The sequence below is a fragment of the Actinomadura sp. SCN-SB genome (genome assembly GCF_043906805.1).
GTDB lineage: Bacteria > Actinomycetota > Actinomycetes > Streptosporangiales > Streptosporangiaceae > Spirillospora.
Genome location: NZ_JBIMPP010000054.1, coordinates 1 through 55,345, shown reverse-complemented (window position 1 = coordinate 55,345; position 55,345 = coordinate 1). Strand labels below are relative to the sequence as shown.

The window sequence follows — 55,345 nt, the reverse complement described above, 5'->3', positions numbered from 1 at the left end:
CAGTGGCGGCCTCAGTGGCGGCCTCAGTGGCGGCCTCAGAGGCGGGCGGCTCGGCTTTGCCGAAGCTGGGCGGCGCGACCGGCGCCGGAACGGGGGGCGTCCCCGCGTCCTGGGGCCGGTCACCGGCCTCATGAGATCCAGACATAGCCACGAAGTATTCGTCCAGGTCAGTTTTGGAAGGGCTTGCCCTCGGTCTCGCGGTAGTGCAGCGCGAAGCTGAGACCGCTTCCCCGGATGAGGTGCTGCCCGAAGGTCGAGACCACCGAATGGTACTTGGTGGCGACCCTCTTACCATCCGGGCGCTGCACCCAGGTCATCACCAGGTAGTGCCCGCGCGCCTCGGCGGTGCCGAGGGCCTCGCCCCTGCCGATCGTCTTGCTGTATCCGGCGCCGCGCAGCGGCTTCAGGAAGGCGTCCTTGGCGGTGGCGGCCCTCTGCGCGAGCTTGGCGGCGCCCTCGGTCTCCAGGTTGAACACCCCGACCGTTCCGACCAGCAGCCCGTCGCGGCGGGCGTAGGTGGCGCGGAGCACCTGCGTGCAGCGGCCCCTCTTCATCGCCACCGACAGCTTGGCCCCCTCGACCGCACCCGTGCAGGAGCGGTGGATGTGCCAGGCGGTGCGCACGTACTTCTTGCCCGAGCCGGTGAACGCGGCCTTGCCGAACGCCTCCTTCAGCGACAGGGCGCTCGGGTCGGTCGCGCGGCTCTTGAGCTTGACCGGCTCCAGGGTGGGCTGGGTGGGGGACGCCTTGACGGCCGGTGACTGCGCAGGGTTGGCCGAGGCGTTCCCCGCTTTGGCCGACGAGTCGTCCCGAAGCATCGAGGAGAGCACCACGCCGCCCCCGACGAGCAGCAGTCCGGCCGCCGCCGCACCTCCGACGATCAGCGGCAGGCGCCGCCTCTCCCTCGGCATGCCACCGCCCGGACCCGGCATCCCCGGCTCCGGCATCCCAGGGCCATGCATGCCCTGGTCGGGGCGGTTCGGGCCCGGCATCCCGGGGCCTTCTTCGTACGCGCCGCCGTAGGTGTCGTCGCCGAAGCCGCCGGGTGACCTGAAGCTTCCGCCGGGCGAGTACGGCACGTTCGGCGGAGGCGCGTACGGGTCATCGTCTCGGGGCGGGCCGGGGAAGCCGTTGCCCTGCCGCGTCCGGTAGGGCGCGCCAGTAGAGGCGGGCTGGGTGAGGTCGGCCCGGTCTTGCTTCCAGGGCGCGTCGTAGGGGGACGCCTGGCCTCCCTCGGCCGGCCAGCCGCCCGGTTTGCCTTGATCGCCCGGATAACCCATGGGTCGGACCTTACCGTTCCCTTCGTCTGGTAGCTGACCTAACGGAACAACACCATGACATGGGGAAGAACGCAGCGCGGCTGGTTTGGGAAAGGTCACATGCCGCCGGTCAGGGGTCTAGACCCAGCCGAAATTCTGCGTCCAGTAGGGGCCGCCGGGGCCTTGGGCCATCCCGACGCCGATCGCCCGGAGCTTGCAGTTGAGGATGTTCGCGCGGTGCCCGGGGCTGTTCATCCACCCCTGCACCACGGCCGCCGGGGTTGCATAGCCCTTGGCGATGTTCTCGGCCCCGGGCTGGGAGTACCCGGCCGCCTCCATGCGGTCCCACGGGCTGTCGCCGTTGCGGGACGTGTGGTCGAAGTAGTTGTGCGCCGCCATGTCCGCCGAGTGCCGCTGGGCCGCGAGCATGAGCTTCTCGTCGATCCGCAGCGGAGAGCAGCCCTCCTTGGCCCGCTCCTTGTTGGTGAGGGTCACCACGGTGGTCTCGGCCACGGTCGCTCCGCCGACGCGGGGGGTGCCGCCGCCGGACGATGCGCCGCCCGGACTCGCGGACTTCGACGCCTCCGGACGCGGTGTCGCGCCTTTCGTACCGCCCGGGAGAGGTTTGAGGGGCGGGGCGCTCTCGCTGGGCGACGGGACGGGGGCCGCGTCGACCGCGTCCGGGCGCGCGCCGAGGTCGGTGCCGGGCGGGGGAGGGGCGTTCTCGGGCGCCGCCCGTCCCGCGGAGACGGGCTCGGACCGCAGCTCGGGAAGGACGAGCCGGTCCAGGGCCACGCCGGTGCCGACGGCGAGGGCCGAGGCGGCGGCCACTGCCGTGACGGTCAGGGCGCGCTTGGGGCCGGAGCGCCGGTCCGGCCGCCTTCTGGAGCGGCCGCCGGCGCGATGTCCTGACGGGCGGCGGTCCTCGTCCCGGTCGCGGCCGGGACGGTGCGGATTGGTGGTTGCCGCGGGGTAGGTCGGCATCGGCGGGGGCTCCCGGGTTCTCGTCGGCACAGCGTCGTTGGCACCTGCCGTGCCGGCAGGGCCTGGCCGACGTCGCCGTGATGGACCGGTCGCGCGAACCTTATCCCGATAAGCCACATACGTCCCGGCAATCCCTCAAAGAAACGATCACCTGGCGCGGTCCGGCTCACTTTGCCCAGCGCCCCTGCGGCCGGGTATGCTGACCTACTGCTGTATGCGGTGACGCCTGTCCTCGGGCGGGCCGCGAATCGCCGGTGTCCTCCGCGTCGTTCGCTGTCGTCAGCTGTCCTCGGTTGTTCGTCAGTTCGCGCGGATCCGGATCACCGGTCTCCCGGGAGCGCCTGGTCGGATCAGCCTCTGATCGGCGCGAGCAGGAATCCGCTGAGAAAGTCGACGAGAAACGAAGGCTACGACCGTGCGCACGTACACCCCAAAGCCCACTGACGTGCAGCGTCAGTGGTACGTCATCGACGCGACCGATGTCGTGCTGGGTCGGCTCGCCAGTCAGGTCGCGCAGCTGCTTCGGGGTAAGCACAAGCCGATCTACGCGCCCCATCTCGACACCGGTGACTTCGTCATCGTCGTCAACGCCGAGAAGGTGGCGCTGTCCGGCAACAAGCTCGACCAGAAGCGTGCTTACCGGCACTCGGGCTACCCGGGCGGCCTCCGCTCGATGACCTACGCCGACCTGATCCGCAAGCACCCCGAGCGGGCCGTCGAGAAGGCGATCAAGGGCATGCTGCCCAAGAACTCCCTCGGCCGGAAGATGTTCGGCAAGGTCAAGGTCTACGCCGGTCCGGACCACCCGCACCAGGCGCAGAAGCCCGTGCCGTTCGAGATCACCCAGATCAAGCAGTAACGACATCCCGCCGCCGCTCGCGCGGTGGCACCGGCCCGCGCCGGCGAGCGCGCGGCCGGGACCCGAAACAGTGGCCGCCGGGGCACCCGACGAACGACACCGGGCCCGCCGCCCTGGCTAGAAGACCCCAAGGAGAACCGTGACCGAGTCCGCCGCCGAGACGTCCGCCGAGGGCGTCGAGTACGACTCGTACGAAGACGCGCCGTCGGAGTACACCACCGAGACCCCGGAGGCCGCGGACACCGGCTACCTGGGCCAGCCGGTCGCGACCGGTCCCGCCGCCGGCACCGGCCGCCGCAAGCAGGCCATCGCCCGGGTGCGGATCGTCCCCGGCGAGGGCAAGTGGACCATCAACGGCCGCACCCTCGACCAGTACTTCCCCAACAAGGTGCACCAGCAGATCGTGAACGAGCCGTTCGTGCTGCTGGGCCTGGAGGGGCAGTTCGACGTGCTGGCGCGGGTGAACGGCGGTGGCACCACCGGTCAGGCCGGCGCGCTGCGGCTGGGCATCGCGCGGGCGCTGCAGTTCGCCAACATCGAGCACCGCCCGGCGCTGAAGAAGGCCGGCTTCCTCACCCGCGACGCGCGGGTGCCCGAGCGGAAGAAGGCCGGTCTCAAGAAGGCCCGTAAGGCTCCGCAGTACAGCAAGCGTTGATCGCAGTACGAGCCGCCGCACCCCATGGCGTTCTCGCGGCCGGTCCCCATGGCCGGCGGCAGGGTGCGGCGGCTCGTCCGCTTTCCGGCCCCCTCTCCGCTCCCGCATGGCCCGTGCGCCCTGTACGCCCCGTGCGCCCTCTGCACGCGGTACGGCGGCATCCGGCCACTCGAAGAGCGCCATGCGGGCCGGGTCCGGCTGCTTTCATGGCCTTCATGACAGACGACCGCGAAACGACGCGCCCGCGCGCGTGCGGTCGGGTCACCACCCGTGGACGCGCGCGCCGTCCGTCCAGGACGTCCGGGACGACCGGGCATGCTTGCCGCGGATACGGGCACAAGATCGACCGCGCGCCGGACGGGGCGCGCTCTGGGCTCGACCGCGCGGATCCGGCGAACCGGCGTTCCGGGGGTGTCCCGCGGTCTCTTGTTCGTATCGGGAGTTGAACAGTGGGTCGTCTCTTCGGGACCGATGGGGTGCGCGGGCTCGCCAACCGCGATCTGACCGCGCCGCTGGCCATGGACCTGTCCGTCGCGGCGGCACGGGTCCTGGGCGAGGCGGGCGCGTTCGAGGGGCATCGTCCCGTGGCGGTGGTCGGGCGCGACCCGCGCGCCTCGGGAGAGTTCCTGGAGGCCGCGGTGGTGGCCGGGCTGGCCAGCGCGGGCGTGGAGGTGCTGCGGCTGGGGGTGCTGCCGACCCCGGCGGTCGCGTACCTCACCCACGCGCTGGACGCCGACCTCGGCGTGATGCTGTCGGCCTCGCACAATCCCGCTCCCGACAACGGCATCAAGTTCTTCGACCGCAGCGGCTTCAAGCTGCCGGACGAGATCGAGGACCGGATCGAGGGGGCGCTCGGCCAGGACTGGGAGGCGCCCACCGGGTCCCTGGTGGGCCGTGTCCGGGACGCGCACGGCGCCGTCGAGCAGTACGTGGCGCACCTGCTGAGCACGGTGCCGGTGTCGCTGCACGGGCTGCGCGTGGTGGTCGACTGTGCCAACGGCGCGTCCTCCGACGTGGCGCCCGAGGCGCTGCGCCGGGCCGGCGCCGACGTGATCGCGATCGGCGCGGCCCCGGACGGGCTCAACATCAACTCGGGCTGTGGCTCCACCCACCTGGAGGCGCTGCAGAAGGCCGTGCGCGAGCACGGCGCGGACGTGGGGATCGCCAACGACGGCGACGCCGACCGCTGCCTGGCCGTGACCGCCGACGGCGAGCCGGTGGACGGCGACCAGATCATGGCGATCCTGGCGATGGACCTGCTGGAGTCGGGACGGCTGACCGGTGAGACCGTCGTGGCCACCGTGATGTCCAACCTCGGCTTCAAGATCGCGATGCGCGGCGCGGGGATCGAGGTCGTGGAGACGGCGGTGGGCGACCGGTACGTGCTGGAGGCCATGAAGGAGGGCGGGTTCGTCTTCGGCGGCGAGCAGTCCGGCCACGTGATCATGCTGGACCATGCCACGACGGGCGACGGCGTCCTGACCGGCCTGCACCTGATCGCGGCGATGGCGCGCAGCGGGCGCCCGCTGGACGAGCTGGCCAAGGTGATGACCCGGCTGCCGCAGGTGCTGGTGAACGTCAAGGGCGTCGACAAGTCCCGTGCGGGCAGCTCGCCGGAGCTGGCCAAGGCCGTCGCCGAGGCGGAGGCGGAGCTGGGCGGCAACGGGCGGGTGCTGATCCGTCCCAGCGGCACCGAGCCCATGGTCCGCGTGATGGTGGAGGCCGCCTCGGAGGAGCAGGCGAGCGCGACCGCCGACCGCCTGGCCGAGGTCGTCCGCACCGTCCTCGCCTGACGGGGAACGACCCGGGAATAAGGTGATCAGATGAGCAGCGAGTCGAACGAGCCGAACGAGACGGCCGAGCAGGCCGAGCAAGCCGGGCAGGGGGGTAAGCGCAAGGCGCTGCCGCGGGTCCGTACCGAACGCGGCGTGGGGGCGCGGGCGACCGGGGCGACGGTCACCGGGGCGTCGGCCACCGGGTTCACGCTGCGGGCGGGCAACGCCTTCGGGTCGCTGGCGCTGGGCTCGATGGCGCTGGGAGCGCTGGCCGTCGGCGCGGTCGCCATCGGCAAGCTGGTGGTCAAGCGCGCGGTCGTCCACCATCTCCAGGCGGGGACGGTCGAGATCAAGCACCTGAAGGTCGGCCGCCTCGACATCACCGAGTGATCGGCGCCCCCGCCGGGTGATCAGCAGCTCGCGGTGAAGGTCCGCAGGGCGTCGCGGTCGGCGCGGGTGACGGGAAGCCCGTACTTCTTGGCGACCGCGACGTACCGGGCGGCGTAGTCGCACTGGAACGCCTTGCGCGGCTTCCACTCGCCGGGGCCGGAGTCGCTCTTCTGGCGGTTGGGGACGCCCCAGACGGCGAGCAGGTTGTCGTGGTCGTTGGCGAAGCGTTCGCGGCGGTCCTCGTCCCACTCCGAGGCGCCCATCCGCCACGCCAGCGCGAGCGGGTAGACGTGGTCGATCTGCACCTCGTCGGCGTCGGACTTGACGAACGCGATCGTCCTGCCGGTGTAGGGGTCGTGCAGCGTCCCGGCGACGACGACGCAGTCTCCGCGTTTGCGCACGTCCCGCAGGTCACGGGCGAGGACGTCGTTGCGCTGGTCGCAGCCGTTGCGGTCGATGTCCTTCCAGCGGGTGCCGAAGCGGTCGCGGTCGTAGCCGCCGCCGGGCCGTTCCGCCGCGACCCGCAAGCCCTCCAGATCGCGGACCAGGCGCGCGGTGGACGACACCCGCGGGGACGCGGCTTCCGCTGAGGGATCGTCCGACAGGCCCACCTCCACGCTGCACCCCGCCACGCCCGTGGCAAGGGCCAGCAGGACGGCCGTCGTCGCCTTGGGCCACGGCATCCCCTCACCCGCCTTCATCTGTACCGTCGCATTGTCCCCGCTTTGCCGGACTTTACCGATGGGGCGCGGCACGCGATACGGCACCATGTGGGGGGTGCTGCACTTGAGAGCGATCGTGCCCGAGGACCGTACCGACGCGGTCTGCGCCGTTCTCGCGGGCTGCACGGGCGCCACCAACGTGGTCGTCCTGCCGGGCGCGGCCCGGTCCCCCCGCGGCGACCTGGTCACCGCCGACATCGCGCGCGAGTCGGCGAACGAGGTCATCGAGGAGTTGCAGGGCCTGGGCATCGAACGGGACGGGTCGATCTCGTTCGAGCACATCGACCTGTCGCTGTCCAGCGGCGCCGAGGCGGCCGAGCTCCGCGCGCCCGGCCACGGCGACGACGCGGTGGTCTGGGAGGAACTGGAGCGGCGCACCGAGGACGACAGCAGGATGACCTGGTCGTTCCTGGTGTTCCTGGTGCTGGCCACGCAACTGGCCGGGATCGCCGCGCTGATCGACTCGCCGGTGCTGGTGGTCGGCGCGATGGTGCTCGGCCCGGAGTTCGGCGCGATCGCCGCGATCTGCTTCGGCCTGCTGCACGGCCACGGCCGCCGGATCCTGGTCGCTCTGCGCACGCTGGTCGTCGGGTTCGCGCTGGCCGTCCTGGTCACCTACGTCTGCGCGCTGGTCTCCCGCCTGATCGGGGTGATCGAGTTCGACCGGCTGCCGGAGTCGCGTCCCATGACCGCGTTCATCTACAGCCCCGACCGGTGGTCGTTCATCGTGGCGCTGCTGGCGGGCGTGGGCGGCGTGCTGTCGCTGACCTCGGGCAAGTCGTCGGCGCTCGTGGGCGTGTTCATCTCGGTGACCACCGTCCCCGCCGCGGGGAACCTGGGGGTGGCGCTGGCGCTGGAGCACGGCACCGAGGTCACCGGGTCGCTACGACAATTAGGCGTCAACGTGGCGGGCATGATCATCGCGGGCACGCTCACGCTCCTCCTGCAACGATGGATATGGTCGCTGTTCCTCCGGAAGAAGGGGATGTTCCCAAGGCGCCATGGCCCTCCAGAGGGACGTCCGGGTGCCGGCAGGGGACTAGGTTCATAACATGCCGATCATCGCGACCGACGCGCTGACGATGCGGTTCCCCCGGGTGACCGCGCTGGACGCCCTCTCCGTGGCCGTGGAGCCCGGCGTCGTCGGCCTGGTCGGGGCCAACGGGGCGGGCAAGTCCACGCTCATCAAGATCCTGCTCGGGCTGCTGCCGCCCACCTCGGGCCGCGCGTCCGTCCTGGGCCTGGACATCGCCCGCGAGGGCGAGGCGATCCGGGAGCGGGTCGGGTTCATGCCCGAGTACGAGTGCCTGCCGCCCGACGTCTCGGCCACCGAGTTCGTCGTCCACATGGCGCGGATGTGCGGGCTGCCGCCGACCGCCGCCCGTGAGCGCGCCGCCGACACGCTGCGGCACGTGGGCCTGTACGAGGAGCGCTACCGTCCCATCGGCGGCTACTCCACCGGCATGCGGCAGCGGGTCAAGCTGGCGCAGGCCCTCGTCCACGACCCGCAGCTGATCTTCCTGGACGAGCCCACCAACGGGCTCGACCCGGCCGGCCGCGACGAGATGCTCGACCTGATCCGCAGGATCGGCACCGAGTTCGGCATCAGCGTGCTGGTCACCTCCCACCTGCTGGGCGAGCTCGAACGCGTCTGCGACCATGTGGTGATCATCGATGGCGGCCGGCTGCTGCGTTCCCAGGCGGTCGAGGCGTACACCACGGAGAGCGGCGTCCTGACCGTCGAGGTCGACGAGGGGCGCGACGAGCTCGGGCGGCGCCTGTACGACGCGGGACTCTCGGTGCGCCCCGAGGGACGGTTCCTGCTCGTCGACATCGCCGGGGAGTCCACCTACGACGTCATCCGCGACACCGTGGCCGAGCTGGAGCTGCGGCTGGTCCGCATGGAGCAGCGCAGGCACCGCATCGAGGAGGTCTTCGCCACCGGGCCGCCAGGCCCGCAGGGCGGGGGCGCGCCGCCGCCTCCCGTGGACCACGCACCTCAGGGGGCCCCGCGATGAGCGTCAGCACGATCCACGACATCGGCTACCGGCACTACGAGGGCCGCAGGCTGGGCCGCGCGTACGTGACGCGGTCGCTGTACCTGCACAACCTGCGGGCCGCCTACGGTCTCGGCCGCCCGGCGCGGGCGAAGGTGATGCCGTTCCTCCTGGCCGCGATCATGCTGCTGCCCGCCACGGGCTCGGTGGCGGCGTTCGCGATCACCAAGGAGGCGGAGGCGCTGATCCCCTACGCCGCGTACGCGCCGACCATGCAGGCGATCATCGCGATCTTCATGGCCACCCAGGCGCCGGTGCTGGCCTCGCGGGAGCTGCGCTTCCACGTGATCCCGCTGTACTTCTCCCGCCCGGTGGGCCATCTGGACTTCGTGCTGGCCAAGCTGGGCGCCATGGTGACGGCGCTGTTCGCGCTGATGGCGGTGCCGATCACCGTCCTGTACGCGGGCGCCTTGGTGACCAGGGCGCCCGACCCGGGAGAGCATCTCGTGCGCTTCCTCACCGCGCTGGTGGGCTGCGTCCTGTACGCGCTGGTGCTGGGGGCGATCGGGCTGGTGATCGCGGCGTTCACGCCACGCCGCGGGTTCGGCGTCGCGGCCGTCATCGCCGTGTACCTGGTCACCGCGGCCTTCGTCGCGATCATCCAGGGGCTGGCGGAGATGGAGTCCAACTGGTCCCTGGCGGGCTGGGTCGGGCTGTTCGCGCCGTTCAACCTGGTCGACATCGTCCAGGTGCGGCTGCTGGGCGCGGAGAGCTCCTCGATCGCCATCGCGCCCGGACTGCCCGGCGGGCTGGTGGCGCTGGCGACGTGCCTGGGCCTGGCGGCCGGCTCGGTCGCCGTCCTGTACGCGCGGTTCCGGAAGGCGGGGCTTTCATGAGCAGCGGCGAGGCCGTTCAGGACGTCCGGAAGCCCTCCCCTGGGGGCGGCACGGTCGAACTCCGGCTGGAGGGCGTGTCCCGCTGGTACGGCAACGTGGTCGCGGTCAACGGGATCTCGATGACGATCGGGCCGGGCGTGACGGGCCTGCTGGGGCCGAACGGCGCGGGCAAGTCGACGCTGATCCACATGATGGGCGGCTTCCTGCCGCCCTCGTCCGGGACGGTCACGCTGGACGGCGCGCCGGTCTGGAAGAACCCGGACGTCTACCGGCGGCTCGGCCTGGTGCCCGAGCGCGAGACCGCCTACGACTTCCTCACCGGGTGGCAGTTCATCCTGGCGATGGCCAAGCTGCACAAGCTGCCCGACCCGGCCGAGGCGGCGCGGCGGGCGATCGCGCTGGTGGAGATGGACGACGCGGCCGGCCGCGCGATCGGCGGCTACTCCAAGGGCATGAAGCAGCGGATCAAGATGGCGTCCGCCCTCGTCCACGATCCGCCGGTGCTGCTGCTGGACGAGCCGTTCAACGGGATGGACCCGCGGCAGCGCCTCCAGCTCATGGACCTGATCCGCGGGATGGCCGCCGAGGGCCGCACCATCCTGTTCAGCTCGCACATCCTGGAGGAGGTGGAGCGGCTGGCCCAGCACATCGAGGTGGTCGTGGCGGGCCGGCACGCCGCCTCCGGCGACTTCCGCAAGATCCGCCGGCTGATGACGGACCGCCCGCACATCTTCATGGTGCGCTCCGCCGACGACCGCCGGCTGGCCGCCGCCGTCATCGCGGACGGCTCGGCGCGCAGCGTCCAGCTCACCGAGAAGGGCCTGCGCGTGGAAGCGGTCGACTTCCAGCGCTTCACCTGGCTCCTGCCGCGGTTGGCCCGCGACGCCGGTGTCCGCCTGTGGGAGGTCTCGCCCTCCGACGAGTCCCTCGAAAGCGTCTTCTCCTACCTGGTGGCCCGATGAACGGCCGCCCCCCGATGAACATCCGCCATGCACCGGGACGCGCAGTGAGCGAGGCAGGGAGAGCATGAACGCGACGATCGCGATGATCACGCTTCGGTCGATGCTGGGGCGGCGGCGCGCGCTGCTCCTGCTGGGGCTGCCGGCGCTGATGCTGGTGCTGGCGGGGATCCTGCGCGCGACCGGGATCGCCGACATGGAGGTGTCGGTCACCGTCCTGCAGCGCATCTCGCTGACGACCCTGCTGCCGCTGCTGGCGCTGATCGCGGGGACCGGGGTGATCGGCCCGGAGATCGACGACGGCCAGATCATGTACGTGCTGACCAAGCCCGTGCCGCGGCAGGTCATCGTGCTGACCAAGCTGGCGGTGGCGATCGGGCTGATCGTGGTGTTCGCGGTGCTGCCGACCCTGGTGGCCGGGCTGCTGCTGATCGGGACGGCCGAGGGACTGGCCTCGGCGTTCACGGTGGGCGTGCTGGTGGGCGGCGTCGCCTACGGCGCGATCTTCGTGGCGCTCGGCGTGATCAGCCGGAACGCCGTCACGGTCGGGCTGCTGTACGCGCTGGTGTGGGAGAGCCTGCTGGGCAACTTCGCGCCGGGCGCCAGGTCGGCGTCCGTCCAGCAGTGGGCGCTGTCGGTGACCGACGCGCTGACCGGTGTCGCGGACGTCACCTCGACGGTCGACCTGGGCGTGGCGGTCCCGCTGCTGGCGCTGGTGACGGTCGCCGGCACGCTGCTCGCCGTGGTGCGGCTGCGCTCCCTGTCGGTGGCCAGCGCCGAGTGAGGCCCGTGCGGCGTGGCCCGTGGCCGCCGACCGGAACGCCGCTGATGTCCGGCTTCAGATCCCAGGTCATCGTCCAGGCGGACGCGGCCGGATCCGAGGCTTGGGCCTGACGGGGGGCGCGGTCAGCCGCCGGTGAGGGCGGTGAGCTGAGCCAGGACCTCGGAGGCGATGACGGGGTCGAGTTCGCCGAACGCCGCGTCGCCCTTCACGCCCAGGGTCTTGTAGATCAGCACTTCGCGGATGGTCTGTTCGGGGAAGACGTCGACGGCGCCGGCGGCGATGCCGGGGTCGAGATAGATCATGATTGCGCGGTCGGGGGTGACCTGGAGGGAGATGTCGTGCTCGACGCCGCCGTCCTGCGGGATGCCGCGCTCCCAGCCGTACCTGATCAGGCCGAGGACCATGCCCGTCGGCACCCGCGCGCCCGCGAACGCGGCCAGCCGCGAGGCGGCGCGCTCGTCCCCGGTGAGGGCGTGGACGGGCCGGCCGAGCTGCGGGAACGGCTGGGTGATCTCGTAGTCGGCGAACAGCTCCGACCAGGCCGCGGCGTCCTCGCCGAGGTGCAGCGGGTGCGCGATGCCGATCCGGGCCGAGGCGGGCAGGGTGAACTGGGTGTCGGCGGAGTCGGCCAGGGTCCGGTCCTCGGCGATGCGGAACGAACGGTCGTCCGCGAGCCAGACCAGGCGGCGGGCGATGTGCCGGATGAGCGGGTGATCGGCGAAGGAGGCGCGGAACTCCTCCGGCGTCCAGCGGCGGCCGGCGACCATGGCGGCCTCCAGCCGCCGGATCTGGTCGGCGGCGATCGTGCGGACGTCCTTCTTGAGGGCGGCGTAGCGCCGGTAGGCGGCCGGGGCCTTGGGCGACTCCTCGCCGGGCTTCCCGTGCACGCCGGGGATCGGCGTCCCGGCCGACAGCGCCTCCTCGACGATCTCCGCCGGTTCGTCGCCGAACACCCGGGCGGCCTTCACCACCGCGTCCGCGCCGTGCTCCGCGGCCACCCAGGCCAGGGCGGCGGTGGCCTTGCGGCGGGGCGGACGCGCCTTCCCCACCGCGTCCGGGACCAGGAACGGCACCGTCGCCAGGCCATGGCCGGTGAAATAGTCCCGGGTGTGATGTACTTCGGGCGCCAGTCCGGGACGAGCGGGCGGATCCGTTCCTCGGGCCCCGTGGCGAGCATCGCGGCCTCGATCGGCGGGTAAACGGGCTGCCCGGCCAGGTAGTTGTTGATGAGCTCGTCCAGGGTGCGGGTGTAGGCGCTGAGGTAGACCGGTGCCTCCCGCCACTGCTCCCGCCACCCCGGCGCCCAGGCGACGGCCAGGCCGGACGGTGGTTCGAGGCCGGGGACGACGCGCTGCGCCGGCTCCTTCTGCCCGGTGAGCGCGGACCGCCGTGCGGCCTTCTCCCAGGGCGGATCGACCAGAAGCTCGGGAAGGGAGTCCATGGTCGGGAACCCTAGGACACGGGCCCGACACGGCGGCTCAGATCCGCCTGAGCCGGAATCGCTGGACGCTGTGGTCGCGGGCCTTGTGCAGGACGAGGGTGGCGCGGGCCCTGGTCGGCAGGATGTTCGACACCAGGTTGATCTCGTTGACGTCCCGCCAGACCCGCTGCGCGAACGCGGCCGTCTCGTCCTCGTCCAGCTCGTGCGCGTACTTGTGGAAGTACGACCGGGGATCGGTGAACGCGGTGCGGCGCAGGGCGAACAGCCGGTCGATGTACCACTGCCGGATGTCCTCGACCCGCGCGTCCACATAGATCGAGAAGTCGAAGAAGTCCGACACGCCGAGCTGTCCGGGCGGCGGCGCCTGGAGGACGTTGAGGCCCTCCACGATCAGGATGTCGGGACGCCGCACCACCTGCGACGCGCCCGGGACGATGTCGTACTCCAGGTGCGAGTAGACCGGGATCTCTTGCTCGGGCGCCCCCGCCTTGATCGACGAGACGAACCGCACCAGCGCCCGCCGGTCGTAGGACTCGGGGAAGCCCTTCCTGTCCATGATCCCGCGCTCGGTGAGGATCCGGTTGGGGTACAGGAAGCTGTCGGTGGTGACGAGCTCCACGGTGGGGTGCTCGGGCCAGCGCGCCAGCAGGGTCCGCAGCAGCCGGGACGTGGTGGACTTGCCGACCGCGACGCTGCCCGCCACGCCGATGATGAACGGGGTGGGCTCCACCCGTTCGCCCAGGAACGTCCCGACGGTGTCCCGCAGGCCGCCCTCGGCCAGGAAGAACAGGTTGAGCAGCCGGGACAGCGGCAGGTAGACCTCCTCGACCTCGGTGATGTCGATGGGGTCGCGGAGGCCGCGCAGCGCGTCCAGCTCGCCCGGCGTCAGCGGCAGCGGGGTGTTCTCCCGGAGCGCGCGCCAGGCGTCGCGGGAGAGTTCCACATAGGGGCTGGGAACGCTGTGAGGACCAGACACGCTGTTCCATCCGCTCGTCATGGTTGAACAGTAATCACCGGTCTCACGCGTATACCGGCGCTTCCGCGGTCGTTCACGCTATAGCCACGCCTCTACGGTGGATGAAGGTGGGGCCCGGGAAGGCGACCGCATAGGCTTGCCCCCATGTGCGGAATCGTTGGGTACGTCGGCGCCAAGCCGGCACTGGACGTCGTGGTCGAAGGACTGGCGCGGCTGGAGTACCGCGGCTACGACTCGGCCGGGGTGGCCGTCCTGGCCGACGGGAGGCTGACCACGGCCAAGCGTGCGGGGAAGCTGGTTAACCTGCGCAACGCGCTCGAAGAGGAGCCGCCGCCCGCCGGCACCACCGGGATGGGGCACACCCGCTGGGCCACGCACGGCCCGCCGAACGACCGCAACGCGCACCCGCACACCGACTGCACGGGGACGGTCGCGGTCATCCACAACGGGATCATCGAGAACTTCGCCAGGCTGCGGGCCGAGCTGGAGGAGGCCGGTCACAAGCTGCGCTCCGACACCGACACCGAGGCCGTCGCGCACCTGCTGGAGGACGAGCTGAAGCGGGGCGGCGGGCTTCCCGACGCCATGCGGCGCGTGTGCCGGCGGCTGGAGGGGGCCTTCACCCTGGTGGCCGTCCACACCGGCGACACCGACCTGGTGGTGGGCGCCCGCCGCAACTCACCGCTGGTGGTCGGCCTGGGGAAGGGCGAGAACTTCCTGGCCAGCGACGTGGCCGCGTTCATCGCCCACACCCGCGACGCGATCGAGCTGGGCCAGGACCAGGTGGTGGAGCTGCGCCCCGACAGGGTGGTGGTCACCGACTTCGCCGGGCGTCCCGCCGAGGTGAAGGAGTACCACGTCGACTGGGACGTGTCGGCCGCGGAGAAGGGCGGCTACGACTACTTCATGCTCAAGGAGATCGCCGAGCAGCCGCGGGCGGTCGCCGACACCCTGCTCGGCCGGATCGGCACCGACGGCCGGCTGATCCTGGACGAGATGCGGATGCCCGACCAGGAGCTCCGCGAGGTCGACAAGGTCATCATCGTGGCCTGCGGCACCGCCAACCACGCCGGGCTGATCGCCAAGTACGCCATCGAGCACTGGGCCGGGCTGCCCTGCGAGGTGGAGCTGGCGCACGAGTTCCGCTACCGCGACCCGATCCTGAACCGTTCCACGCTGGTCATCGCGATCTCCCAGTCGGGGGAGACGATGGACACGCTGATGGCGGTCCGGCACGCCCGCGAGCAGCACGCCAAGGTGCTGGGCATCTGCAACGTCAACGGCTCCACGCTGCCGCGCGAGTGCGACGGCGTCCTGTACACCCACGCGGGCCCGGAGATCGCCGTCGCGTCCACCAAGGCGTTCCTCACCCAGCTCGTGGCGGTGTACCTGATCGCGCTGTACCTGGCGCAGGTGCGCGGCACCAAGTGGGGCGACGAGGTGTTCGCCATGATCCAGCTCCTGGCGCAGATGCCGGAGAAGGTGGACAAGGTCCTGGAGACCATGGAGCCCGTCCGGGAGCTGGCCCGGTCGCTGGCGGGCGAGCGCTGCGTGCTGTTCCTGGGACGGCACGTGGGCTTCCCCGTGGCCCTTGAGGGCGCGCTGAAGCTCAAGGAGCTGGCGTACATGCACGCCGAGGGCTTTGCGGCGGGTGAGCTGAAGCACGGCCCGATCGCGCTGATCGAGGAGGGCCTGCCGGTCGTGGTGGTGGTCCCGCCGCGCGCGCGGGACGTGCTGCACGACAAGATCGTGTCCAACATCCAGGAGATCCGGGCCCGTGGCGCCCGCACCATCGTGATCGCCGAGGAGGGCGACACCTCGGTCGAGCCGTACGCCGACACGCTGATCGCCGTCCCGGCCGTGCCGACGCTGCTCCAGCCTCTGGTGACCACGGTGCCGCTCCAGGTGTTCGCCTGCGAGCTGGCCACCGCCAAGGGCCACGACGTCGACCAGCCGCGCAACCTGGCCAAGTCCGTCACGGTCGAGTAGCGGGGTCCGCGGATCGCCCTGACGGCCGTGCGGGTCAGGCGTCGCGTACGGGCATGTCCGTGGGCAGGTCCAGGTTGCCCGCTTTGAGCCGGTGCAGCAGGGCGCGCCACGCGCCGGGTTCCAGCGCCAGGGCTCCGGTGGCGGGCAGCGTCCCGTCCCTGATCGCGATCAAGGGTCCGGTGGGAGCCTCCGCCCGGGCGACCTCCACGCAGCCGTTGTTGGACTGGCAGCGTCTGCTCCGCCGCCAGCCGTGCCCGCTCGTCCCGTCGGTGAGCATCCGATCTCCTCGCCGTGGCCCGGCGCGCCATGGCCGGTACACCGTGACCACCGTGCCGGCCACCGTGGTGGCCACCCTGCGGCCACCACGGTGTGGCCGATGCCAAATGCCTCCAACCGCCATTAAAGGTCACGAGTCGGCTGACCTGCCCGCCACCGCATACTGGCGCGCCATGCCGGGGTGGGTGGCCGGCCGGACACCACGGCCCCCGGACATGACGAAGGCCCGGGCGGACGTTCCGGCCCGGGCCCAGCGTGTCCTCAGGAGGACGGTTCGAGATCTCCTCGCTTGATCCGGTCGGTGAACGAGCGCCATTCCCCGGCGGAGAACAGCAGGACCGGGCTTGCGTCGCCGTACGTGGCGTCACGGGCGGCGATCGCCCGTGACGGGGCAAGTGCGGCGATTTCGACGCAGGAGCCGTTGGCGGCGCAACGGCTGCTCTTGCGCCAGGAGATCGGGTCGGTTTCAGCGGAGGCCACGCGACATCCTTTAGTTCAGTGGCTGCGATTCGATACTTGTTCCTGCCATGCGTTGAGAATCTCCGCGATGAAGTCTCGGGACTCGGCGGCACCCAGCGCCGCCTCGGCCAATGTGTCGTGGGCGAGACGGAAGAGATGGGTGGTCATCTCGTCCTCGAAATGGCTTACCGCCAGACTCTCGGTATGCACGATATCGGGGAACGTCACGTCATGGGAAGCGGCGAACTCAAGCAGCGTGAAAGAGCCCTCCATGAGTGGGTGTGGCGCATTCATTGGGAATACCTGGAGCCGTACATTGGGCAACTGCATAATGGTGGTCAAATGCCGCATCTGATCCAGCATGACCGAATTATCCCCGACCAGTCGCCAGAGCGCTGATTCGTCGATGATGACCCACAATTCCGCCGGATCGGGGACGCGGTGCAGGATCCCCTGGCGCCGCATCCGCACCTCGACCCGCCGGTCGATCTCGCGCGGCGGGGTCGCCGCGATGGTGTTGTAGCCGGACACGACCGTACGGGCGTACGCCTCGGTCTGCAGCAGCCCCGGGATGATGTGCGTCTCCCACTGCCGGATCAGGCTCGCCTCGTCCTCCATGGCGATGTAGTCCGGGTAGCCGCCGATGAGGTCGCGATACTCCTCCCACCAGCCGCGTTCGGCCGCGTCCCGGGCCAGCGCGATGATCTCCTCCCGGCGCGGGCCGTCCACCTCGTACAGGTCGAGCAGCAGCCGCACATCGGCGATCTTGGCGCCGGTGCGGGCGTTCTCGATCCGGCTCACCTTGGCGGTCGACCAGGTGAGGCGGTCGGCGACCTCGTCACCGGTCAGCCCGTTCTGCTCGCGCATCCGGCGCAGTTCGGCGGCGAGCCGGCGCTGCCGGACGGAGGGACGGGGGGATGCGCTCATCGCTGCGGCCTCTCCACCCCTGCCGAGCCCTTCCCGCGCGGCTCGCGCCTTTGCGACGCCGCGGCGGGGTAAGGCTCTCCGATGGGGATTCTTCAAAACTGTGGGGTACGGGATCGCCCGTGTAGAGGAAACCGTAACTTGCACGGCAACCTGCGCGCGCGGGTATTCGATCGCAACGCCACTGTATTCCGAGCGGCGGTGATCGGGTGGTCGCGCCAGGTCAGGCGCGGCACGGCGGATTGGTCAGCGGGTGCGCGGGGACGGAGGGCACCGCCGTGGGATTCTGGACGGGTGATCGTGGGTGTGGGCATCGACGTCGTGGACATCGCCAGGTTCGAGCGTGCGCTGGAGCGCACCCCGGGGCTGCGGGGACGTCTGTTCACCGAGGTGGAGCGCGACCTGGCCGGGCGCTCGCTGGCGGCCAGGTTCGCCGCCAAGGAGGCGCTGGCCAAGGCGCTGGGCGCGCCGCGGGGGCTGCTGTGGACCGACGCCGAGATCGGACGGGCCGGTGACGGCCGTCCGACGCTGAGCGTCACCGGCACGGTCGCCGCCGCGGCCGCCGAACGCGGCGTCACCCGCTGGCACGTCTCGCTCAGCCATGACGGCGGCATCGCCACCGCCATCGTGGTCGCCGAGACGGGATGACCGGGATGACCTGGGCAGACTCGAAAGTGGACTGACTTGGGGACGGAGGGCGGATGAGGTACGCGCACGAGGTCGGCAAGGTTCGGGCGGCCGAGCGGGCGCTGATGGCCCGGCTGCCGGAGGGCGCCCTGATGCAGCGGGCCGCCGCCGGGCTCGCGGCCGTCTGCGCCGGGCTGCTGGACCGGGTGTACGGCGCGCGCGTCGTGCTCCTTGTGGGCAGCGGCGACAACGGCGGCGACACCCTGTACGCGGGCGCGCGCCTGGCACGCCGCGGGGCACGGGTCCACGCGGTGGCGGCCGGTTCGAAGATCCACCCGGAGGGGCTGGCCGCGCTGAAGGCCGCCGGTGGCCGCGCGGTGCCGCCCGAGTCCGAGGCGGCCGAGCTGATCGCGGACGCCGACCTGGTCATCGACGGGCTGACCGGGATCGGCGGGTCGGGGTCCCTGCGCGAGCCGCACGCCACGCTGGCCGGGCTCGCCTCCGCGTCCACCGCGACCGTCGTGGCGTGCGACGTGCCGAGCGGCGTCGACGCCGGCACGGGACGGGTGGACGGCGCGGCCGTGCGCGCCGACGTCACCGTCACCTTCGGCACCCACAAGCCCGGCCTGCTGATCGACCCGGGCGCGGCGTACTGCGGCGTGGTGAAGCTGGTCGACATCGGCCTGGGACCCGACCTGAGCGACCCGGACGTGGTCGCCGCCTGGCCCGAGGACGTCCAGCCTCCCGAGCCGCGTGCCGAGTCGGACAAGTACCGGCGCGGCGTCGTGGGCATCCTGGCGGGCGGCGAGGGCCTCACGGGCGCCGCCGTCCTGTGCACGGGCGGCGCCGTGCACGGGGGCGCGGGCATGGTGCGGTTCGCGTCCGTCCCGCACGCGGTGGAGCTGGTGCGGCACCGCTGGCCGGAGGCCGTGACCACGGTGATCGAGCCCAAGCCGGACGCGCTGGAGAAGATCGGGCGGGTGCAGGCGTGGGTGGTGGGCCCCGGCCTGGGGACGGGCGAGGGGGCCGAGTCGCTGGTCGAGGCCGTGCTCGCCACGGACCTGCCCGTCCTGGTGGACGCCGACGGGCTGACCATCGTGGCCCGCCGCCGTGAGCTGCTGCGCCGCCCGTCCCCGACCGTGCTGACCCCGCACGCGGGCGAGCTGTCCCGGCTGATCGACGCGGACCGGGAGGCCATCGAGGCGCGGCGGCTGGAGCACGTGCGCCGCGCCGCGTCGGAGTTGCCCGCCACCGTGCTCCTCAAGGGCTCGACGACGCTGGTGGCCGAGGTGGACCGCCCGGTCCGGGTGAACCCGACCGGCACGCCGTGGCTGGCCACCGCGGGGACGGGCGACGTCCTGTCCGGCCTGATCGGGGCGCTGCTGGCGGGCGGGATGCCGCCGCTGGACGCCGCCGCCGCCGGGGCGTACCTGCACGGGCTCGCCGGGCGCATCGCCACCGCCGGACCGCCCGCGGCGGCCGGTCCGTCAGCGCCGTTCATGCCGTCCCCGCCGTTCACGGGCAGGGGGGTGGACGGGCGTGCCGGTGAGGCGCCGATCAGCGCGTACGACGTCATCGAGGCGCTGCCCGCCGCCTTCCGCGCGATCTGGTGACGGAGGGTGAAGAGAGCCTGGCGAACCCCATAACGGACGCTTGCGTCCAAAGGGGAAAGAAATCCCGTGGGATCGGCCGTGCCGCGCGTGACCAGGCGCGATCACGGCACGGAGGCGGCACACTTGGTGACCATGAGCAGTCCTGCGGAGGCACGCGTCGACCTGGGCGCGATCGGCGAGAACGTCGCGCTGCTGCGTGACCGGGCCGCCGGTGCCGAGGTCATGGCCATGGTGAAGGCCGAAGGGTACGGGCACGGGCTGGTGCCCGCCGCCCGCGCCGCGCTGGCGGGAGGCGCCACCTGGCTGGGGGTCGCCAAGCTCGCCGAAGGGCTGGAACTCCACGAGGCCGGGCTCGCCGGGCGCGGGCCCGGCGGCGTGCGGACGCTGGTCTGCCTCGGCGTGCCGGGGGAGCCCTACGACAAGGGCGTCCAAGCCGGGCTCGACCTGGCCGCGGGCGCGCCGTGGCTGGTCAAGGAGATCGCGGAGGCCGCGCGCCGAGCGGGCGTTCCCGCGCGGATCCACCTCAAGGCCGACACGGGGATGTCACGGGGTGGCGCCACCGGCGAGGACTGGCCCGCCCTGGTGGACGCGGCGCTGGCGGCCGAGGCCGAGGGCCTGCTGCGGGTCGTGGGCCTGATGTCGCACTTCGCCTGCGCCGACGAGCCGGGCCATCCGTCCATCGGGCGCCAGCTCTCGGCGTTCCAGGAGATGGTGGAGCACGCCGAGAAGGCCGGGATCCGTCCCGAGGTGCGGCACCTGTCCAACTCCGCCGCCACGCTGACGATCCCCGAGGCGCGGTTCGACCTGGTGCGTCCGGGGATCGCCGTGTACGGGCTGACCCCGGTGCCGCGCGAGGGCACGTTCGGGCTCCGTCCCGCCATGACGCTGGTCGCGGGCGCGGCGCTGCTCAAGCGCGTCCCTGAGGGCAGCGGCGTCTCCTACGGCCATACCTACGTCACCGGCCGTGGGACCAACCTGGCGCTCGTCCCGGCGGGCTACGGCGACGGCATCCCCCGGCACGGGTCGAACGTGCTGGAGGTGCTGGCCGCCGGGCGGCGGCGCCGGATCGCCGGACGGGTCTGCATGGACCAGTTCGTGATCGACCTCGGCGACGACACGCTGGCCGCCGGGGACGAGATCGTCCTGTTCGGGACGGGCGAGCGCGGCGAGCCGACCGCTCAGGAGTGGGCGGACGCGCTGGGAACGATCTCGTATGAGATCGTCACGCGCATCGGGTCACGGGTGCCCCGGGTGTACACGGAGGATCCCGGGCACAGGGGCGCGAAGCCCGGGAACGAGGAGCCCGGGAGCGTGGAGACAGGGAGCGTGGATGGTTAGCAAGCGCGGGCGCAGGATCGGCATCGCCGGGGCGGTCGCGGGCATCGGCGCGGCCGGGATCGGCGCCGCCGTGGGGCTCCGCCGGCTGGCGGTGGGCCGGGTCAGGCTGCGTCCCGACCCGGACGCCGACGAGCCGTTCGGCCAACTGCGCGGGAACGCGCTCACCGTGCTGGCCGACGACGGGGTCCCGCTGCACGTGGAGATCGACGAGCCGGAGGACGCGCCCCTCGCCGCTCTGGGGACGAAGCCCGGCGGGTCCGGGGGTCCGCCTCCGGGGGACCGGCTGACGATCGTGTTCAGCCACGGCTACGCGCTCAACCAGGACACCTGGCACTTCCAGCGCCGCGACCTGCGGTACTCGCTCGACAGCACGGTGCCGGGCGGCGGGGACGGCGCGCGCGGCAGGCGGCAGGCCGGTCGCGGGCGGCCCAGGCTGGTGTTCTGGGACCAGCGCAGCCACGGCCGTTCCGGGCGCAGCAAGCCCACCCACGCCACGATCGAGCAGACCGGCGAGGACCTGTACGCGGTGCTGCGCGCCACCGTCCGTCCCGGCGGCGAGGTCGTGCTGGTGGGCCACTCGATGGGCGGCATGTCGATCATGGCGCTGGCCGACCGGCATCCCGAGGTGTTCGAGGCGGGGCGCGACGGCCCCCGCGTCGTGGGCGTCGCGCTGGTCAACACCTCGTGCGGCAACCTGACCGAGATGACGCTGGGCCTGCCGATGGTGCTGGCCAAGGTGCTGCGGCCGCTGGCGCCGGGCACGCTGCGCGGCCTGGGCCGCCGCGCCGACCTGGTGGACCGCGCCCGCGCGCTGGGCGCCGACCTGGCCTTCATCGTCACCCGCCGGATGGCCTTCGCGGACCGGCGGGTGAGCCCGACCGTGGTGGACTTCCTGGAGCAGATGATCAGGGCCACCCCGATCGACGTGATCGCCGAGTTCTATCCGGCGCTGATCGCCCACGACAAGCTGGACGCGCTGGAGACCCTGGGCCGGGTGCCCGTGCTGGTGGTGTCCGGCGGCGAGGACCGGCTGACCCCGCCCGAGCACGGCCGCAACATCGCCGAGGCCCTGCCGGACGCCGAGTACGTCGAGGTCGGCGACGCCGGTCACGTGCTCCCGCTGGAGTACCCGGGCGTGGTGACCGGCGGCCTGCGGCGGCTGGTCGACCGGATCCGCGCGGGACGCGAGGAACGTTCCGCCTGACCCTCGATTCGCGCTCGGGGCCCGGATCGCGTGTACTTGGAAGCGCGCGGCCGATCGGTGATTTCGCCTATGCCGCCGCGGTAAGGGAGCGGCAGGGACGGTTCCGGAGACGAAAGGCGTTTCCGGGTGACACCGTTGGACCGCAACAAAGTTCCACAAGCCCAAGGAAGCTGGAGGAAAGGGAAGAAATGCTCGTCCTGATGCGGCCGTGCGGCACCGGGAACTCGCATGGCGCGGGGGATGCCGCGCTCGGCGTGCGCGCCGCGTTCCGGCGGAACGGCGGCCATGGACGGGCGGCCGGGAAATGAGCGTGGAGATCCACCTCGAAGTGCCCACGGCGGCCGGCATGCGGTCGCTCGGCGCCCGGCTCGGGGCCCTGCTGCGAGCCGGGGACCTTCTGGTGCTCACCGGCGACCTGGGGGCAGGTAAGACCACGCTTACGCAGGGTATCGCCGAGGGGCTGAAGGTGCGCGGGCCGATCACCTCGCCCACCTTCGTCATCGCGCGGGTGCATCCCCCGCTGGCGGACGGGCCCGCGCTGGTCCACGCGGACGCCTACCGGCTGGGCGGTTTCGCCGAACTCGACGACCTCGATCTCGACGCCACCGCCGAGGATTCGGTGACGGTCGTGGAATGGGGCCGCGGGCTGGCGGAAGGGCTCGCGGACGATCGGCTGGAAGTGATCATTGAGCGCGGCGACGGCGCTTCGGAGACCCGCCGACTAAAGATCATCGGGGTCGGTGAGCGCTGGTCCGGACTGCCCGCCGAGCTCGCTTGACACCCCGCGACTCACCCGACACGAGAATCTTTCGTGTTTTTACCCTAAGCCCGGGGGATCTCACTTTACGGCGGGATGACATACTCTTTGCCGAACGAACCTCACCTTCAAGGCATATCAGCTTTCCCTCGGAGGGTTCCGGTGAGTGGTAACCATCGCGGCGGAGGTCAGCGGACGGACGGCCCCGGCTGGGAGGCCGACCGGAACCGGCGGAGCGGCGGTTACCCTGCGGAAAGCGGCGACTACGGATACGGACCTTCCGGTGGGAACGAGTACGACCCGAGAAGCGGCGAGTACCGCACGGTGAGAGGCGGCTACCTCCCCAGCGACTACGGCGCGCCCGACCGTGACCAGGACCCCACCCGCACGGGCGGCGGCTACGGCTCCGGTGGCTACAGGACGGGCGGATACGGCTCGGGCGGCTACCCGGCCGGATCCGGCGGCTACAGCTCGGGTGGATACGGCTCGGGCGAGTACAGCACGGGCAGCGGCGCGTACAGAAGCCGGGAGAGCGGTGGCTACGGCGTGAGCGGCAGCGGCGCGTACGGTTCGCGCGGCGACACGTACCGTCCACAGGGCGGCGGCAGCGGGGACTACGGGCTTCGCGGCGCCGAGTACGGCTCCACCAGCGGCGACTACCGGCGGAGCCAGCCTCCGCCCCGCAGGTCGCCCGGCAGCGGCGGGTACCGGTCGGGCACGGGAAGCCACCGCATCGTGCGCGAACGCAGGTCCGGGCGCAAGAGGCTCCCGTTCATCCTGGCGGGTGTCGTGGGGGCCGTCGGCGCCAGCGTGCTGGCCGCCTTCGTCCTCCTCGGCGGGGTCGGCTCGGGCGGCGACGACGCCGGGCAGGTGGGAACCGCCACCGCCGGGAGCTCCCCGACCTCCAAGGGCGAGCGCTCCATCGTTCCCGACGCCTGCGAACTGCTGAACAAGCAGGTGGCCGACAAGCTGGCGCCCAAGGCCGACCGCACCCGCGCCGACAACTACCAGAGCAGCGACCGGCGGAACCAGTGCGTCTGGGGCGCCTACACCGGCGACAACAAACGGCAGCTGACCGTCGAGCTGCGCGCCATCGAAGGGGCGCCGAACCAGACCCCCACCGATGTCGCGCGCGGCGTCTTCGACAACGAGCGCAAGGCCGACGAGTCCGGCAAGTCCCTGCTCGCCGGGCAGGAGCTGACCGAGAAGGCGCCGATACAGGGCGTCGGCGACGAGGGCTACGTCGTCTACAGCGTGGACGAGTCCCAGGGCTCGGGCGAGGCCATCGCCAACATCCGCGTGGTCAACGTCCTGGTCACCATCCACTACTCGGGCGGCAACGGCGGCAAGCCCCTCAAGGCCGACAGCGCGATGGGCGGCGCCACCGAGGCCGCCAAGAGCGTCGTGGGAGCCCTCGGCTCGCGCTGAGGCCGGAGCCCCGCGCGTCCCGCGACGCGGACCGGTCACGCGGCGCCTACAGTACGCTTTCCATCCGTGCTGGTCTTGGCTTTCGACACCGCGACGGCCGCGGTCACCGTCGCCTTGTACGAGTGGTCGCCGGGTGAGGGCGTGCGGCCCCGCGGCTCGGCGGACGGTGTCGACCGCCGCAGGCACGCGGAACTGCTCACCCCCGCCATCGCCGACGTGATGGCGGAGGCCGGGGCCACCCCCGCCGATCTCAGCGCGATCGCCGTGGGCGTGGGCCCGGGCCCGTACACCGGGCTGCGGGTGGGGCTGGTCACCGCGCGGGCCATGGGCGAGACGCTGCGCGTACCGGTGCACGGCGTCTGCACGCTGGACATCATCGCCTGGGCCTCGAAACGCACCACCCCCTTCGCCGTCGCCACCGACGCCCGGCGCAAGGAGGTCTACTGGGCCCGGTACGCCTCGTTCAAGGAACGGGTCACCGAGCCCGCCGTGGGCCGTCCCGCCGACGTGCCGGACGGGCTGCCGGTGATCGGCGAGGGGGCGGCGATCTACGCCGACGTGCTGGCCGCCTCCGGAGCCTCGCCGGAGCCGCTGCTGCCCACGGCCGGGGCGCTGGCCGAGCTGACCGTGTCGCGGCTCTCCGGCGCCCCCGGGCCGGAACTGCTCCCGCCCGACCCGCTCTACCTGCGCCGCCCCGACGCCAGGGAGCCGGGGCCGCGCAAGAAGGTGACCCCGGCGTGAGCGGCACGGGCCTGAGACTGCGCAGGATGGAGACCGCCGACGTGCCCGCGGTGCTGCGGCTGGAACGGACCCTGTTCCCCGATGACGCCTGGTCGGAGGACATGCTGCTCGCCGAGCTGGCCGACCAGCCCCACACCCGTCACTACGTGGTGGCCGAGGCGCCCGGCGGCGACCTCATCGGCTACGCGGGGCTCGCCGCCGCGGGCGATCAGGCCGATGTGCAGACGATCGCCGTCAAGCCCCAGCGGCAGGGCGGCGGCGTCGGCACCGCCCTGCTCACCGAACTGCTGGACGAGGCGCGGCGGCGCGGCGGCAGGGAGGTGTTCCTGGAGGTACGGGCCGACAACCACCGGGCGCGGAGGCTGTACGAGCACTTCGGGTTCGAGCGGATCGGCGTCCGCAAGGGCTACTACCAGCCGTCCGGAGTCGACGCGATCGTGATGCGCCGCCGGCTGGACATGACCGCCGCGCCCCGCCCCACCGGTTCCGCGCGGGAGGACCAGACACCGTGATCCGAGACTCCGAGCCCCTCGTGCTCGGCATCGAGACCTCCTGCGACGAGACCGGCGTGGGCATCGTCCGCGGCCACACCCTGCTGGCCGACGCCGTCGCCTCCAGCGTGGAGGAACACGCCCGGTTCGGCGGCGTCGTCCCGGAAGTGGCGTCACGGGCGCACCTGGAGGCCATGGGACCGACCATCGAACGCGCCCTGGCGGACGCGGGCGTCGCCTTCGACGACCTCGACGCGTTCGCGGTCACCGCCGGCCCCGGACTGCCCGGGGCGCTCATGGTCGGCGTGGCCGCCGCGAAGGCGTACGCGCTGTCCCTCGGCAAGCCCCTGTACGGAGTCAACCACCTGGCCGCCCATGTGGCCGTCGACCAGCTCGAACACGGCGCGCTGCCCAAGCCGTGCGTGGCCCTGCTGGTCTCGGGAGGGCACTCCTCGCTGCTCCTCGTCCCCGACATCGCCGGTGAGGTGCACTCGCTCGGCGCCACCGTGGACGACGCGGCCGGAGAGGCGTTCGACAAGGTCGCCCGCGTCCTCGACCTCGGCTTCCCCGGCGGCCCCGTCATCGACCGGCGGGCCCGCGAAGGCGACCCGGCCGCGATCCCCTTCCCCCGCGGCAAGTACGACGACGGCACCTACGACTTCTCGTTCTCCGGCCTGAAGACCGCGGTGGCCCGATGGGTCGAAGCCAGGGAACGCGCCGGCGAACCGGTGCCCGTGGCCGACGTCGCCGCCTCGTTCCAGGAGGCCGTCGTCGACGTCCTCACCCACAAAGCGCTCAAGGTCTGCCGCGACAACGGGGTGAAGGACCTCCTCATCGGCGGCGGCGTCGCCGCCAACTCCCGCCTGCGCGCACTCGCCCAGGAACGCTGCGACGCGGCGGGCATCCGGCTACGCGCACCCCGCCCCAAACTGTGCACCGACAACGGCGCCATGGTCGCAGCCATGGGCGCCGAACTGATCTCCACCGGCCGCCCCCCGTCCCCACTAGACCTGCCGGCGGACAGCAGTCTGGCTTTTTAGCAAGCACGAGCTGCGCTCCTCGCCTGGGGGCTCGTCGCTTGTCGTGCTTGCGTGCGATCGCCGCATCGCTTCGACTCGCCTTGGCGGCTCGCTTCGCGATCAGGGTCTCGCTTCGCTCGCCCCTGGCTTCGCTCGCGATCGCAGCGCTTGGGCGCCGTTCGGGGTTGGGGGTCTCGGCTGGGGTGGTTGGGGCTAGGTGTATTGCGAGAGGACGGCGGCCAGGTAGTTCTCTACCAGGGGGATGGTGGCCTCGCCTATGTGGTGGGTGTCGTCCTCTGGGAGCAGATCGAGGACGGAGCGCAGGTCCCAGTACGGGTCGTGGGCGTAGCCGCCTGAGACCTGGTCGAAGGCGGACACGAACTGGTCGGCGGCGCGGGAGCCGTAGCGCAGGGCGAGGTGCAGCCGCATGTGGGCGATGTCGATGGCCAGCGGGCCGTACGAGGCGTCCGACCAGTCGACGATCCCGGTGAGCCTGCCGTAGGACCACAGGGTGTTGTCCGGGTTGTAGTCGCGGTGGATGAAGACCGAGGGCGCGTCGGGCGCGGGCCTGGACGCGATCTCGAAGGCGCGTTCCCACAGCGCGGGGCGTAGCGCGTGCCGGGGTGGGCGGCGCTGGTCGAGCCGGTTGTACGGCACATAGGGCGGCATGCTCGCCCCGCCTGCCCTGCCGTGCACCGACAGCAGCGCCGCGGCCAGTTGGATGAGGTATTCGGGCAGGTCGGCGGGCGCGGGACGGGGCGGATGCCCGCCCAGTTGGGTGATCAGCAGGGTGGGCGCGTCGCAGTAGGCCCCGGCCGGGTCGGCGGCGATCAGCGCCGGGGTGGGGACCTCGCAGCCCGTCAGCAGCGTCAGCGCGGCGATCTCGCGTTCCGGGGAGAACTCGGCGTCGGCGAAGCGCGGGTCGCCGCCCGCGCCGCCGCGGGAACGGGCGCCGGCGCGGGCCCAGCGGCGCAGCACCAGCCGGTGCGGGCTGCCCGACGGGCTCTCGACCAGCAGCGCGTGGTTGGCGTGCGCGGAGCCGCCCGCCAGTGGCCGCAGCAGCCGGACCTCCGCTCCCCGGCCCAGGCACTCCTCCACCCAGCGCAGCGTGGCGCGGCTGGGTTGCGAGCCGGTCGGAAGGCAGGGTGCCGATGGGTGCGTCACGAGATCCATGAAAACGGATGGGGCCGCGAATCGGGAGTGATTTTGCGAAGACGGAACGTAACAAAATGCACGTCATCGAGGTGCCTTGATGGCAATGCTTCGGACGGTTCCGTCGATTGCCGGACAAACCACAGGATGCGCGGGGCGGTTTCCCGCCGCCCCGCGCGCCCTCCTTTTGACCTTCTCAATCCTTGTCCTCGCGGCGGGTCCGCAGCAGGGCCTCGGCCAGCGCCAGCATCGTCTCCTCCAGCGTGCACAGGCGCTTCAGCATGTCCTCGTGGGCGGACGTCACCTGCCGGGTGACGTGGTCCTCCACCGACTCGGCCCGGCGGCCCACCTCGTGGTGGACGCGGTCCACGCGGCGCGCCACGGTCGCCTCGACCTCGTCCCTGTCGGGCCGGGTGCGCAGCTGTTCGAGCAGCGGGTCGACGGCGTCGGCCAGGTGCTTCTCCAGCGCGTCGAACCGGTCGCCGTGGTCGAAGGCGGGCCGCCTGACCAGCTCGTTCACCTTCGCTTGGAGTTCGCCGGTCCGGTCGTCGACGGCGGCCAGCCGCCCGTCCAGCCCGGCCAGCTTGCCCGACAGGCCCTCCAGGCGGCCGTCGAGACCGTCCAGCCTGCCGCCGACGCCCTCCACCCGGCCGTTGACCGCCTCCAGGCCCTGCTCCACCCGGTCGGCCATCTCGCCCAGCGCGTGGTCGACGCAGGTGGACACCGCGTTGATCGAATGGTCCAGCCGTTCGGCGCGGTGCCCCAGCTCGGCCAGCGACTTGTCGAGCCGGTTGAAGCGCACCGAGGCGGCCTCCATGCCGCCCTGGAGCCGGTCGAGCCGCTTGGTCATCTCCTCCATGCGCTGGGACGCCTGCCGGGTGGCCTCGGCGATCCGCTCCGCCGAGTCGATCGCGGTCTGGACGCGCGCCAGGGCCTCGTCCACGTTCTCGGCCATCACGCCGACGTCGGCCCACAGAGCGGGCAGCTCGGCGACCGGCTTGACCCGTTCGCCGACCGCCTCGATGTGCCGGGCCAGCCCCTCGGCCCAGCCGGGCGGCTTGCCCGACAGCTCCTCCACCTGGCCGCGGACGCCGTCGAGCTGCCCCGTCAGCCCGCCCAAGCCCCCCTCGCGCACCTCGCGCAGCGCCCACTCCACGCCTTCGAGGCGCCGGCGGATGTCGTCCAGCACCTGGCCGCTGCTGGACCGCTGCGAGTACACGTGGTCCTGAGCCGCACGGGCGAGCAACTCCCGCATCCGGTCGGAGACCGGCGGGCCTCCCGTCTGCAGGAAGTTGTGATTCGTTTCCACCCGATGCTCCTTCGTGCGCCGTCACGTTCGGAAATGGACGCGCGGTAATCAAATCCGAACCGCCAACTGTAGTGCGCGCGTGACACGCCCCCCACGCCGATCCAAGAACAGTCATCACGCCGCGGGAGGGAAAAGGGTGATCCGGACGGGCGGGATATCCGGTGGTTTCCGGCGAGACCGGCGGAAGGCGGTGGAAGACCGCGTCGCCAGCGGAGTTCGACAGGTCCGGCACGGCAAGATCATTTTATTGGAGGTCGGTGTCCACGCGACTTCGCGCCTTTCCGTTCGCATGCCGCGGGCGATCACGTAAAGAGTGCTGGATTTACCCGGACGAAGATCTCCGGTCTTTTATGGTGACCGCCGGTGTGCCCGGCTCGCGAGCAGGGCGACCGGGTCATCGCCCACCCGGGTGAGCACGAGCGTCAACTCGCCGCCGTCCCGGCCCGCCGCGCGGCGGCCGAAGCCCAGGTCGTGCCGCAGCCGGTCGACGTCGACCGCCGAGCCGCGCTTCTTGATCGTGAGCGAGCCGGGACGGCGCCGGCGCAGCTCGGCGCGCAGCCGCTTGACCGAGAACGGCAGCGCGTCCTCGATCTCGTACGCGGCGGCGAACGGGGTCGGCACCAGCGTCCCGGAGGTGATGTAGGCGATCCGCGGGTCGGCCAGCCATCCGCCGACCCGCGCCGCCACCTCGGCCACCAGCCCGGCGCGGATCACGGCTCCGTCCGGCTCGTACAGGTATCGGCCCCAGTCCCCGACCGGCGGCTCACCCAGGCCCTCCTCCGGGGCCAGCGTCGTGATCTCCCCGCCCGCGCCCTCTCCGTCCCCCGGGATGAGGGTGGCGCGGCGGCGTGCCGAGGCGGGCCCGGCCAGGTCGCCGAGCCAGAGCGCCGCCTCCTTGACCTCGCCGCCCACCGAGATCCATTCGGCCTCCACGGCCGGGTCGGCGTCCCAGATGGCCTCGTGCGGGATGCCCGGCGCCGCCTTGACGCAGGCGGCGGGGGCCTGCCGCGCCAAGGCGAGCACCGCGTCCAGGGGTGGTTCGTACGAGCGGGGGTCGAAGACGCGGCCCCGCGCGGTGCGCCGTCCAGGGTCGGCGAACACCGCCGCGTACCCGGCGGGGTCCTGCGCGAGCGCGTCGCCCACCCGTACGGAGGCCAGGCCGTCCAGCCCCAGCGCGGCCAGGTTGGCGCGGGCGACCTCGGCGGTCAGAGGGTCCCGCTCGACGCCCTCACCGGGGCGGCCGGCGCGCGCCCGCGCGATCAGGTCCGCGCCGATGCCGCAGCCCAGGTCGAGCACCGTCCCCTCGCTGCCGAGGACGTCGGCGAAGCGGCGGGCGCGGTAGGCCGCGACGCTGGCACGGGTGGACTGCTCCAGCCCGGCATGCGTGAAGTACATGACATCGGCGTCCGGCCCGAACTTGGCGCGGGCCCTGCGCCGCAGCCGCGCCTGCGTGAGCGCTGCCTGCACCAATTCAGGCGGGTGCCGCTCGCGCAGCCGCGTGGCGGTGGCCAGGAGGCCGCTCTCGCTCAGGTCCGATCGCATGGCCGCCGCCAGCGCCTCCCGGCCCTCGGGAGCCCGCAGGTCACCGAACGCCTGGAGGTCCATAGAGTGGACGTTAACGGGCGGCGGGGACGTTCGCTCACGGCGTCTCCCGTACGGCCGTGTTCATGTTGACTGGCCACCGGGCACGGAATAGTCTCCATGCTGGCACTCTCGATGTGAGAGTGCCAACACAGCGACAAGGTCGGTCTGGCACCCGCGACGACAGGCCGGTCCGGGGTCGCCTCTTCTGTCACAGTTGCCGGTCGGCCAGCCTTGGCCGGCCGAGGATCAATCGAAGGGGAGGTCAGATCGTGACGACCGCCACCAAGGTTGCTCTCAAGCCGCTCGAGGACCGCATCGTCGTCCAGCCGCTTGAGGCCGAGACCACCACCGCGTCGGGCCTGGTCATTCCCGACACCGCCAAGGAGAAGCCGCAGGAGGGCACCGTCCTCGCCGTGGGCCCTGGCCGGGTCGACGACAAGGGTGAGCGGGTGCCGCTCGACGTGAACGTCGGCGACGTTGTGCTCTACAGCAAGTACGGCGGCACCGAGGTCAAGTACAACAACGAGGAGTACCTCGTCCTCTCGGCCCGCGACGTCCTCGCGATCGTCGAGAAGTAAGCACGCAGCACGTGATGCACCGCCCCGGACCGGCCCGCTGCTAGCAGGGGCGGCCGGGGCGGATCGCGTTGCCCGCCTGGCGCGCGTCCGGCCGCCGCGGCCCTCATCGGGCAGGCGTGCCGTACGTGCCGCCGTACATGGAGTGGAGTTTCCCGCATGGCGAAGATCCTGGAGTTCGATGAGGACGCTCGCCGGGCTCTTGAGCGCGGCGTCAACGCTCTCGCGGACGCCGTCAAGGTGACGATCGGCCCGCGCGGCCGCAACGTCGTCATCGACAAGAAGTTCGGCGCGCCGACGATCACCAACGACGGCGTGACCATCGCCCGCGAGGTGGAGCTTGAGGACCCCTACGAGAACCTGGGGGCCCAGCTCGCCAAGGAAGTGGCGACCAAGACCAACGACATCGCCGGTGACGGCACCACCACGGCCACCGTGCTGGCGCAGGCGCTGGTCCGCGAGGGCCTGCGCAACGTGGCCGCCGGCGCCTCGCCGCTGGCCCTCAAGCGCGGCATCGACCAGGCCGCGCAGCACGTGTCCGACCAGCTGCTGAAGTCGGCCAAGGAGGTCGACGAGCGCGAGTCGATCGCGCACGTGGCCACCATCTCCGCGCAGGACGCCCAGATCGGCGACCTGATCGCGGAGGCGTTCGACAAGGTCGGCAAGGACGGCGTCATCACCGTCGAGGAGGCCCACACCTTCGGCCTTGAGCTGGAGTTCACCGAGGGCCTGCAGTTCGACAAGGGCTACCTGTCGCCGCACATGGTCACCGACCCCGAGCGCATGGAGGCCGTCCTGGAGGACGCCTACGTGCTCATCGTGGACGGCAAGATCTCCAACGTCCAGGAGTTCCTGCCGCTGGCCGAGAAGGTCGCGCAGACCAAGAAGCCGCTGCTGGTGGTGGCCGAGGACGTCGAGGGCGAGGCGCTGGCGCTGCTGGTCGCCAACAAGATCCGCGGCACGTTCGTTTCGGTCGCGGTCAAGGCGCCCGGCTTCGGCGACCGCCGCAAGGCGATGCTCGGCGACATGGCCACCCTGACCGGCGGCCAGGTGATCAGCGAGTCCATCGGCCTCAAGCTGGACTCGATCGGCCTGGAGGAGCTGGGCCGGGCCCGCCGGATCACGGTCACCAAGGACGCCACCACCATCGTGGACGGCGCCGGCGCGGCCGACGAGATCCAGGCCCGGGTCAACCAGATCAAGGTCGAGATCGAGAACAGCGACTCCGACTGGGACCGCGAGAAGCTGCAGGAGCGGCTGGCCAAGCTGGCCGGCGGCGTCTGCGTGCTGCGCGTCGGCGCGGCCACCGAGGTGGAGCTGAAGGAGAAGAAGCACCGCCTGGAGGACGCGATCTCGGCGACCCGCGCGGCCATCGAGGAGGGCATCGTGTCCGGCGGCGGCAGCGCGCTGGTGCACGTGGCGAGCGGCGGCTTCGACGCCCTCGGGCTCTCGGGCGACGAGGCCACCGGTGCCGAGGCGGTCCGCCGCGCGCTGGTCGAGCCGCTGCGCTGGATCTCCGAGAACGCCGGCCAGGAGGGCTACGTCGTGGTCTCCAAGGTCCGCGAGCTGGACCAGGGGCACGGCTACAACGCCGCCACCGGCGAGTACGGCGACCTGATCGCGCAGGGCGTCATCGACCCGGTGAAGGTGACCCGCAGCGCGGTCACCAACGCCGCCTCGATCGCCGGCATGCTGCTCACCACCGAGGCGCTGGTGGTCGACAAGCCGGAGGAAGAGGAGCCCGCCGCGGGCGGCGGCCACGGCCACGGGCACGGTCACTGACCGGAGCCCGCTGACGGCCGTATGACGGCCCGCAGGACGGCCATAGGGGAATCCCCGCCGGGTTTCCGGCGGGGATTTTCCTTTTGTCCGGTTTGTAGGTATTTCGTGGATTACTTGCGGTTCTTTATTGTCCAGGTTGTTTGTTGACGTTTGTTGTGCCGCGAGGGGGATGGCTCGCACACATCGGGGTCGCCCGAACGCGATGCGTGACAATCCCGTCCCCGCCCTGACACTGTGACCATTCCGTTGCCGTTCACAGTGGAGACAGGCCCGACCGCGCTGGGCATCATGCTCAACGTGACCGAGGGATGCTTCGCCGGGACCACGACCGCGCGCGCTGCCGACCCCTCGGAGGGGACGGCCCCTCCAACCCCCCGCGATGCCGGCCGCGGGGTGCGGGCGCTGCGCATAGCGAAAGCGGTCCAAGCGAGTGCCGACGAAGGAGACCTCAAGGAACTCACCTCTCTCGCCGTCGAGGGTGACCCGAGTGCCATCGAGGTGCTGATCGGGCACGTCCGCCCCATGGTCGTCCGCTACTGCAGGGCCCGGCTCGGCCGGGTCTCCGGGCAGTACCACATCGCCGACGACGTGGCACAGGAGGTCTGCATCGCGGTCCTGTCCGCGCTGCCGCGCTACCGCGACATGGGACGCCCGTTCGCCTCCTTCGTGTTCGGCATCGCCGCGCACAAGATCGCGGACGCGCTGCGCAGCGCGGTCCGCGCCGCCGTCCCCACCGAGGACCTCCCGGACGGCCCGGACGACCGGCCCGGACCGGAGGAGACCGTCGTCCGCTACATCGAGGCGCAGCGCGCCCGTGACCTGCTCACGCGCCTGCCCGAGCACCAGCGCGAGCTGGTGCTGCTGCGCGTGGTGGCGGGCCTGTCCGCCGAGGAGACCGGTAACGTCCTGGGCATGTCCGCGGGAGCGGTGCGGGTGGCGCAGCACCGGGCGCTGGCCCGGCTCCGGGCGATGGCCAGAGAGGAGTCGATCGCTTGACGGAACGGAGCCAGGGCGCCCCGGATCCGGACAAGTCGGTTATCGAGCGCCCCCTGCCTTCGGGCTCCGGCGCCGTCATCCCGATCACCGGACGCGCGGCCCCCGAACCGCCGCCGGAGCCGGTGCCGCTGACGGGCGACACGTACGCGGTCCGCCGCACCGACGCCCTCATCGATGCCCTCGGAGGCCGCCGCCCGGCCGGCGACGACCCCGGTCTCGGCCTGGCCCATGACCCGGCGGTCAACCTGCTGAAGGCCCTGCTCAAGGATGTCAGCGAGCCGTCCGTGGCCGCTTCTCCGGACCAGGGGGCGGACGGGCCCGACCGGGCGGGGCCGCCGCGAGGCCCGCGCCGCCGCGGGTCCCGCACGATCGTGGCGCTCGGCGTGGCCGGTGCCGTCCTGGCCACCACCGGTGTCGCCGCTGCCGGTCCGGGGGAGGCGCCCCCGCAACAGGACGCCGCGGGGCCTGTCGAGGACATCTCCAAGCCCTCCACGCCCCCTGCGACCGCGCCTACGGAAACCGGGACGACGGTCCTCGCGGGACCCCCGGCCCCCGTGCGGCGCCCGCCCGAGCCCGAACGCGACCGCCCGAGCGAGGACACGAAGTCCAGGGAACGCAAGGACGGGCGGCGCGGAGGTCCGCTGGCGCGCGGCCCGTTCAGGCGAGACGGCTTCCCCTACCACTCGACACGGGCGGACCGCACGGGCCGGAGCGACGCCTCGTTCCCGGACGGCAGACCGTCCCGCATAGGGGAGCCCCTGACCCGCAAGGGATGGCGCGTGAGGCTCGACGTCCCCGACCCCTGGCGGGACCGCTGACCGGCGGCGAGTGAGTGCGCCCCGCCGGAAACTAGGATTCCCTGCCTTCTTCGCTGTCGATGACGCCGTCCACGTAGCCGCGGGCGTACTCCCAGCTGACGTAGTCGACCGGGTCGGGGGACAGGGCCGGTTCGTGGACCCTGGGAAGGCCCTGGTCGAGCAGGTGGCGCAGGTTGCCGTGGAGCAGGTCCCAGTCGATGTAGTGCGGCTTGCCGCAGTCGCCGCAGTCGACGGTCAGCCCGCGCACGCCGAGCGGCTCCAGCAGGGCCCGGAAGACCTCCAGGTCGGCGAGGTCGGCCAGCACGTCCTCCCGCTCCGCCACGCTGAGCGGAGCGGCATCCTCGCCCGGGTCGCCGAGTGAGGCGGCCGGGTCCTCCGGGTCGCCGGCGAACGGGTCGAGCGGCGCGTCGTCGTGCACCCCTCCACGCTACTGCGGCCGCCCCCGTCCGGTGCACCCCCCGCGTCCATCCGCGTGTGATCGGCCACGTCCGCTCGTCAGTCTGTCCTGACGGTCACAACGGAAGTTTGACGCGCTTTTGACGGGAATGCAGGTATGGAACCGGGCGTTCTGGGATGTCACCAACACCACTCGCCGCGGCGCCCGAAGCTCCGACGGGGGGCGGGCACAGGTCCTACCATGGGACTCACGCCGCCATGACCTGCGAGATCAGGGTCGGTCGCCGCCCACCGGCACCACCAGGGGAAGGGTAGTCATGAATCCCGCAGCCGAGCCCGCCGCCCTCATCCCCGAGGGCCTGACCTTCGACGACGTGCTGCTGCTCCCGGGCTACTCGGATCTCCAGCCGGGCGAGGCCGACACCACCACCCGGCTCACCCGCGAGGTGACCCTGCGGATCCCGCTGGTGTCGGCGGCGATGGACACCGTCACCGAGTCCCGCACCGCGATCGCGATGGCCCGCCAGGGCGGGATCGGGGTGCTGCACCGCAACATGTCCGTCGAGGAGCAGGCCGCCGAGGCCGACCGGGTCAAGCGGTCCGAGGCCGGGATGGTCACCAACCCGGTGACCTGCCTGCCGGACGCGACCCTCGCCGACGTCGAGGAGCTGTGCGCCCGCTACCGGATCTCCGGCGTCCCGGTCACCGACGTGCGCGGCGTGCTGGTCGGCATCGTCACCAACCGCGACATGCGCTTCGAGACCGACCTGTCGCGGCCGGTGCGCGAGGTCATGACCCCGATGCCGCTGATCACCGCCCCGATGGACGTGAGCCGTCAGGACGCGTTCGCGCTGCTGTCCCGGCACAAGGTCGAGAAACTGCCGCTGGTGGACGGCGACGGGCGGCTGCGCGGGTTGATCACCGTCAAGGACTTCACCAAGAGCGAGCAGTATCCGGCCTCCACCAAGGACGCCGACGGCCGGCTGCTGGTCGCGGCGGCCGTGGGCGTGGGCGAGGACGCCGTGCGCCGCGCCAAGGCCCTGGTCGAGGCGGGCACCGACGTGATCGTGGTGGACACCGCCCACGGCCACTCCAAGGGCGTCGCCGACACCGTCGCCGCGGTCAAGGCCGGCTGCGGGGTCCAGGTGGTCGGCGGCAACGTCGCCACCTACGCGGGCGCCAAGTTGCTGGCCGAGGCCGGGGCGGACGCCATCAAGGTCGGGGTGGGCCCCGGCTCCATCTGCACCACGCGGGTCGTGGCGGGCGTGGGCGTGCCGCAGATCACCGCGATCGCCGAGGCCGCGCGGGCGGCCAAGGAGGCGGGCATCCCGGTGATCGGGGACGGCGGCCTCCAGTACTCCGGCGACATCGCCAAGGCCATCGTGGCCGGTGCCGACACCGTGATGCTGGGCAGCCTGCTGGCGGGCGTGGAGGAGTCGCCCGGTGAGCTGATCTTCGTCCATGGCAAGCAGTACAAGTCGTACCGGGGCATGGGCTCGCTCGGCGCGATGCGCAACCGCGAGCGCGGCGGCTCCTACTCCAAGGACCGCTACGCGCAGGCCGAGGTCGCCAGCGAGGAGAAGCTGATCCCCGAGGGCGTGGAGGGGCAGGTGCCCTACCGTGGCCCGCTGGCCAACGTCGCCCACCAGCTCGTCGGCGGCCTGCACCAGTCGATGTGGTACGCGGGCACCCGCACCATCCCCGAGCTCCAGGAGCGCGGCCAGCTCATGCGGATCACCTCCGCCGGGCTCAAGGAGAGCCACCCGCACGACATCCAGATGACCGTGGAAGCCCCTAATTACCAGGGACGCAACCACTGACCGTAGCATCGTCCCCATGGCTGCTGAGGTGGAGATCGGCCGGGGGAAGAGCGGGCGCCGGGCGTACGCGTTCGACGAGATAGGGATCGTGCCGTCGCGCCGTACCCGCGACCCGGAGGAGGTCAGCGTCGCCTGGCAGATCGACGCCTACCGGTTCGAGATGCCGCTGGTCGTGGCGCCGATGGACAGCGTGGTCAGCCCGGCCATCGCGATCCGGGTGGGACGGCTCGGCGGGCTGGCGGTGCTCGACCTGGAGGGTCTGTGGACCCGGTACGAGGACCCCGAGCCGCTGCTGGCCGAGATCGCCTCGCTGGACGATCTCCGCGCCACCCGCAGGCTCCAGGAGATCTACGCCGAGCCGATCAAGGAGGAGCTGATCGGCCGCAGGATCGAGGAGATCAGGGACGCCGGGGTGACCGTGGCCGCCCGGCTGTCGCCGCAGCGCACCGCCCAGTTCCACAAGGCCGTGATCGACGCGGGCGTGGACCTGTTCGTGATCCGCGGCACCACCGTGTCGGCCGAGCACGTGTCGGGACGGGCCGAGCCGCTCAACCTCAAGCAGTTCATCTACGACCTGGACGTGCCGGTGATCGTCGGCGGCTGCTCGACGTACACCGCGGCGCTGCACCTGATGCGGACGGGCGCGGCCGGGGTGCTGGTCGGGTTCGGCGGCGGCTCCGGGCACACCACCCGCACCGTGCTGGGCGTGGCGGTGCCCATGGCCACGGCGGTGGCGGACGTGGCGGCGGCGCGGCGCGACTACCTCGACGAGTCCGGCGGCCGGTACGTGCACGTGATCGCCGACGGCGGGATGACCAACAGCGGCGACATCGCCAAGGCGTTCGCCTGCGGTAGCGACGCGGTGATGGTGGGCTCGCCGTTCGCGCGGTCCAACGAGGCGCCGGGACGCGGCTACCACTGGGGGAGTGAGGCGCACCACGGCGACGTCCCGCGCGGGACCCGGATCGACCTGGGCACGATCGGCAGCCTGGAGCAGATCCTGTACGGGCCCTCGCATGTGGCCGACGGCTCCATGAACCTGATCGGCGCGTTGCGGCGGGCCATGGCGACGTCCGGCTACACCGAGCTGAAGGAGTTCCAGCGGGTCCAGGTGGTGGTGGCGCCGCAGGCCCACTGATCGCCGCGGTTCCCCGATCGCCTCGGCACGCCGCGACACGCCGTGGACTGTGGGCTTTCTTACCCTTCCCCCCGTGCTGTACGGGGGACGAATTGGGTCTTCACGGGTGGACCGGTACCTACCGTGGGGTAGGTACACCACACAGTAGGTACCGGTCCGCGCATGAGCACAGCAGCATGAGCACAGGGGGAATCGCGATGTCGGGATCACCGGTGACCGGCTTGGGCAGCTCACGCCTGGGACCGGCGGAGCGGGCGAGCGCGTTCGAGGACATGGCCCGTGAGGAGTTCGACGTCGTCGTGGTCGGGGCGGGCATCGTCGGCGCCGGCGCCGCGCTGGACGCCGCCACCCGTGGCCTCTCGGTCGCCGTGGTGGAGGCGCGCGACTTCGGCTCGGGGACGTCCTCGCGTTCCTCCAAGCTCATTCATGGCGGGCTGCGCTATCTGGAGCAGTACAACTTCGACCTGGTGCGGGAGGCGCTGACCGAGCGGGCGGTCCTGCTGCGGCTGGCGCCCCACCTGGTCAAGCCGGTGTCGTTCCTGTTGCCCACCACCCACCGGGTGTGGGAGCGGTTCTACTTCGGCGCCGGGGTCGCCCTGTACGACGCGCTCTCGCTCAGCATGGGCACCTCGCGGGGCGTGCCGACCCACCGGCACCTGACCCGCCGGGGCGCGCTGAAGCTGGCGCCCTCGCTGCGCAAGGACGCCTTCGTCGGGGCCATCCAGTACTGGGACGCGCAGGTCGACGACGCCCGGTACGTGATGACGGTGCTGCGCACGGCCGCGGAGTTCGGGGCGCGCATCGTGTCCAGGACGCAGGCGGTCGGGTTCCTGCGCGAGGGGGAGCGGGTCACCGGCGTGAAGATCCGCGACCTGGAGGGCGGCAGCGAGATGGAGGTGCGCGCCAAGCAGGTCGTGAACGCCACCGGTGTGTGGACCGACGACATCCAGGAGCTGGTGGGTGGGCGCGGGCAGATCCACGTCCGGGCGTCCAAGGGCGTCCACCTGGTCGTGCCCAAGGACCGGATCCACTCCTCGACCGGGATCATCCTGCGCACCGAGAAGTCGGTGCTGTTCGTGATCCCCTGGGGACGGCACTGGATCATCGGCACCACCGACACCGCCTGGGACCTGGACAAGGCGCATCCGGCGGCGTCCCGCGCCGACATCGACTACGTCCTGGACCACGTGAACGCGGTGCTGACCACGCCGCTGACGCACGACGACGTCGAGGGCGTGTACGCGGGGCTGCGCCCGCTGCTGGTCGGGGAGACCGAGGAGACCTCGCAGCTGTCGCGCGAGCACGTCGTGGCGCATCCCGTCCCCGGCCTGGTGCTGATCGCGGGCGGCAAGTTCACCACCTACCGGGTGATGGCCAAGGACGCCATCGACGCGGTCGCGCACGGCCTGGACGACAAGGTCCCCGAATCGTGCACGCACACCATCGCGCTGATGGGGGGCGAGGGGTTCCAGGCGATGTGGAACGCCAGGCACCGGCTGGCGGCCGCGTCGGGGCTGCACGTGGCGCGGGTGGAGCACCTGCTGGGCCGGTACGGGACGCTGGCGAACGACCTGCTGGAGCTGATCCGCGAGCAGCCCGACCTGGGCAAGCCGCTGACCGGCGCCGACGACTACCTGCGCGCGGAGATCGTGTACGCGGCCACGCACGAGGGCGCCCGGCACCTCAACGACGCGCTGGCCCGCCGTACCCGGATCTCGTTCGAGACCTGGGACCGCGGTGTCGGGGTGGCGCAGGAGGCGGCCGACCTGATGGCGCCGGTGCTCGGCTGGTCCAAGAAGCAGCGCGACCAGGAGATCGAGTACTACGGCAAGCGGGTCGAGGCCGAGCGCGCCTCGCAGAACCAGGAGGGCGACCAGGAGGCCGACGCCCGCCGCCGCGGCGCGCCCGACATCGTCCCGACGACCATGCCGTGAGGCCCTTCTAGGCGAGGGCCTTGCCGAGGAGGAGGCGCATCCCCTGGCCGTACAGCTCGGCCGGCACCCGTTCCGGGTCCAGCAGGTGCTGCATGGCCAGGCCGAAGTCGAGCGCTCCCGCCAGGGCGGCGCGGTCCCGCGCGGGGATGTCATCCACCTCGTTGAGGCACTCGGCGAGGTTGGCGCGGCGTTCGGCGTACCACTCGGCGATCCGCCTGCCCGCCGCGTGGTCGCGCATGCCGTACAGCCAGAACTCCACCAGCAGCAGGAACATCAGCCGTGCGTTCTCGTCGGCGATCCGGCAGGCGTACGCCCGCCCGGCGCGCTCGAACCGCTCCTCCTGCGGCTCGTGGCCGCCGCCGGACTCGATCTCACCCGAGCCGCCGGTCTCACCCGCGGGAATCGCGGCGAGCAGCTCGGCACCGCCCTCGGCGCCGATCCCGGCGTCCGTCCAGCGTTCGAGCAGGGCCAGCAGCAGGTCGGTCTTGCCGGTGAAGTTGGAGTAGACCGCCCCTTTGGTCAGCCCCGCGTCCGCCGCGATGTCGTCCAGCGAGGCGCCGTGGATGCCGCGTTCGGCCCACAGCCGCTGGGCCGCGGTGAACAAAGCCGCCCTGGTGTTCTCGCGGCGCTCCCTGCGCGCCCCGCCTCTGCCCTTGGGCCGTCCGGGCGCTGCGCCGTCACGGGGGGCGCCGCCGCCCTGGTTCCCGCTGCCGCCGTGCTCCGGGTGCGCGCCCCTCTTCCGGGCGTCGATCATGAAGCCACCTTTCTCGCGCCACGACCCGCCCGGGGCGGGCGCGCGGCAGCAAGCGCCCGGGACCGGACGGCGTCCAGCGCCGCAGTCGTTCCTTTCCGGGATACACCGGCAGGGCGGGCCAGGGTGGCGACTTGGCGAAATCGGGCGTGACCCCTATCGCCGGAAGCGCCAGATTACTTACCAGTAGTAGGGTGCTGGCATGGCATCCCCCACCGTTCCCGCGGAAGGCGCGACGCACCGGCTTCCCGAGCCCCTGATCGACCGGCTGACGTCCCGGATCGTCGCGGGCGGCGGTCACCCGGCCGCCATCCCGGCGCCGTTCACCGGCGAGACGCTGGCCATGATCCCGCTGTCCACGGCCGACGACGTGCGCCGGGCCCACGAGCGCGCGCGGCGGGCGCAGCGCGCCTGGGCGCGGCTGCCGGTGGGCGAGCGGGTCAAGCCGTTCCTGCGGCTGCCGGAGGCGCTGGTCGCCCGGCGCGACGAGATCCTGGACGTCATCCAGCTCGAAACCGGCAAGGCCCGGCGGCACGCGCTGGAGGAGTTCCTCGACGTGGCGCTGTGCTCGCTGTACTACGCGCGCAACGCCCGCTCGCTGCTGCGCCCGAAGCGCCGCCGGGGCATGCTGCCCGGCCTCACCCGCGTCCAGGAACTGCGGCACCCCAAGGGCGTCGTCGCCCTGATCGCGCCGTGGAACTACCCGTTCGCGCTGGGCGCCTCCGACATCGCGCCCGCGCTGATGGCCGGCAACGCGGTGATCCACAAGCCGGACACCCAGACCTGCCTGTCCAGCCTCTGGGTGCTGGACCTGCTGATCTCGCTCGGGCTGCCGCGCGACCTGTGGCAGATCGTGGTGGGCGAGCCGGCCGAGATCGGCGACCCGCTGATCGAGGAGGCGGACTACGTCTCGTTCACCGGGTCCACGCGGGGCGGCAAGGCCATAGCGGAGAAGCTGGCGCCGCGCCTCGTCGGCTACTCGCTGGAGCTGGGCGGCAAGAACCCGATGATCGTCCTGGACGACGCCGATGTCGAGCGCACCGCCCACGGCGCGCTGCGCGCCTGCTTCACCAACGCGGGCCAGCTGTGCATCTCCGTCGAGCGGATGTACGTGCACGAGGCCGTCTACGACCGGTTCGTGCCGCGCTTCGCCGAGCTGACCCGCGACATGCGGCTCGGCTCCGAGCTGGACTTCTCCGTGGAGATGGGCTCGCTGACCTATCCGCGCCAACTTGAGGCGGTCACCCGGCACGTCGACCAGGCCGTCAAGGAGGGCGCCACGGTGCTCGCGGGCGGCAAGGCCCGCCCCGACCTCGGCCCGCTGTTCTACGAGCCGACCATCCTCACGGGCGTCACCGGCGCCATGGACCTGTGCGCGAACGAGACCTTCGGCCCCGTCGTGGCCGTCTACAAGGTGGCGGACGAGGAGGAGGCCATCGAGCGCGCCAACGACAGCGACTACGGCCTCAACGCCTCGGTGTGGACGAGGGACACCGCGCGCGGACGCAGGGTCGCCGCCCGCATCCAGGCCGGGACGGTCAACGTCAACGACGGGTTCGGCGCCGCGTACGCCTCCTACGACGCGCCCATGGGAGGCATGAAGCAGTCCGGCGTCGGGCGGCGGCACGGCGCGGAGGGGCTGCTGAAGTTCACCGAGCCGCAGACGATCGCCAGCCAGCACCTGGCCGATCTGGAACCGCCGGGGTCGCTGTCGTACGAGGCGTTCGCCGACCTCATGACCTCCGGCATCAAGGCCATGAAGCGGCTGCGGATCAAGTAGGCGGGGGGCCGTGATGGGACACGACTTCGACGTGCTCGTCATCGGGTCCGGATTCGGCGGCAGCGTCTCCGCGCTGCGGCTGACCGAGAAGGGCTACCGGGTCGGGGTGATCGAGGCCGGCCGCCGCTACGACACCGCGGGGACGGACGCCTCCCCGAGGCATCCCGGCCTCCCGAAGACGAGCTGGAGGATCTCCCGGTACCTGTGGGCGCCCGCGCTCGGCCTCACCGGCATCCAGCGCATCCACCTGATCCGCGGCGCCAGGGCCAGCCGGGTGCTGGTGCTGGCGGGGGCGGGTGTCGGCGGCGGCTCGCTCAACTACGCCAACACCCTGTACGTGCCGCCCGAGCCGTTCTTCCGCGACCGGCAGTGGGCGCACATCACCGACTGGCGGGACGAGCTGGCCCCGTACTACGACCAGGCGCGGCGGATGCTCGGCGTCGTCCAGAACCCCACGATGACCCCCGCCGACGAGGCCGTCAGGAAGGTCGCCGAGCGGATGGGCAAGGGCGGCACCTTCGTCCGCACCCCGGTCGGGGTGCATTTCGGCGAGGGGCCGGGCGTGGAGAGCGGCGACCCGTACTTCGGCGGGGCCGGGCCGCGGCGGCGCGGCTGCATCGAATGCGGCGAGTGCATGGTGGGCTGCCGCCACGGCGCCAAGAACATGCTCACCGAGAACTACCTCTACCTCGCCGAACGGGCGGGCGCCAGGATCATGCCGCTGAGCCGGGTGACGTCGGTGCGGCCCCTGAGGCCCTCCGCGGACGGACGCACCGGGTACGAGGTGGAGATCGTGCGGACGGGCTCGTTCGGGCGCAACCGCAAGACCTTCACCGCCGGGCAGGTGGTCTTCGCGGCCGGGACGTACGGGACGCAGAAACTGCTGCACAAGCTGAAGCGGACCGGGCTGCTGCCGCACCTGTCGGACCGGCTCGGCGCCCTGACCCGCACCAACTCCGAGGCGATCCTGGGCGCGGGGCGCCGCAACGGCCGTCCGGGCCTGGACTTCTCCCAGGGCGTGGCGATCACCTCGTCGTTCCATCCGGCGCCCGACACCCATATCGAGCCCGTCCGGTACGGCAAGGGCTCCAACCTGATGGGCCTGTTGCAGACCCTGCTGGTGGACGGGGACAGGCCGGGGGAGCGGCACCGGCACCGCCTCCTGAAGTTCCTCCGTGAGGCGGCGCGCCGTCCCCAGGACATCGTCCAGCTGCTGGACATCCGCGGATGGTCCGAGCGCACCCTGATCGCGCTGGTCATGCAGAACCGCGACAACTCCATCACCTTGAGGCCCAAGAAGGGGCCGTTCGGCTGGGACGTGCGCGCCACCCGTGGCCACGGAGAGCCCAACCCGACCTGGATCCCCGAAGGGCACGAGGCGGTGCGGCTGCTCGCCGAGGAGACCGGCGGCCTGCCCGGCGGGTCCTGGGCCGACCTGTTCGACGTGCCGATGACCGCGCATTTCCTGGGCGGCTGCGTCATCGGCGACTCCCCGGAGACCGGCGTCATCGATCCGTACCACCGCGTGTACGGGCATCCCGGGCTGCACATCGTGGACGGGTCGGCGGTGTCGGCCAACCTGGGCGTCAACCCGTCCCTCACCATCACCGCGCAGGCCGAGCGGGCGATGGCGTTCTGGCCCAACAAGGGAGGCGAGGACCCGCGTCCGGAACCGGGCGCCGCCTACCGGCGGATCCAACCGGTGGCCCCGAAGAACCCTGCCGTTCCCGGCGCCGCCCCGGCGGCCCTGCGCCTTCCTGTCGTGCGTACCGTGACCTCATGAACGCCGCCGAGGAGGCCACCCGGATCGTCGACGAACTGCGCGCGCTGGGCGGGGCGGAGCGCGCGGAGTACGAGAAGCGCTATCTGAAGAGCGACTTCACGCATTTCGGTGTGCCCATGCCCGCGATCCGGAAGGTCGCCGTGGCCGCGGTGCGCGGGCCTCGGACGCGGGAGGACGTGCTGGCGCTGGCGGAGTCGCTCTGGTCGGTCACCGAGAACGGCCGTCCCCTGCACGAGGCCCGGATGGCGTCCATCGAGATCCTGGCCCGTGAAGTGGACCTCTTGGAACCCGGTGAGGTGGCGGTGGCCGAGCGGATGATCCGCGACTCGGCGAGCTGGGCCTATGTGGACGGTCTCGCGGAGAAGGTCGTCGGCGCTCTGGTCCGCCGTTTCCCGGAGCCGGCGGAGGTTCTGGACCGCTGGGTGGCCGACCCGTACCCCTGGATCCGGCGCACGGCGCTGCTCGCCCTGCTCCCCGGCATCCGCGCCGGGAACCCCGATCTGGACCGCCTCAGCCGCTACGGCGACGCCCTCATAGAGGAGACCGGCTTTTTCATCCGCAAGGCCCTTGGCTGGGTCTTGCGGGAACTGTCGAAGAAGGACCCGTCCTGGGTGCGGGCATGGGTGGAGCCGCGAGTCGCACGGATCTCCGGCGTGACCCTACGCGAGGCCGTGCGTCACCTGCCCGCGGACGACGCGGCGCGGCTCAAGGCCGCATACGAGAAGGCCCGTCAGGCGCGATAGGCCGCCCAGGTCCGGTGCATGCGGGCGCCCTGGCCGCTGGTGAACTGGTTCATGCAGGTGTCGAAGCCGTAGTCCATGAAGTTGTGGATCGGGTCTTTGCCCGGAGCTGGGCAGGTGTCCTTGCTCACGGGGCAGCCGTTGGTGGCCTCGCGCTCCTGCGGGGTGTCGGCGACGTAGTCCCCGGGCTCGGTGCAGCCGCCCTGGAAGGTGTGGTACAGCCCCAGCCAGTGGCCGATCTCGTGGGTCGCGGTGTGCCCGAGGTTGAAGCTGGGGATCGACCCGCCGGGAAGGCTCTGCGGGTGGACGACGACCCCGTCCATCTGGGGATCGGCCCGGTACCGCCACGGGAAGGTGGACCACCCGAGCACATCCAGGCCCATGTCGGCGCTGTAGAGGTTGAGCGTGCCCGCGCCGCCCCTGCGGAGCCGGGTCTTGTACGCCCGCTCGTGCCGCAGCGGGTCGCGGTACCAGGCGCGGTTGTTGCTGCGGGTGATGGCGCGCAGCGAGAAGACGAACCCGGTCCTGGCGCCGGGGCCCGAGCCGCCGTGCGCCCTGTTCAGCACGTCGATCTGCCGCCGGATCCTGGCCTCGGACACGTTCCCCGTGGGGCCGTCGTGCAGGACGTGGAAGTACACCGGCACCCTGACCGTGGCGTGGGGCTTCACCGTGCCGGAGCCGGGCTGGGCCCCCGGTGGCTGAGCCTGCACGGGGTCGCCGCCGGGCTGCTGGAACAGCCCCAGCGAGCCGACCAGTTGGCTGAGCTCCTTCTCGACCGTGGCGGCCTCGATCGGGGACACGTCGTTACGATCGCGGGTCATATCGCCCCCGGGACGGGGACGGAGCCGGGCCGCGGTGGCGGTGTCCGGCACGCAGTCCTCCGACGCGTGCGCGTGACCCCTGTGCGCCGGGTGGGCGGCGCCGGGACCGTGCCGGACCGGGGTCTGCGGGACGGGGGCGGCCGAGGATACGGCGGGGACGGCGGGCACCAGCGCGGCGATCAGCGTGGTGGCGAGGAAGGGCTTCACGGCACTCCCGGAGGAAGACGCATCGAAGACGGTTGGCGAGAAGACGGACAACGCGACGGACGGCGCGGCCGACCGTGGACAGTAGATCACTCAACGTAGTCGATTGATATCAAGGAGCGACCGTTCGACGCCCGCCGCTTGACGAGAACCGGACCGTCCGTTACCGAGTGGATACCGTCGGCGAATATCGCCTGGAGGCGGGCGGCGGCGCGGCGCCCACCGGCCCATAGACTGGGATCTCCACCGATCCCGGTCTCGCGAAAGGCACTTCCTGGTGGCTGCCGACCAGTCCAACGACCGTTCTCCGGGCGAAGCCCAGGAGGTCTCGGGGCCCGACCCCGCCCACGACTTCGACACCGTTCTCGTCGTCGACTTCGGGGCGCAGTACGCGCAGCTGATCGCCCGGCGGGTGCGCGAGTGCCAGGTGTACAGCGAGATCGTTCCGTCCACGATGCCGGCGGCGGAGATGCTGGCCAGGCGGCCGAAGGCGATCATCCTGTCCGGCGGCCCCGCCTCGGTGTACGAGGAGGGCGCGCCGGTCGCCCCGGATGGCCTGTTCGAGCTGGGCGTCCCCACGTTCGGGATCTGCTACGGCCACCAGGTGATGGCGCAGGCCCTGGGCGGGACGGTGGAGAACTCCGACGTCGCCGAGTACGGCGGCGCCACGGTGGCGGTCACCGACCCCGGCACGCTGTTCGCGGGGCTGCCGGGCGAGCAGGCGGTGTGGATGTCGCACCGCGACTTCGTGAGCCGGGCCCCGGACGGGTTCACGGTCACCGCCAGTACCGACGTCACCCCCGTGGCGGGCATGGAGGACCCGGCCCGCGGCCTCTACGGCGTCCAGTTCCACCCCGAGGTGCTGCACACTGAGCACGGCATGGAGATCCTGCGCCGCTTCCTGTACGAGGCGGCGGGGTGCCGCCCCTCCTGGACGATGGTCAACATCGCCGAGGAGTCGATCGAGGCGGTGCGCGCGCGGGTCGGCGGCAAGCGCGCGATCTGCGCCCTGTCCGGCGGCGTGGACTCGGCGGTCGCGGCCGCGCTGGTGCAGCGGGCCATCGGCGACAGGCTGACCTGCGTCTTCGTCGACCACGGCCTGCTGCGCAAGGGGGAGGCCGAGCAGGTCGAGAAGGACTTCGTCGCCGCGACCGGCGTCAACCTGTACGTGGTGGACGCCCAGGAGCGTTTCCTGGCCGCGCTGGAGGGCGTGTCCGACCCCGAGACCAAGCGCAAGATCATCGGCCGGGAGTTCATCCGGGTGTTCGAGGAGGCGGCCCGCGCCATCGTCCGCGAACACAGCGGGGGGCCGGGAGGGTCGTCCCCCGCGAACGACGCGGGCGCCGAGCCGGTCGAGTTCCTCGTCCAGGGGACGCTCTACCCGGACGTCGTGGAGTCGGGCGGCGGCACCGGCGCCGCCAACATCAAGTCGCACCACAACGTCGGCGGCCTGCCCGACGACCTGCGGTTCACGCTCGTCGAGCCGCTGCGCGCCCTGTTCAAGGACGAGGTGCGGGCGCTGGGCGAGCAGCTCGGCCTGCCCGCGGAGATCGTCTGGCGGCAGCCGTTCCCCGGCCCGGGGCTGGGCATCCGGGTCATCGGCGAGGTCACCAGGGAACGCCTGGAGATCCTGCGGGAGGCCGACGCGATCGCCCGCGAGGAGCTGACCCGGGCCGGCCTGGACCGCGACGTCTGGCAGTTCCCCGTGGTGCTGCTGGCCGACGTCCGCTCGGTCGGGGTGCAGGGCGATGGCCGCACCTACGGCCACCCCGTCGTGCTGCGCCCCGTGACCAGCGAGGACGCGATGACCGCCGACTGGGCGCGGCTGCCCTACGAGGTGCTGCAGAGGATCTCCACCCGGATCACCAACGAGGTCCGGGAGATCAACCGGGTGGTGGTGGACATCACCAGCAAGCCCCCCGGCACCATCGAGTGGGAATGAGGGAGACCCTTTCCCAAGACGAGTCAAGCCTGATGCGGGTCAAGTCTCCATCAGGCAACGGTCGGGTCGTCGCGATCCTCCCGGCGCCCGCGCCGCCGGGTCAGCATGCTGGCCCGCATGGCCTCGTACTCCCTGGACGATGTCCGCGCCGTCTGCAAGCGACGCGACGCCTGGTGGACCGTGCTGCTGGTCGATCCGCTGGCCGTCCGGCTGACCCGGTGGCTCGCCGCGCGGGATCGCGTCACCCCTGACCGGATCACCGTGGCCGCGTTCGCTCTGGGCATCGGCGCGGCGTGCTGCTTTCTGCGGGGGACGCCCAGCTGGCTGATCGCCGGCGCGCTGCTCTACCATGCCGGGTTCGTCCTGGACTGCTGTGACGGGAAGATCGCCAGGCTGAAGGGGACGGGCTCCCCGTTCGGCGCCTGGCTGGACTTCATGCTCGACCGTGTCCGCGACGCCGCCTGCGCGGTCGCGCTCGCCTACGGCCTGTACGGGACGACGGGCGACACCGCCTATCTCGGGATGGGCTGCGCGATCCTCGCCCTGGACATGGTCCGGTACGTCAACGGCCCGCAGATCCATAAGGCGCGCCGGAAGATGCGCAGCCGCATGCGGGCCGCCGGGCTGGACGCGAAGGTGTCGGCGATCGAGATGCGGCCCCCCGGGTTCAGGCTCAAGGGGCTGGACATGCCCGCCCTCTACATGCGGCTGCGCGCGGCCCTGCTGCGCCGGCGGATCCGCATGCACCTGGTGAGCGGCATCGAGTTCCAGATGGCCGCGTTCGTCGTCGGCCCCCTCACCGGGCTGGTGCTGCCCGTCGTCGCCGTCGCGGGCGCGCTGATGGTCGTCTTCGAGCTGGCCCTGGTCATCCGGTTCTGCCAGGCGTCGCGCGGGTACGTGGCGCCGCCGCCCGAACCCGTCGAGCCCGGGTCCTCCCGTTCCGGGCGTACCGCGGTCACGACGGGTGTGTAGGGCAGGCGGCGTCCTCCGACAGGGCGCCCCGCGACCGGGCGCCCTAGAACCAGGGCCGGTGGGCGCGGGCGAACAAGGTCACGCCCGGCCACGACTTCACCGGCAGGTGGCGCTCCACGAACGTGATCAGCCGCAGCGCCTCGTTGGTCACCGGGCGGAGCTGCGTCATGTCCTCGCGGTGCCGGGCGCGGTGACGGCGCATCCGGACCAGCGGGCGCAGCAGCACGTTCCAGTTCCACAGCCGTTCCACCACCAGGCCCGCGCCCTCCAGCAGGTCGACCAGGTCGAGGCGGGAGTAGCGGCGGACCCGGCCGAGCGCGACGTCATGCGCCGACCACAGCGCCATGTCGCAGGGGACGGCGATCAGCGCGGTGCCGCCGGGCCGCAGCACCCGGGCGATCTCGGCGGCGGCGTCGCGGTCCTCCTCGATGTGCTCCAGGACGTTGAACGCCAGCGCCAGGTCCTGCCCGCGGGACGGCAGCGGCAGGTAGCGCGCGTCACCGTGGTACGCCTCGATCCCCTGGGAGAGGCACAGGTCGACGGCGGTGGTGGAACTGTCGACCGCGATGGCCTCCCAGCCGTGCTCCCGCAGCACCCGGGTGTTGCCGCCGCCCGCCGCGCCGATGTCGACGGCCGTGCCCGGCATCGCCATGCGGCGCAGCTCCCGGGCGAGGATGCCGCGGCGCTCGCGGTACCACCAGTTGTCATCCTCGAGTTCGACGATCCGCTGAATCTCGATGGTGTCCACGCACCCAGCGGACGGCATGGCGCCGCCGCGCCGCCACCCGCGCGCCGGTACAGACCCAATCGTTGACCGTGCTTTTCCCCAGGTTTTCGGTTGGGCTCAGGACCCGCGGCGCCGCCGTACCAGGAAGCGGACGACCAGCACCAGCGCCAGCACGGCGGCCAGCGCGGGCACGGCGCGCTTGGCCACCGACGGGCCCGCGACCTCCAGCAGGTCGATCGCGTCGTCCGGGCCGCCGCTCCGCCTGATGGGGGTGACGACCGGGTCGTCCGACGACGTCGACTCGGCGGCGCTCGCCTGGCGCTGCCGCGGCACCTTGGGCGTGTCCTCCGCCGTGGCCGTCTCCGGCTCGCTCTTCTCCGGCGCTGCCTGTTCCGGCGCTGCCTGTTCCGGCGCTGGCTCGGACTCCAGCCGGGCCGCCAGCTCGGTCGCGAACCGCGTGATCAGCTTGGCGCCGACCTCCGAGAGGATGTTGCGCCCGAACTGGGCGGGGCGGCCGGTCACGTCCAGCTTGGTGCGGACGGTCACACGGGTCGAGCCGCCCTCGTCCTCACCGGAAGCCGTTTCCTCCGCGGGGACGGGGTGCAGTCGCGACACCACGGTCGCCGACGCGGTGCCCGACCCCCGCGCCTCCTTGGCCGCGGCCTCCAGCGTGATCGTGCGGGACGACTCGTCCGCCGAGGTGATGCGGGCGGTGCCTCGGTAGGTGATGGTCATCGCGCCGACCTTCACCCTCATCCGGCCCGAGTACTCCTCGCCGTCGACCGAGTCCAGCGTCGCGCCCGGCATGCAGGACGCCACCCGTTCCACGTCGAGCAGCACCGACCAAGCCTGATCCACCGGTACCGGAACGGTGAATTCGTGGTCGAGCTCCATGTTTTCGGTCCTTCTCATCCGGGGGGCCTGTCCGTGACCTTACGACCCGGCGTCGTCGCGCCGCCAGGCGCCCCCCTGGGGCGGAACGCCTGACGCTCCGGCGTTCCGCCCCTGGCGGGACCGTCAGACCGCGGCCGCCGCGGTCAGCGCCCGCGCCGTCAGCACCGTGGCCAGATGCCGCCGGTACTCGGCCGAGCCGTGCAGGTCGGTCGGGGGCGAGGTGCCCTCGGCCGCCTTGCCGCCCGCGGCGCGGAACGCGTCCTCCGACACCGAACGGCCCGCGATGAACTCCTCGACCGCGGTCGCCCGCACCGGCGCCGGGCCCATGTTGGTCAGCGCCACGCGGGCCTCCTCGATCGCCCCGCTCTGCCGGCGGACCGCGGCGGCGACGCCCACCACCGCCCACGCCTGCGCGGTGCGGTTGAACTTCTCGTAGTGGACGCCCCAGCCGGCGCCGAGCTTGGGGACGCGCACGCCCACCAGCAGCTCGTCCGGTTCCATCGCCGAGGTCATCCAGTCCACGAAGAAGTCCTTCGCGGGGATCTCCCGTTCGCCGCGCACCGAGCGGACCAGGAACACCGCGTCCAGCGCCACCGCCACGGCGGGCAGGTCGCCCGCGGGGTCGGCGTGCGCCAGCGACCCGCCGAACGTGCCGCGGTGCCGCACCGCCGGATCCGCCACCGTCGCCGTGGCCTTGACGATCAGCGGCGCGTGCTCGTTCACCAGCGGATCGCCCATCACCTGGTAGTGGGTGGCCATCGCGCCGATCACCAGCGCGTCGCCGTCGTCCCTGATCTCCCTGAGCGCGTCCACCCGGTCCAGGTCGATCAGCGCGTCCGGGTAGGCGAGCCGCAGCCGCAGCAACGGCATCAGGCTCTGCCCCCCGGCCAGCACCTTGGCGTCCTCGCCCGCCTCGGCCAGCGCGGACACCGCCTCGTCGAGCGAGCCGGGACGGACGTAGTCGAACGTCGCGGGGATCACTGCGCACCTCCAGCCTGCTCGGTCGCCTCGCGCAACGCCCGCCAGACCCGTTCCGGCGAGCACGGCATCGGGACGTCGTCGACGCCGTACGGGCGCAGCGCGTCCACGATCGCGTTGACCACGGCCGGGGTGGACGCGATCGTGCCGGCCTCGCCGACGCCCTTCACCCCGAGCGGGTTGGACGTGGCCGGGGTCTCGGTGCGGTCGAGCGTGAAGTCGGGCAGGTCGGCCGCCGAGGGCAGCAGGTAGTCGGCCATCGTGGTCGTCTGCAGGTTGCCGTCGGCGTCGTACACCGCCTCCTCGTACAGGGCCTGCGCGATGCCCTGCGCGAGACCGCCGTGCACCTGCCCCTCCACGATCAGCGGGTTGATCACCTTGCCGATGTCGTCCACCGCCACGTACGAGCGGATCCTCACCATGCCGGTCTCGGTGTCCACCTCGGCCGCGCACAGATGGGTGCCGTGCGGGAACGAGAAGTTCTCCGGGTCGAACGTGGCGTCGGCGTCCAGCGAGGGCTCCACGCCGTCCGGCAGGTCGTGCGCCGCGAACGCGGCCGTCGCGACCTCCTGGAGGGTGCGGCCCTCCTCCGACACGCCGCGCACGCTGAACCGGCCGCCGGTGAACTCCAGGTCCTGCTCGGACGCCTCCATCAGGTGCGCCGCCACCTTGCGGGCCTTCTCGATCACCTTGTCGCAGGCGCTGTAGAGCGCGACGCCGCCGACCGCCAGCGAACGGGACCCGTAGGTGTCCATGCCCTTCGGCGCCACCGCCGTGTCACCGTGCAGGACGCGGACGTCCTCGAACGGCACCCCGAGCCGGTCCGCGGTGATCTGCGCCCACGCCGTCGCGTGCCCCTGGCCGTGCGGGGACGACCCCGTGACCACCTCGACCACGCCCGACGGCAGGACCCGCACCGCGGCGTGCTCCCAGCCGCCCGCGCCGTACGACAGCGACCCCAGCACCCGGGACGGGGCCAGCCCGCACATCTCCGTGTACGTGGACACGCCGATGCCGAGCTGCACCGGGTCGCGGCGCTCCCGCCGGTCGGCCTGCTCGGCGCGGAGCTTGTCGTACTCGAACAGGGCCAGCGCCCGGTCCGTGGCCGCCTCGTAGTTCCCCGAGTCGTAGGTCAGCCCCGCGATGGTCTCGTACGGGAACTCCTCGTGCTTGATCCAGTTGCGGCGCCGCACCTCGATCGGGTCCAGGTCGAGCTCGGCGGCCAGCTCGTCCATCATCCGTTCCAGCGCGAAGGTGGCCTCCGGCCGTCCCGCGCCCCGGTACGCGTCGGTGGGCGTCTTCGTGGTGAAGATCCCCCGGCACGTGAACGAATAGGCGTCCATCTTGTAGATGCCGTTGTACATGAACGCGCCCAGGATCGGGATGCCCGGCGTGACCAGCATCAGGTACGCGCCCATGTCGGCCAGCAGGTCCACCTTGAGCCCGCGGATCCGGCCGTCCCGCTCCGCCGCGAGCGTGATCTTCTGGATCTGGTCGCGGCCGTGGTGGACGGTCAGGTTGCCCTCGCTGCGCGACTCCGTCCACTTGACCGGGCGGCCCAGCCTGCGGGCCAGCAGCAGGAGCAGCACCTCCTCGGCGGTCACCTGCAGCTTGGAGCCGAAGCCGCCGCCGACGTCCGGGGCGACGACCCGGATCTGGTGCTCGGGGATCTGCGTGACGACCGACAGCATCAGCCGCAGCACGTGCGGGATCTGCGTGGCCGAGTACAGGGTGTAGCCGTCGCCGTCCGGCACGGCCAGCACGGCGCGCGGCTCCATCGCCGACGGGATCAGCCGCTGCTGCACGTACCGGCGCTCCAGCACCACCGGCGCGTCCCGCATCGCCGCGTCCATGTCGCCGTTCTCGAACACCCACGTGTAGCTCTCGTTGGTGCCGAGCGACTCGTGGACCAGCCCGTCCGCCTGCTCGACCGCCCGTTCCATGTCGACGACGGCCGGCAGCGGCTCGTAGTCCACGTCGATCTCTTCGAGGGCGTCGACGGCGGTGTAGCGGTCCCGGGCCACCACGATCGCCACCGGCTCCCCGACGAACCGCACCTCGTCCACCGCCAGCGGCGGATGGTCGGGGATCTTGATGTCCTCGGTGACCGGCCACGCGCACGGCAGCGAGCCCTGCTCCTCGGCCAGGTCGGCGCCGGTGAGCACCGCCACCACCCCGGGACGGCCACGCGCCTGCTCCACGTCCACGCCGGAGATCCGCGCGTGCGCGTGCGGGCTGCGCAGGAACGCCACGTGCAGCGTGCCCTGCGGCTGGATGTTGTCGGTCCACCGGGTCCGCCCGGTGATCAGGCGGGCGTCCTCGGAGCGCCGCCGCGGGGTGCCGACCTCGCCGGCCGGGGCCTCGTTCGTCGCGGTCATGTCCTCACCTCCCGCTCTCCGCCGGTGCCGTCGCCGTCGCCGCCTGCCCGTCGGCGCCCGCCCGCATCTCGGCCGCCGCGGACCGCACGGCGCGGACGATGTTCTGGTAGCCGGTGCACCGGCACAGGTTGCCCTCAAGCCCTTCCCTGATCTCCTCGTCGGAGGGGTCGGCGTTGTCCCGCAGCAGGTCGATCGACGCCATGATCATGCCGGGGGTGCAGTAGCCGCACTGCAGCGCGTGCTCCTGGTGGAACGCCTTCTGCATGGGATGGTCGCCGGCGCCGGTGCCCAGCCCCTCGACGGTGGTGATCTGCCTTCCGTCCGCCTGGACGGCGAGCACGGAGCAGCTCTTCACGCTCAGCCCGTCCATCAGGACGGTGCAGGCGCCGCAGTTGGTGGTGTCACAGCCGACCGGGGTTCCGCCCTTGCCCAGCCGGTCACGCAGGTAGTGGACGAGCAGGAGACGCGGTTCGACGTCGTCCTCATAGGTCACGCCGTCGACCTCGACCTTGATCTGAGCCATTCGTTCTCCCAGGGGTGTCTCGGGGTGGGGCTGGCAGGGAGAGACGTCCCTGGGGGCGGTGCGCGCTGGGGTGCGCGCCGGTCGGGCCACGGCACCGGGGCCTCCTCCGAGGGGGAGGGCGAGCGAACGACGCTACGAACCTATTCCGTGGTTGAAGCGTGTACTAGTCCCTGGTGTGTCCTATTTCACGCTGACCGCAACTGACCAATGCAGTGACCCGGGATGGACGGTGGGTGAAACGTGACGAACGGTCGGTGAACCGCACCGAACGGCACCGTCCGTCCCGCCGGACGGGCGGCCGCCTTCGGCCGACCGGCCTCTGGGAAGCCGACCGGCCTTGGGACGACGACCGGCCAGAGAAGCCCGCCGGCGGGTGCAGGGAACGGGTGGTGGACGCACACCGCCGGCGGGCGGGCAGGGAGGCTCGGTGGCCGCTCAGTGCACGCGCAGCAGCACCGGCCAGGTCTGCGGGCCGACGATCCCGTCGACCTCGACCCGTCCCCATGCCTGGACGGCTCGGACGGCCTTCTCGACCGTGGTGTCGAAGGGCCCGTCCACCGTCTCGACCTCCGGGTGGGAGCGGGCCATCAGGAGGGCCCGCAGCGTCTGGACGTGTTCGCCCTCGTCGCCCTTGCGGAGCATGGGGAGCTTCTTCACCAGGTCCTCCGTCCGGTCGATGAGCCGTGCCGCCGGGGCCACGGGGCCTTCCCGGGGTTCCGGGGATCTCCGGCGGCCTTGCCGTCCTTGCTGGAGTCGTCTTCGCGGAGTCGTTCGAAGTGGCCCGG

Annotated in this window: 51 protein-coding genes; 31 read left to right on the top strand and 20 right to left on the bottom strand. The window is 72.0% G+C overall.

Annotation, left to right across the window (positions count from 1 at the left end; all coding sequences use genetic code 11):
* Window positions 1–167: 167 nt before the first annotated feature.
* Both ACGWYJ_RS28485 and ACGWYJ_RS28480 read right to left on the bottom strand, forming a co-directional pair.
* Window positions 168–1,280, bottom strand: coding sequence for a hypothetical protein (locus tag ACGWYJ_RS28485; RefSeq protein WP_395109482.1), 1,113 nt, complete (start codon window positions 1,278–1,280; stop codon window positions 168–170).
* 117 nt (window positions 1,281–1,397) lie between these two features.
* Entirely contained in the window at window positions 1,398–2,243 is an 846-nt protein-coding gene (locus ACGWYJ_RS28480; RefSeq protein ID WP_395109481.1) for a CAP domain-containing protein, read from the bottom strand.
* A gap of 415 nt (window positions 2,244–2,658) precedes the next feature.
* On the opposite strand from ACGWYJ_RS28480, the gene rplM reads away from it, so the two are divergent.
* The 4 genes from rplM to ACGWYJ_RS28460 all read left to right on the top strand — a co-directional run bounded on the left by rplM (window position 2,659) and on the right by ACGWYJ_RS28460 (window position 5,922).
* Complete coding sequence (rplM, locus tag ACGWYJ_RS28475; RefSeq protein WP_395109480.1) at window positions 2,659–3,102, top strand: 50S ribosomal protein L13; 444 nt, start codon at window positions 2,659–2,661, stop codon at window positions 3,100–3,102.
* A 139-nt stretch (window positions 3,103–3,241) separates the two neighbouring features.
* Window positions 3,242–3,757 carry a 30S ribosomal protein S9 gene (gene rpsI, locus ACGWYJ_RS28470; protein WP_395109479.1) on the top strand — a complete coding sequence of 172 codons (516 nt, stop codon included), beginning with the start codon at window positions 3,242–3,244 and terminating at the stop codon, window positions 3,755–3,757.
* Between the two features lie 449 nt (window positions 3,758–4,206).
* A complete protein-coding gene (gene glmM / locus ACGWYJ_RS28465) occupies window positions 4,207–5,550 on the top strand; it encodes a phosphoglucosamine mutase (protein ID WP_395109478.1) in 1,344 nt (447 codons plus the stop codon).
* A 30-nt stretch (window positions 5,551–5,580) separates the two neighbouring features.
* Window positions 5,581–5,922 (top strand): hypothetical protein, encoded by a 342-nt coding sequence (locus tag ACGWYJ_RS28460; protein WP_395109477.1) that lies wholly within the window; start codon window positions 5,581–5,583, stop codon window positions 5,920–5,922.
* 20 nt (window positions 5,923–5,942) lie between these two features.
* Here ACGWYJ_RS28460 and ACGWYJ_RS28455 read toward each other — a convergent pair whose 3' ends face one another.
* Window positions 5,943–6,623 (bottom strand): HNH endonuclease family protein, encoded by a 681-nt coding sequence (locus tag ACGWYJ_RS28455; RefSeq protein WP_395109476.1) that lies wholly within the window; start codon window positions 6,621–6,623, stop codon window positions 5,943–5,945.
* 76 nt (window positions 6,624–6,699) lie between these two features.
* Between ACGWYJ_RS28455 and ACGWYJ_RS28450 the strand changes: the two genes are divergently transcribed.
* From ACGWYJ_RS28450 to ACGWYJ_RS28430, 5 genes are all read left to right on the top strand, one after another.
* Window positions 6,700–7,695 (top strand): DUF389 domain-containing protein, encoded by a 996-nt coding sequence (locus ACGWYJ_RS28450; RefSeq protein ID WP_395109475.1) that lies wholly within the window; start codon window positions 6,700–6,702, stop codon window positions 7,693–7,695.
* Between the two features lies 1 nt (window position 7,696).
* On the top strand, window positions 7,697–8,662 hold the full coding sequence (locus ACGWYJ_RS28445; protein ID WP_395109474.1) for an ABC transporter ATP-binding protein: 966 nt from the start codon (window positions 7,697–7,699) through the stop codon (window positions 8,660–8,662).
* Window positions 8,659–9,537 carry an ABC transporter permease gene (locus ACGWYJ_RS28440; protein WP_395109473.1) on the top strand — a complete coding sequence of 293 codons (879 nt, stop codon included), beginning with the start codon at window positions 8,659–8,661 and terminating at the stop codon, window positions 9,535–9,537. The genes ACGWYJ_RS28445 and ACGWYJ_RS28440 overlap by 4 nt, the downstream gene beginning before the upstream one ends.
* Complete coding sequence (locus tag ACGWYJ_RS28435) at window positions 9,534–10,499, top strand: ABC transporter ATP-binding protein (RefSeq protein WP_395109472.1); 966 nt, start codon at window positions 9,534–9,536, stop codon at window positions 10,497–10,499. Before ACGWYJ_RS28440 ends, ACGWYJ_RS28435 begins: the two co-directional genes overlap by 4 nt.
* A gap of 64 nt (window positions 10,500–10,563) precedes the next feature.
* Complete coding sequence (locus tag ACGWYJ_RS28430; RefSeq protein WP_395109471.1) at window positions 10,564–11,280, top strand: ABC transporter permease; 717 nt, start codon at window positions 10,564–10,566, stop codon at window positions 11,278–11,280.
* 122 nt (window positions 11,281–11,402) lie between these two features.
* Here the strand turns inward: ACGWYJ_RS28430 and ACGWYJ_RS28425 are convergent, their stop codons facing one another.
* Window positions 11,403–12,353 carry a DUF4132 domain-containing protein gene (locus ACGWYJ_RS28425; RefSeq protein ID WP_395109469.1) on the bottom strand — a complete coding sequence of 317 codons (951 nt, stop codon included), beginning with the start codon at window positions 12,351–12,353 and terminating at the stop codon, window positions 11,403–11,405.
* 405 nt (window positions 12,354–12,758) lie between these two features.
* Complete coding sequence (coaA, locus tag ACGWYJ_RS28420; protein ID WP_395109467.1) at window positions 12,759–13,718, bottom strand: type I pantothenate kinase; 960 nt, start codon at window positions 13,716–13,718, stop codon at window positions 12,759–12,761.
* A gap of 123 nt (window positions 13,719–13,841) precedes the next feature.
* On the opposite strand from coaA, the gene glmS reads away from it, so the two are divergent.
* Complete coding sequence (gene glmS, locus ACGWYJ_RS28415; RefSeq protein ID WP_395109466.1) at window positions 13,842–15,686, top strand: glutamine--fructose-6-phosphate transaminase (isomerizing); 1,845 nt, start codon at window positions 13,842–13,844, stop codon at window positions 15,684–15,686.
* 34 nt (window positions 15,687–15,720) lie between these two features.
* Here glmS and ACGWYJ_RS28410 read toward each other — a convergent pair whose 3' ends face one another.
* The 3 genes from ACGWYJ_RS28410 to ACGWYJ_RS28400 form a co-directional block, all read right to left on the bottom strand.
* Window positions 15,721–16,038, bottom strand: a complete 318-nt coding sequence (locus ACGWYJ_RS28410) for a DUF397 domain-containing protein (protein WP_395109465.1) — start codon at window positions 16,036–16,038, stop codon at window positions 15,721–15,723.
* A gap of 185 nt (window positions 16,039–16,223) precedes the next feature.
* Entirely contained in the window at window positions 16,224–16,442 is a 219-nt protein-coding gene (locus ACGWYJ_RS28405) for a DUF397 domain-containing protein (protein ID WP_395109464.1), read from the bottom strand.
* Between the two features lie 15 nt (window positions 16,443–16,457).
* Window positions 16,458–17,348 (bottom strand): helix-turn-helix domain-containing protein, encoded by an 891-nt coding sequence (locus tag ACGWYJ_RS28400; RefSeq protein WP_395109463.1) that lies wholly within the window; start codon window positions 17,346–17,348, stop codon window positions 16,458–16,460.
* A 291-nt stretch (window positions 17,349–17,639) separates the two neighbouring features.
* On the opposite strand from ACGWYJ_RS28400, the gene ACGWYJ_RS28395 reads away from it, so the two are divergent.
* The 9 genes from ACGWYJ_RS28395 to tsaD all read left to right on the top strand — a co-directional run bounded on the left by ACGWYJ_RS28395 (window position 17,640) and on the right by tsaD (window position 26,584).
* Window positions 17,640–17,993 carry a holo-ACP synthase gene (locus ACGWYJ_RS28395; RefSeq protein ID WP_395109462.1) on the top strand — a complete coding sequence of 118 codons (354 nt, stop codon included), beginning with the start codon at window positions 17,640–17,642 and terminating at the stop codon, window positions 17,991–17,993.
* A 53-nt stretch (window positions 17,994–18,046) separates the two neighbouring features.
* On the top strand, window positions 18,047–19,585 hold the full coding sequence (locus tag ACGWYJ_RS28390) for an NAD(P)H-hydrate dehydratase (protein WP_395109461.1): 1,539 nt from the start codon (window positions 18,047–18,049) through the stop codon (window positions 19,583–19,585).
* Window positions 19,586–19,717: 132 nt separating this feature from the next.
* Entirely contained in the window at window positions 19,718–20,923 is a 1,206-nt protein-coding gene (gene alr / locus ACGWYJ_RS28385; protein WP_395109460.1) for an alanine racemase, read from the top strand.
* Complete coding sequence (locus ACGWYJ_RS28380) at window positions 20,916–22,127, top strand: alpha/beta fold hydrolase (protein ID WP_395109459.1); 1,212 nt, start codon at window positions 20,916–20,918, stop codon at window positions 22,125–22,127. The genes alr and ACGWYJ_RS28380 overlap by 8 nt, the downstream gene beginning before the upstream one ends.
* Before the next feature lie 304 nt (window positions 22,128–22,431).
* Window positions 22,432–22,905 carry a tRNA (adenosine(37)-N6)-threonylcarbamoyltransferase complex ATPase subunit type 1 TsaE gene (gene tsaE, locus ACGWYJ_RS28375; RefSeq protein ID WP_395109458.1) on the top strand — a complete coding sequence of 158 codons (474 nt, stop codon included), beginning with the start codon at window positions 22,432–22,434 and terminating at the stop codon, window positions 22,903–22,905.
* A gap of 141 nt (window positions 22,906–23,046) precedes the next feature.
* Window positions 23,047–24,312 (top strand): hypothetical protein, encoded by a 1,266-nt coding sequence (locus ACGWYJ_RS28370; RefSeq protein WP_395109457.1) that lies wholly within the window; start codon window positions 23,047–23,049, stop codon window positions 24,310–24,312.
* Between the two features lie 66 nt (window positions 24,313–24,378).
* Window positions 24,379–25,053: a tRNA (adenosine(37)-N6)-threonylcarbamoyltransferase complex dimerization subunit type 1 TsaB gene (gene tsaB / locus ACGWYJ_RS28365; protein WP_395109456.1), complete on the top strand. Its 675-nt coding sequence runs from the start codon at window positions 24,379–24,381 to the stop codon at window positions 25,051–25,053.
* Window positions 25,050–25,565 (top strand): ribosomal protein S18-alanine N-acetyltransferase, encoded by a 516-nt coding sequence (rimI, locus tag ACGWYJ_RS28360; RefSeq protein ID WP_395109455.1) that lies wholly within the window; start codon window positions 25,050–25,052, stop codon window positions 25,563–25,565. The genes tsaB and rimI overlap by 4 nt, the downstream gene beginning before the upstream one ends.
* Window positions 25,562–26,584, top strand: coding sequence for a tRNA (adenosine(37)-N6)-threonylcarbamoyltransferase complex transferase subunit TsaD (gene tsaD / locus ACGWYJ_RS28355; protein ID WP_395109454.1), 1,023 nt, complete (start codon window positions 25,562–25,564; stop codon window positions 26,582–26,584). Before rimI ends, tsaD begins: the two co-directional genes overlap by 4 nt.
* A 192-nt stretch (window positions 26,585–26,776) precedes the next feature.
* On the opposite strand, the gene ACGWYJ_RS28350 is transcribed toward tsaD, so the two are convergent.
* The 3 genes from ACGWYJ_RS28350 to ACGWYJ_RS28340 form a co-directional block, all read right to left on the bottom strand.
* A complete protein-coding gene (locus ACGWYJ_RS28350) occupies window positions 26,777–27,736 on the bottom strand; it encodes a phosphotransferase family protein (protein ID WP_395109453.1) in 960 nt (319 codons plus the stop codon).
* 175 nt (window positions 27,737–27,911) lie between these two features.
* Window positions 27,912–29,024 (bottom strand): hypothetical protein, encoded by a 1,113-nt coding sequence (locus tag ACGWYJ_RS28345; protein ID WP_395109452.1) that lies wholly within the window; start codon window positions 29,022–29,024, stop codon window positions 27,912–27,914.
* Window positions 29,025–29,372: 348 nt separating this feature from the next.
* Window positions 29,373–30,629, bottom strand: coding sequence for an SAM-dependent methyltransferase (locus tag ACGWYJ_RS28340; protein ID WP_395109451.1), 1,257 nt, complete (start codon window positions 30,627–30,629; stop codon window positions 29,373–29,375).
* 245 nt (window positions 30,630–30,874) lie between these two features.
* Between ACGWYJ_RS28340 and groES the strand changes: the two genes are divergently transcribed.
* From groES to ACGWYJ_RS28320, 4 genes are all read left to right on the top strand, one after another.
* Window positions 30,875–31,186, top strand: a complete 312-nt coding sequence (gene groES / locus ACGWYJ_RS28335; RefSeq protein WP_285694705.1) for a co-chaperone GroES — start codon at window positions 30,875–30,877, stop codon at window positions 31,184–31,186.
* A gap of 156 nt (window positions 31,187–31,342) precedes the next feature.
* Window positions 31,343–32,965, top strand: a complete 1,623-nt coding sequence (groL, locus tag ACGWYJ_RS28330; protein ID WP_395109449.1) for a chaperonin GroEL — start codon at window positions 31,343–31,345, stop codon at window positions 32,963–32,965.
* 288 nt (window positions 32,966–33,253) lie between these two features.
* On the top strand, window positions 33,254–33,961 hold the full coding sequence (locus ACGWYJ_RS28325) for a sigma-70 family RNA polymerase sigma factor (RefSeq protein ID WP_395109485.1): 708 nt from the start codon (window positions 33,254–33,256) through the stop codon (window positions 33,959–33,961).
* The gene (locus tag ACGWYJ_RS28320) at window positions 33,958–34,779 is read left to right on the top strand and encodes a hypothetical protein (RefSeq protein ID WP_395109448.1); all 822 of its coding nucleotides are present in this window, start codon (window positions 33,958–33,960) and stop codon (window positions 34,777–34,779) included. The genes ACGWYJ_RS28325 and ACGWYJ_RS28320 overlap by 4 nt, the downstream gene beginning before the upstream one ends.
* Window positions 34,780–34,810: 31 nt before the next feature.
* Here ACGWYJ_RS28320 and ACGWYJ_RS28315 read toward each other — a convergent pair whose 3' ends face one another.
* Window positions 34,811–35,197: a DUF5319 domain-containing protein gene (locus ACGWYJ_RS28315; RefSeq protein ID WP_395109447.1), complete on the bottom strand. Its 387-nt coding sequence runs from the start codon at window positions 35,195–35,197 to the stop codon at window positions 34,811–34,813.
* 295 nt (window positions 35,198–35,492) lie between these two features.
* Between ACGWYJ_RS28315 and guaB the strand changes: the two genes are divergently transcribed.
* The 3 genes from guaB to glpD all read left to right on the top strand — a co-directional run bounded on the left by guaB (window position 35,493) and on the right by glpD (window position 40,067).
* Window positions 35,493–36,995, top strand: coding sequence for an IMP dehydrogenase (guaB, locus tag ACGWYJ_RS28310; RefSeq protein WP_395109446.1), 1,503 nt, complete (start codon window positions 35,493–35,495; stop codon window positions 36,993–36,995).
* A 28-nt stretch (window positions 36,996–37,023) separates the two neighbouring features.
* Window positions 37,024–38,133, top strand: a complete 1,110-nt coding sequence (locus ACGWYJ_RS28305; protein WP_395109484.1) for a GuaB3 family IMP dehydrogenase-related protein — start codon at window positions 37,024–37,026, stop codon at window positions 38,131–38,133.
* 176 nt (window positions 38,134–38,309) lie between these two features.
* The gene (glpD, locus tag ACGWYJ_RS28300; RefSeq protein WP_395109445.1) at window positions 38,310–40,067 is read left to right on the top strand and encodes a glycerol-3-phosphate dehydrogenase; all 1,758 of its coding nucleotides are present in this window, start codon (window positions 38,310–38,312) and stop codon (window positions 40,065–40,067) included.
* A 7-nt stretch (window positions 40,068–40,074) separates the two neighbouring features.
* Here glpD and ACGWYJ_RS28295 read toward each other — a convergent pair whose 3' ends face one another.
* Window positions 40,075–40,821, bottom strand: coding sequence for a TetR/AcrR family transcriptional regulator (locus ACGWYJ_RS28295; protein WP_395109444.1), 747 nt, complete (start codon window positions 40,819–40,821; stop codon window positions 40,075–40,077).
* Window positions 40,822–41,020: 199 nt separating this feature from the next.
* On the opposite strand from ACGWYJ_RS28295, the gene ACGWYJ_RS28290 reads away from it, so the two are divergent.
* Genes ACGWYJ_RS28290 through ACGWYJ_RS28280 form a run of 3 tightly spaced genes read left to right on the top strand, consistent with a single transcriptional unit; the run spans window position 41,021 to window position 45,124 of the window.
* Window positions 41,021–42,598, top strand: a complete 1,578-nt coding sequence (locus ACGWYJ_RS28290) for a succinic semialdehyde dehydrogenase (RefSeq protein ID WP_395109443.1) — start codon at window positions 41,021–41,023, stop codon at window positions 42,596–42,598.
* Window positions 42,599–42,611: 13 nt separating this feature from the next.
* Window positions 42,612–44,381: an FAD-dependent oxidoreductase gene (locus ACGWYJ_RS28285; protein WP_395109442.1), complete on the top strand. Its 1,770-nt coding sequence runs from the start codon at window positions 42,612–42,614 to the stop codon at window positions 44,379–44,381.
* On the top strand, window positions 44,378–45,124 hold the full coding sequence (locus tag ACGWYJ_RS28280; protein ID WP_395109441.1) for a DNA alkylation repair protein: 747 nt from the start codon (window positions 44,378–44,380) through the stop codon (window positions 45,122–45,124). The genes ACGWYJ_RS28285 and ACGWYJ_RS28280 overlap by 4 nt, the downstream gene beginning before the upstream one ends.
* On the opposite strand, the gene ACGWYJ_RS28275 is transcribed toward ACGWYJ_RS28280, so the two are convergent.
* Window positions 45,112–46,149, bottom strand: coding sequence for a M43 family zinc metalloprotease (locus ACGWYJ_RS28275; RefSeq protein ID WP_395109440.1), 1,038 nt, complete (start codon window positions 46,147–46,149; stop codon window positions 45,112–45,114). The genes ACGWYJ_RS28280 and ACGWYJ_RS28275 overlap by 13 nt on opposite strands.
* A 274-nt stretch (window positions 46,150–46,423) precedes the next feature.
* On the opposite strand from ACGWYJ_RS28275, the gene guaA reads away from it, so the two are divergent.
* Together guaA and ACGWYJ_RS28265 are read left to right on the top strand one after the other, a co-directional pair.
* A complete protein-coding gene (gene guaA, locus ACGWYJ_RS28270; RefSeq protein ID WP_395109439.1) occupies window positions 46,424–48,088 on the top strand; it encodes a glutamine-hydrolyzing GMP synthase in 1,665 nt (554 codons plus the stop codon).
* A 117-nt stretch (window positions 48,089–48,205) separates the two neighbouring features.
* On the top strand, window positions 48,206–49,060 hold the full coding sequence (locus ACGWYJ_RS28265; protein WP_395109438.1) for a CDP-alcohol phosphatidyltransferase family protein: 855 nt from the start codon (window positions 48,206–48,208) through the stop codon (window positions 49,058–49,060).
* 43 nt (window positions 49,061–49,103) lie between these two features.
* Here ACGWYJ_RS28265 and ACGWYJ_RS28260 read toward each other — a convergent pair whose 3' ends face one another.
* From ACGWYJ_RS28260 to ACGWYJ_RS28235, 6 genes are all read right to left on the bottom strand, one after another.
* Window positions 49,104–49,808, bottom strand: a complete 705-nt coding sequence (locus ACGWYJ_RS28260) for a class I SAM-dependent methyltransferase (protein WP_395109437.1) — start codon at window positions 49,806–49,808, stop codon at window positions 49,104–49,106.
* A 96-nt stretch (window positions 49,809–49,904) separates the two neighbouring features.
* Window positions 49,905–50,681, bottom strand: coding sequence for an SRPBCC family protein (locus tag ACGWYJ_RS28255; protein ID WP_395109436.1), 777 nt, complete (start codon window positions 50,679–50,681; stop codon window positions 49,905–49,907).
* Window positions 50,682–50,804: 123 nt separating this feature from the next.
* Window positions 50,805–51,662 carry an FAD binding domain-containing protein gene (locus tag ACGWYJ_RS28250; protein WP_395109435.1) on the bottom strand — a complete coding sequence of 286 codons (858 nt, stop codon included), beginning with the start codon at window positions 51,660–51,662 and terminating at the stop codon, window positions 50,805–50,807.
* The gene (locus ACGWYJ_RS28245; protein WP_395109434.1) at window positions 51,659–54,037 is read right to left on the bottom strand and encodes a xanthine dehydrogenase family protein molybdopterin-binding subunit; all 2,379 of its coding nucleotides are present in this window, start codon (window positions 54,035–54,037) and stop codon (window positions 51,659–51,661) included. Before ACGWYJ_RS28245 ends, ACGWYJ_RS28250 begins: the two co-directional genes overlap by 4 nt.
* A 4-nt stretch (window positions 54,038–54,041) precedes the next feature.
* Entirely contained in the window at window positions 54,042–54,560 is a 519-nt protein-coding gene (locus ACGWYJ_RS28240; protein WP_395109433.1) for a (2Fe-2S)-binding protein, read from the bottom strand.
* Between the two features lie 435 nt (window positions 54,561–54,995).
* Complete coding sequence (locus tag ACGWYJ_RS28235; protein WP_395109432.1) at window positions 54,996–55,259, bottom strand: peptidoglycan-binding protein; 264 nt, start codon at window positions 55,257–55,259, stop codon at window positions 54,996–54,998.
* Window positions 55,260–55,345 lie beyond the last annotated feature (86 nt).

Coding starts and splice junctions, on each gene's coding strand:
- ACGWYJ_RS28485 (WP_395109482.1), bottom strand. CDS start 1,280: ATGGGTTATCCGGGCGATCAAGGCAAACCGGGCGGCTGGCCGGCCGAG.
- ACGWYJ_RS28480 (WP_395109481.1), bottom strand. CDS start 2,243: ATGCCGACCTACCCCGCGGCAACCACCAATCCGCACCGTCCCGGCCGC.
- ACGWYJ_RS28460 (WP_395109477.1), top strand. CDS start 5,581: ATGAGCAGCGAGTCGAACGAGCCGAACGAGACGGCCGAGCAGGCCGAG.
- ACGWYJ_RS28455 (WP_395109476.1), bottom strand. CDS start 6,623: ATGAAGGCGGGTGAGGGGATGCCGTGGCCCAAGGCGACGACGGCCGTC.
- ACGWYJ_RS28445 (WP_395109474.1), top strand. CDS start 7,697: ATGCCGATCATCGCGACCGACGCGCTGACGATGCGGTTCCCCCGGGTG.
- ACGWYJ_RS28440 (WP_395109473.1), top strand. CDS start 8,659: ATGAGCGTCAGCACGATCCACGACATCGGCTACCGGCACTACGAGGGC.
- ACGWYJ_RS28435 (WP_395109472.1), top strand. CDS start 9,534: ATGAGCAGCGGCGAGGCCGTTCAGGACGTCCGGAAGCCCTCCCCTGGG.
- ACGWYJ_RS28430 (WP_395109471.1), top strand. CDS start 10,564: ATGAACGCGACGATCGCGATGATCACGCTTCGGTCGATGCTGGGGCGG.
- coaA (WP_395109467.1), bottom strand. CDS start 13,718: ATGACGAGCGGATGGAACAGCGTGTCTGGTCCTCACAGCGTTCCCAGC.
- glmS (WP_395109466.1), top strand. CDS start 13,842: ATGTGCGGAATCGTTGGGTACGTCGGCGCCAAGCCGGCACTGGACGTC.
- ACGWYJ_RS28400 (WP_395109463.1), bottom strand. CDS start 17,348: ATGAGCGCATCCCCCCGTCCCTCCGTCCGGCAGCGCCGGCTCGCCGCC.
- ACGWYJ_RS28390 (WP_395109461.1), top strand. CDS start 18,047: ATGAGGTACGCGCACGAGGTCGGCAAGGTTCGGGCGGCCGAGCGGGCG.
- alr (WP_395109460.1), top strand. CDS start 19,718: ATGAGCAGTCCTGCGGAGGCACGCGTCGACCTGGGCGCGATCGGCGAG.
- ACGWYJ_RS28380 (WP_395109459.1), top strand. CDS start 20,916: ATGGTTAGCAAGCGCGGGCGCAGGATCGGCATCGCCGGGGCGGTCGCG.
- tsaE (WP_395109458.1), top strand. CDS start 22,432: ATGAGCGTGGAGATCCACCTCGAAGTGCCCACGGCGGCCGGCATGCGG.
- ACGWYJ_RS28350 (WP_395109453.1), bottom strand. CDS start 27,736: ATGGATCTCGTGACGCACCCATCGGCACCCTGCCTTCCGACCGGCTCG.
- ACGWYJ_RS28340 (WP_395109451.1), bottom strand. CDS start 30,629: ATGGACCTCCAGGCGTTCGGTGACCTGCGGGCTCCCGAGGGCCGGGAG.
- groL (WP_395109449.1), top strand. CDS start 31,343: ATGGCGAAGATCCTGGAGTTCGATGAGGACGCTCGCCGGGCTCTTGAG.
- ACGWYJ_RS28325 (WP_395109485.1), top strand. CDS start 33,254: ATGCTCAACGTGACCGAGGGATGCTTCGCCGGGACCACGACCGCGCGC.
- guaB (WP_395109446.1), top strand. CDS start 35,493: ATGAATCCCGCAGCCGAGCCCGCCGCCCTCATCCCCGAGGGCCTGACC.
- glpD (WP_395109445.1), top strand. CDS start 38,310: ATGAGCACAGGGGGAATCGCGATGTCGGGATCACCGGTGACCGGCTTG.
- ACGWYJ_RS28295 (WP_395109444.1), bottom strand. CDS start 40,821: ATGATCGACGCCCGGAAGAGGGGCGCGCACCCGGAGCACGGCGGCAGC.
- ACGWYJ_RS28290 (WP_395109443.1), top strand. CDS start 41,021: ATGGCATCCCCCACCGTTCCCGCGGAAGGCGCGACGCACCGGCTTCCC.
- ACGWYJ_RS28285 (WP_395109442.1), top strand. CDS start 42,612: ATGGGACACGACTTCGACGTGCTCGTCATCGGGTCCGGATTCGGCGGC.
- ACGWYJ_RS28280 (WP_395109441.1), top strand. CDS start 44,378: ATGAACGCCGCCGAGGAGGCCACCCGGATCGTCGACGAACTGCGCGCG.
- ACGWYJ_RS28265 (WP_395109438.1), top strand. CDS start 48,206: ATGGCCTCGTACTCCCTGGACGATGTCCGCGCCGTCTGCAAGCGACGC.
- ACGWYJ_RS28255 (WP_395109436.1), bottom strand. CDS start 50,681: ATGGAGCTCGACCACGAATTCACCGTTCCGGTACCGGTGGATCAGGCT.
- ACGWYJ_RS28245 (WP_395109434.1), bottom strand. CDS start 54,037: ATGACCGCGACGAACGAGGCCCCGGCCGGCGAGGTCGGCACCCCGCGG.
- ACGWYJ_RS28240 (WP_395109433.1), bottom strand. CDS start 54,560: ATGGCTCAGATCAAGGTCGAGGTCGACGGCGTGACCTATGAGGACGAC.